Annotated in this window: 49 protein-coding genes, 6 tRNA genes and 1 pseudogene (2 of these 56 only partly in view); 37 read left to right on the top strand and 19 right to left on the bottom strand. The window is 44.7% G+C overall.

Translation table 11 applies throughout. The annotated features are described in order from the left end of the window. Both radA and LRM44_RS03020 read left to right on the top strand, forming a co-directional pair. Positions 1-581, top strand: partial view of a DNA repair protein RadA gene (gene radA / locus LRM44_RS03025; RefSeq protein ID WP_243803696.1) — the 3' portion only. The gene continues 769 nt to the left of window position 1, outside the view; the window shows 581 of its 1,350 coding nt (coding positions 770-1,350); its start codon lies beyond the left edge, outside the window; it ends in the stop codon at positions 579-581. A gap of 11 nt (positions 582-592) precedes the next feature. Next, positions 593-1,399 (top strand): PIN/TRAM domain-containing protein, encoded by an 807-nt coding sequence (locus tag LRM44_RS03020; protein WP_243803695.1) that lies wholly within the window; start codon positions 593-595, stop codon positions 1,397-1,399. Positions 1,400-1,404: 5 nt separating this feature from the next. Here LRM44_RS03020 and LRM44_RS03015 read toward each other — a convergent pair whose 3' ends face one another. Continuing rightward, positions 1,405-4,065 carry a transglycosylase domain-containing protein gene (locus tag LRM44_RS03015; RefSeq protein ID WP_243803694.1) on the bottom strand — a complete coding sequence of 887 codons (2,661 nt, stop codon included), beginning with the start codon at positions 4,063-4,065 and terminating at the stop codon, positions 1,405-1,407. A 73-nt stretch (positions 4,066-4,138) separates the two neighbouring features. Between LRM44_RS03015 and tyrS the strand changes: the two genes are divergently transcribed. The 6 genes from tyrS to LRM44_RS02985 all read left to right on the top strand — a co-directional run bounded on the left by tyrS (position 4,139) and on the right by LRM44_RS02985 (position 10,323). Beyond that, positions 4,139-5,359 (top strand): tyrosine--tRNA ligase, encoded by a 1,221-nt coding sequence (gene tyrS, locus LRM44_RS03010; protein ID WP_243803693.1) that lies wholly within the window; start codon positions 4,139-4,141, stop codon positions 5,357-5,359. Then, positions 5,359-6,114 carry an HAD-IIB family hydrolase gene (locus LRM44_RS03005; protein WP_178142960.1) on the top strand — a complete coding sequence of 252 codons (756 nt, stop codon included), beginning with the start codon at positions 5,359-5,361 and terminating at the stop codon, positions 6,112-6,114. The genes tyrS and LRM44_RS03005 overlap by 1 nt, the downstream gene beginning before the upstream one ends. Then, positions 6,115-8,157, top strand: a complete 2,043-nt coding sequence (gene recG / locus LRM44_RS03000) for an ATP-dependent DNA helicase RecG (RefSeq protein WP_243803692.1) — start codon at positions 6,115-6,117, stop codon at positions 8,155-8,157. It abuts the gene before it with no gap. A gap of 1 nt (position 8,158) precedes the next feature. Beyond that, positions 8,159-8,983, top strand: coding sequence for a phospholipase C/P1 nuclease family protein (locus LRM44_RS02995; protein WP_243803691.1), 825 nt, complete (start codon positions 8,159-8,161; stop codon positions 8,981-8,983). Next, positions 8,973-9,521 carry a 16S rRNA (guanine(966)-N(2))-methyltransferase RsmD gene (rsmD, locus tag LRM44_RS02990; protein WP_243803690.1) on the top strand — a complete coding sequence of 183 codons (549 nt, stop codon included), beginning with the start codon at positions 8,973-8,975 and terminating at the stop codon, positions 9,519-9,521. The genes LRM44_RS02995 and rsmD overlap by 11 nt, the downstream gene beginning before the upstream one ends. Positions 9,522-10,008: 487 nt before the next feature. Further along, on the top strand, positions 10,009-10,323 hold the full coding sequence (locus tag LRM44_RS02985) for a hypothetical protein (protein WP_243803689.1): 315 nt from the start codon (positions 10,009-10,011) through the stop codon (positions 10,321-10,323). On the opposite strand, the gene LRM44_RS02980 is transcribed toward LRM44_RS02985, so the two are convergent. Genes LRM44_RS02980 through LRM44_RS02970 form a run of 3 tightly spaced genes read right to left on the bottom strand, consistent with a single transcriptional unit; the run spans position 10,320 to position 12,721 of the window. Then, positions 10,320-11,912 carry an alpha-amylase family glycosyl hydrolase gene (locus LRM44_RS02980; RefSeq protein WP_243803688.1) on the bottom strand — a complete coding sequence of 531 codons (1,593 nt, stop codon included), beginning with the start codon at positions 11,910-11,912 and terminating at the stop codon, positions 10,320-10,322. The genes LRM44_RS02985 and LRM44_RS02980 overlap by 4 nt on opposite strands. Positions 11,913-11,957: 45 nt before the next feature. Then, a complete protein-coding gene (locus tag LRM44_RS02975) occupies positions 11,958-12,434 on the bottom strand; it encodes a DUF4396 domain-containing protein (RefSeq protein ID WP_243803687.1) in 477 nt (158 codons plus the stop codon). Then, positions 12,434-12,721 (bottom strand): metal-sensitive transcriptional regulator, encoded by a 288-nt coding sequence (locus tag LRM44_RS02970; RefSeq protein ID WP_243803686.1) that lies wholly within the window; start codon positions 12,719-12,721, stop codon positions 12,434-12,436. The genes LRM44_RS02975 and LRM44_RS02970 overlap by 1 nt, the downstream gene beginning before the upstream one ends. Positions 12,722-13,796: 1,075 nt before the next feature. Here LRM44_RS02970 and LRM44_RS04205 point away from each other — a divergent pair. Next, positions 13,797-14,924 (top strand): annotated as a pseudogene (locus LRM44_RS04205) (recombinase family protein); the annotation flags it as partial. Between the two features lie 524 nt (positions 14,925-15,448). Here the strand turns inward: LRM44_RS04205 and LRM44_RS02965 are convergent. Beyond that, positions 15,449-15,524 (bottom strand) — tRNA-Gly (locus LRM44_RS02965). 49 nt (positions 15,525-15,573) lie between these two features. Beyond that, a tRNA-Phe gene (locus tag LRM44_RS02960) sits at positions 15,574-15,649 on the bottom strand. A gap of 67 nt (positions 15,650-15,716) precedes the next feature. On the opposite strand from LRM44_RS02960, the gene LRM44_RS02955 reads away from it, so the two are divergent. Next, a tRNA-Gly gene (locus tag LRM44_RS02955) sits at positions 15,717-15,791 on the top strand. 55 nt (positions 15,792-15,846) lie between these two features. Here LRM44_RS02955 and LRM44_RS02950 read toward each other — a convergent pair. Next, positions 15,847-16,593, bottom strand: coding sequence for a slipin family protein (locus LRM44_RS02950; protein WP_243803685.1), 747 nt, complete (start codon positions 16,591-16,593; stop codon positions 15,847-15,849). Positions 16,594-16,684: 91 nt separating this feature from the next. Between LRM44_RS02950 and LRM44_RS02945 the strand changes: the two genes are divergently transcribed. The 3 genes from LRM44_RS02945 to LRM44_RS02935 all read left to right on the top strand — a co-directional run bounded on the left by LRM44_RS02945 (position 16,685) and on the right by LRM44_RS02935 (position 19,095). Next, complete coding sequence (locus LRM44_RS02945) at positions 16,685-17,857, top strand: replication-associated recombination protein A (protein ID WP_243803684.1); 1,173 nt, start codon at positions 16,685-16,687, stop codon at positions 17,855-17,857. 35 nt (positions 17,858-17,892) lie between these two features. Further along, positions 17,893-18,462: a hypothetical protein gene (locus LRM44_RS02940; protein WP_243803683.1), complete on the top strand. Its 570-nt coding sequence runs from the start codon at positions 17,893-17,895 to the stop codon at positions 18,460-18,462. A gap of 144 nt (positions 18,463-18,606) precedes the next feature. Next, positions 18,607-19,095 carry a hypothetical protein gene (locus tag LRM44_RS02935; protein ID WP_243803682.1) on the top strand — a complete coding sequence of 163 codons (489 nt, stop codon included), beginning with the start codon at positions 18,607-18,609 and terminating at the stop codon, positions 19,093-19,095. A gap of 61 nt (positions 19,096-19,156) precedes the next feature. Here LRM44_RS02935 and typA read toward each other — a convergent pair whose 3' ends face one another. From typA to LRM44_RS02920, 3 genes are all read right to left on the bottom strand, one after another. Further along, complete coding sequence (gene typA / locus LRM44_RS02930; protein ID WP_445083033.1) at positions 19,157-20,980, bottom strand: translational GTPase TypA; 1,824 nt, start codon at positions 20,978-20,980, stop codon at positions 19,157-19,159. A 97-nt stretch (positions 20,981-21,077) separates the two neighbouring features. Next, positions 21,078-21,599: a hypothetical protein gene (locus LRM44_RS02925; protein ID WP_243803680.1), complete on the bottom strand. Its 522-nt coding sequence runs from the start codon at positions 21,597-21,599 to the stop codon at positions 21,078-21,080. Positions 21,600-21,618: 19 nt separating this feature from the next. After that, positions 21,619-21,695: transfer RNA gene (locus LRM44_RS02920), tRNA-Val, on the bottom strand. A 362-nt stretch (positions 21,696-22,057) separates the two neighbouring features. On the opposite strand from LRM44_RS02920, the gene LRM44_RS02915 reads away from it, so the two are divergent. Both LRM44_RS02915 and LRM44_RS02910 read left to right on the top strand, forming a co-directional pair. Then, entirely contained in the window at positions 22,058-22,606 is a 549-nt protein-coding gene (locus LRM44_RS02915) for a non-canonical purine NTP pyrophosphatase (protein ID WP_243803679.1), read from the top strand. Between the two features lie 618 nt (positions 22,607-23,224). Further along, positions 23,225-23,650 carry a hypothetical protein gene (locus tag LRM44_RS02910; RefSeq protein ID WP_243803678.1) on the top strand — a complete coding sequence of 142 codons (426 nt, stop codon included), beginning with the start codon at positions 23,225-23,227 and terminating at the stop codon, positions 23,648-23,650. A gap of 120 nt (positions 23,651-23,770) precedes the next feature. On the opposite strand, the gene LRM44_RS02905 is transcribed toward LRM44_RS02910, so the two are convergent. After that, positions 23,771-23,855 (bottom strand) — tRNA-Leu (locus LRM44_RS02905). An 84-nt stretch (positions 23,856-23,939) separates the two neighbouring features. Between LRM44_RS02905 and LRM44_RS02900 the strand changes: the two genes are divergently transcribed. Beyond that, positions 23,940-25,550 (top strand): FAD-binding oxidoreductase, encoded by a 1,611-nt coding sequence (locus LRM44_RS02900; protein ID WP_243803677.1) that lies wholly within the window; start codon positions 23,940-23,942, stop codon positions 25,548-25,550. A gap of 40 nt (positions 25,551-25,590) precedes the next feature. Continuing rightward, positions 25,591-25,677: transfer RNA gene (locus LRM44_RS02895), tRNA-Leu, on the top strand. Positions 25,678-25,815: 138 nt separating this feature from the next. Here LRM44_RS02895 and LRM44_RS02890 read toward each other — a convergent pair. Further along, a complete protein-coding gene (locus tag LRM44_RS02890) occupies positions 25,816-26,022 on the bottom strand; it encodes a hypothetical protein (RefSeq protein WP_243803676.1) in 207 nt (68 codons plus the stop codon). Positions 26,023-26,302: 280 nt separating this feature from the next. Between LRM44_RS02890 and LRM44_RS02885 the strand changes: the two genes are divergently transcribed. After that, complete coding sequence (locus LRM44_RS02885; RefSeq protein WP_243803675.1) at positions 26,303-26,839, top strand: TrmH family RNA methyltransferase; 537 nt, start codon at positions 26,303-26,305, stop codon at positions 26,837-26,839. Here LRM44_RS02885 and LRM44_RS02880 read toward each other — a convergent pair. Beyond that, positions 26,836-27,267: a hypothetical protein gene (locus LRM44_RS02880; RefSeq protein WP_243803674.1), complete on the bottom strand. Its 432-nt coding sequence runs from the start codon at positions 27,265-27,267 to the stop codon at positions 26,836-26,838. The genes LRM44_RS02885 and LRM44_RS02880 overlap by 4 nt on opposite strands. A gap of 216 nt (positions 27,268-27,483) precedes the next feature. Here LRM44_RS02880 and hisS point away from each other — a divergent pair, with 216 nt between their 5' ends. From hisS to LRM44_RS02860, 4 genes are all read left to right on the top strand, one after another. Beyond that, positions 27,484-28,818, top strand: a complete 1,335-nt coding sequence (gene hisS, locus LRM44_RS02875) for a histidine--tRNA ligase (protein ID WP_243803673.1) — start codon at positions 27,484-27,486, stop codon at positions 28,816-28,818. A gap of 26 nt (positions 28,819-28,844) precedes the next feature. Continuing rightward, positions 28,845-30,134 (top strand): trigger factor, encoded by a 1,290-nt coding sequence (gene tig / locus LRM44_RS02870; protein WP_243803672.1) that lies wholly within the window; start codon positions 28,845-28,847, stop codon positions 30,132-30,134. 7 nt (positions 30,135-30,141) lie between these two features. After that, a complete protein-coding gene (locus LRM44_RS02865) occupies positions 30,142-30,735 on the top strand; it encodes an ATP-dependent Clp protease proteolytic subunit (RefSeq protein WP_129631050.1) in 594 nt (197 codons plus the stop codon). A 91-nt stretch (positions 30,736-30,826) separates the two neighbouring features. Then, positions 30,827-31,765, top strand: coding sequence for a thymidylate synthase (locus LRM44_RS02860; RefSeq protein WP_243803671.1), 939 nt, complete (start codon positions 30,827-30,829; stop codon positions 31,763-31,765). A gap of 51 nt (positions 31,766-31,816) precedes the next feature. On the opposite strand, the gene LRM44_RS02855 is transcribed toward LRM44_RS02860, so the two are convergent. Both LRM44_RS02855 and LRM44_RS02850 read right to left on the bottom strand, forming a co-directional pair. Continuing rightward, on the bottom strand, positions 31,817-32,149 hold the full coding sequence (locus LRM44_RS02855; protein WP_232273253.1) for a hypothetical protein: 333 nt from the start codon (positions 32,147-32,149) through the stop codon (positions 31,817-31,819). 46 nt (positions 32,150-32,195) lie between these two features. Beyond that, a complete protein-coding gene (locus LRM44_RS02850; RefSeq protein ID WP_232273252.1) occupies positions 32,196-32,690 on the bottom strand; it encodes a dihydrofolate reductase in 495 nt (164 codons plus the stop codon). Positions 32,691-32,794: 104 nt separating this feature from the next. Here LRM44_RS02850 and LRM44_RS02845 point away from each other — a divergent pair, with 104 nt between their 5' ends. The 12 genes from LRM44_RS02845 (at position 32,795) to fusA (ending at position 49,858) form a co-directional block, all read left to right on the top strand. Next, the gene (locus LRM44_RS02845; protein ID WP_129635261.1) at positions 32,795-33,514 is read left to right on the top strand and encodes a dCTP deaminase; all 720 of its coding nucleotides are present in this window, start codon (positions 32,795-32,797) and stop codon (positions 33,512-33,514) included. Further along, complete coding sequence (locus LRM44_RS02840) at positions 33,514-33,957, top strand: HIT family protein (protein ID WP_129635263.1); 444 nt, start codon at positions 33,514-33,516, stop codon at positions 33,955-33,957. The genes LRM44_RS02845 and LRM44_RS02840 overlap by 1 nt, the downstream gene beginning before the upstream one ends. Positions 33,958-33,959: 2 nt before the next feature. Then, a complete protein-coding gene (tmk, locus tag LRM44_RS02835) occupies positions 33,960-34,649 on the top strand; it encodes a dTMP kinase (protein ID WP_243803670.1) in 690 nt (229 codons plus the stop codon). A gap of 125 nt (positions 34,650-34,774) precedes the next feature. Further along, positions 34,775-38,116 carry a DNA-directed RNA polymerase subunit beta gene (gene rpoB, locus LRM44_RS02830; protein ID WP_243803669.1) on the top strand — a complete coding sequence of 1,114 codons (3,342 nt, stop codon included), beginning with the start codon at positions 34,775-34,777 and terminating at the stop codon, positions 38,114-38,116. A gap of 1 nt (position 38,117) precedes the next feature. After that, positions 38,118-41,951, top strand: a complete 3,834-nt coding sequence (gene rpoC / locus LRM44_RS02825) for a DNA-directed RNA polymerase subunit beta' (RefSeq protein WP_243803668.1) — start codon at positions 38,118-38,120, stop codon at positions 41,949-41,951. A 223-nt stretch (positions 41,952-42,174) separates the two neighbouring features. After that, positions 42,175-42,948 (top strand): hypothetical protein, encoded by a 774-nt coding sequence (locus tag LRM44_RS02820; protein WP_243803667.1) that lies wholly within the window; start codon positions 42,175-42,177, stop codon positions 42,946-42,948. 151 nt (positions 42,949-43,099) lie between these two features. Further along, positions 43,100-43,411, top strand: a complete 312-nt coding sequence (locus tag LRM44_RS02815) for a nucleoside triphosphate pyrophosphohydrolase (protein WP_243803666.1) — start codon at positions 43,100-43,102, stop codon at positions 43,409-43,411. Between the two features lie 291 nt (positions 43,412-43,702). Continuing rightward, positions 43,703-44,116, top strand: coding sequence for a 30S ribosomal protein S12 (gene rpsL / locus LRM44_RS02810; protein WP_129631024.1), 414 nt, complete (start codon positions 43,703-43,705; stop codon positions 44,114-44,116). 2 nt (positions 44,117-44,118) lie between these two features. Then, positions 44,119-44,598: a 30S ribosomal protein S7 gene (gene rpsG / locus LRM44_RS02805; protein ID WP_129631022.1), complete on the top strand. Its 480-nt coding sequence runs from the start codon at positions 44,119-44,121 to the stop codon at positions 44,596-44,598. An 80-nt stretch (positions 44,599-44,678) separates the two neighbouring features. Continuing rightward, a complete protein-coding gene (locus LRM44_RS02800; RefSeq protein WP_243803665.1) occupies positions 44,679-45,173 on the top strand; it encodes a YajQ family cyclic di-GMP-binding protein in 495 nt (164 codons plus the stop codon). 12 nt (positions 45,174-45,185) lie between these two features. Beyond that, a complete protein-coding gene (locus LRM44_RS02795) occupies positions 45,186-47,663 on the top strand; it encodes a S1 family peptidase (protein WP_243803664.1) in 2,478 nt (825 codons plus the stop codon). Positions 47,664-47,767: 104 nt separating this feature from the next. Then, positions 47,768-49,858, top strand: a complete 2,091-nt coding sequence (gene fusA / locus LRM44_RS02790; protein WP_129635160.1) for an elongation factor G — start codon at positions 47,768-47,770, stop codon at positions 49,856-49,858. A gap of 63 nt (positions 49,859-49,921) precedes the next feature. On the opposite strand, the gene LRM44_RS02785 is transcribed toward fusA, so the two are convergent. From LRM44_RS02785 to LRM44_RS02770, 4 genes are all read right to left on the bottom strand, one after another. Next, positions 49,922-50,398 carry a hypothetical protein gene (locus tag LRM44_RS02785; RefSeq protein ID WP_243803663.1) on the bottom strand — a complete coding sequence of 159 codons (477 nt, stop codon included), beginning with the start codon at positions 50,396-50,398 and terminating at the stop codon, positions 49,922-49,924. Further along, positions 50,395-51,786, bottom strand: coding sequence for a threonine/serine exporter family protein (locus LRM44_RS02780; protein ID WP_243803662.1), 1,392 nt, complete (start codon positions 51,784-51,786; stop codon positions 50,395-50,397). Before LRM44_RS02780 ends, LRM44_RS02785 begins: the two co-directional genes overlap by 4 nt. Positions 51,787-51,899: 113 nt before the next feature. Continuing rightward, the gene (locus LRM44_RS02775) at positions 51,900-52,316 is read right to left on the bottom strand and encodes a hypothetical protein (RefSeq protein WP_243803661.1); all 417 of its coding nucleotides are present in this window, start codon (positions 52,314-52,316) and stop codon (positions 51,900-51,902) included. A gap of 107 nt (positions 52,317-52,423) precedes the next feature. Beyond that, on the bottom strand, positions 52,424-54,391 hold the full coding sequence (locus LRM44_RS02770) for an alpha-amylase family glycosyl hydrolase (RefSeq protein WP_243803660.1): 1,968 nt from the start codon (positions 54,389-54,391) through the stop codon (positions 52,424-52,426). Between the two features lie 72 nt (positions 54,392-54,463). On the opposite strand from LRM44_RS02770, the gene LRM44_RS02765 reads away from it, so the two are divergent. From LRM44_RS02765 to tuf, 3 genes are all read left to right on the top strand, one after another. After that, on the top strand, positions 54,464-56,161 hold the full coding sequence (locus LRM44_RS02765; protein WP_243803659.1) for a hypothetical protein: 1,698 nt from the start codon (positions 54,464-54,466) through the stop codon (positions 56,159-56,161). Between the two features lie 16 nt (positions 56,162-56,177). Next, complete coding sequence (tgt, locus tag LRM44_RS02760) at positions 56,178-57,389, top strand: tRNA guanosine(34) transglycosylase Tgt (RefSeq protein WP_243803658.1); 1,212 nt, start codon at positions 56,178-56,180, stop codon at positions 57,387-57,389. Between the two features lie 114 nt (positions 57,390-57,503). After that, a protein-coding gene (gene tuf / locus LRM44_RS02755; RefSeq protein ID WP_129630995.1) for an elongation factor Tu crosses the window boundary here: on the top strand, positions 57,504-57,671 show its 5' end (the start). Its footprint extends 1,017 nt past the window's final position; 168 of the gene's 1,185 nt are visible here — the first part of the coding sequence; it begins with the start codon at positions 57,504-57,506; its stop codon lies off the right edge, out of view.

The following is a 57,671-nucleotide window of genomic DNA, read 5'->3' as shown; positions in this document are numbered from 1 at the left end:
GATACGGATCGACTAATGAAGCGGCGATTTTTGAGATGGACGAGCAGGGGTTAAGAATCGTGAAGAATCCGTCGGCGGAACTTCTGGCGGAGCGTCAGAATCTGGATGGGTCAATTGTGCTGGCAACCATGGAAGGTGCACGTCCGCTTTTGGTGGAAATTCAGGCGCTAGTTAATTCGACGAATTTTGGCTATCCTAAGCGCACGGCGAGTGGTTTTGATCTGAATCGATTGAATCTGTTGGTGGCGGTTTTGGAGAAGCGAACGAAGTTAAAATTGGCGGACAAAGATATTTATGTCAATGTGGTCGGCGGGCTGAAATTAAATGATCCAGCGGCCGATTTGGCTGTGGCGATGGCGATTGCTAGCGCTAGCGCTGGACGAAGTCTGGATGAAGGTGCTGTGGTGTTTGGCGAGATTGGTTTGGGCGGTGAGGTTCGCTCGGCGACGAATTGGCAAGCTCGAATTAAAGAGGCGAAGAAGCTGGGCTTCACTTATGCGATTGCGCCAAAAGTTCATAAAGATAAATTTATAAAAGGCGTCAGTGATATGCGACAGGCGCTAATTGACTATTTACAATAGAAAGGGAAAAAATGAAAGATTTTTACGGATTGATAATAATTACGATGTTGCTTGGCTTGGCGGCTGAGGTTTATCTCTTGGCGAAACCGCGACGAAATTCGTCAGTGGGCGCGGCACCGATTTTGGTCGACACATCAGTACTCATGGACGGGCGAGTGACTGAGCTAGCGAAGACTGGATTTTTGCTAGGTAAAATTATTGTGCCAAGGAGCGTATTGACAGAATTGCAATTATTAGCCGACGGCGCAGACCATGACAAGCGGGAAAGGGCGCGATTCGGCATGGATGTCGTGAAGGAACTTAAGGATATTTTGAAGTCTTCATTCGAGCTTTACGATGACAATATTCGTGTGCCGGAGGGCGTGGATTCTCGATTGCTAAAATTGGCGAAGGAGATGGACGCGGCAGTGTTGACGCTTGATTACAACTTGAATAAGGTGGCGCAAGTTGACGGCGTTAAGGTTTTGAATATCAATGAGCTGGCGAAAAGTTTGAGGATGAGTTATTTGCCTGGTGACGAGCTGGATTTGGAACTGTCGCAGAAGGGGCAAGATTCTCATCAGGCAGTTGGCTATTTGAAAGATGGAACGATGGTGGTTGTCGAGAATGCCAAGCGCTACATTGGGCAAACGAAGAAAATTGAGATTATCCGAAGTTTGCAGACCGACGCTGGAAAAATGATGTTTGCGAAGCTTGTGGTTGAACAGAAAAAACCTGTAAAGCAGAAGACCAGCGTTCCTAAAAAGCGCACAAATGGTCGCTCAAAAACATCAGCTCAACACGAGGCTGAGCTGATTAATTTGGTGAATAAACAATAGTTTATTTAGTGAACTTGAATGCTGCCAGTTGAAGTGGCGGTGTAATATGCAGAGTCTCTTACGGTTACAGAAACCGTGTGCGCTCCTGTCGTATCAAGCTCTACTGTGGCGGTCTGCTTGCCGCTTGAAGTAATTTCTGAACTCTTAATACTCTTTCCATCCACGGTAATTTCGATTGCCGATAAGCCCCAAGTTCCTGCTGTAACATCAACGCTTATCGTATATTTCTTACCGCTATTGGTATATGATATTGCTCCAATTTGCGGTTTAGTGTCGTCGCACTTGTGAACGTCATCTTCTGCGTTTGCGTCGTAGCCTGAAGGAACGGTAATTGATTCTTTCTTAGTCAAAGGATCGATAATCTTTGTCACTTCAATTTCTTCCTTTGCGCCGTCTGGAGTACAATTCGTGGCCTTTTTCTTAGAAACTTTATCGAAGGTGATTTTCTCTGTAGATTGACTTTGTCTCTTATTCCACCATGACGGGTAGAGTTCACCGTTGACAGTCTGAATTCCGCTTGGTCGCTCATACCATTGACCTGACTTCCATTTGCCTTCCTTGGCGTAAACTTGGGTGTGGGCAAATTCCATAACGCTTCTAATTACTGGCATGCCGTAGTTGGAAGCTGATGTACCAATCACGCTGGTGTCGGAGTTTCCGAGCCACATTCCCATAACTAGAGCTGGGCTGTAATTAACAATCCAAAGGTCTTTTGGCTGTGAACCCTTGTCGGATGTACCAGTCTTTGCAGAGGTTCGAACGCCATTGACACCCATCCAGCCGTGAAGTCCAGGGGTTCGGTCGGACAAGATGTCGTTCACAATGTATGCTGATTGCGAGTCGATAACTTGCTTGCCTTCATCTTTCCATTTTTTCAGAGTTTCACCTTGGCTGTTCTTTACCTCGATAACACTTGAAATATCTTTTTGGACTCCCATTCGCGCCAATGTTGAGTAAGCGTTCACCAATTCTGTTTGTTTGGTTCCACATGCACCAATTGCTGCACCGAGTCCGTAACCACCGGCATTTTCTTCCTGACGGCAATAGTTAGGATCGCCCATCCTGCGGATTCCCTCGACGACAGGCTTAGCGGATCCGTCGCCAACGATGTAAGCGGCTTTAATGGCTGGGACGTTTCGGGATAGAGCTAGCGCTCTTCGGATATTGATAGCGCCCATAAACTTATTGTCCCAGTTTCTTAGAGTTGCGCCGTACAGTTTATCAATGTTCTCATCAGCTAAGACGGTGCCGCTACCGTATGCTTGCTTACTGTCGTGTTTGTCGAACAATTGGGCAAAGACAAGCGACTTAATCGTGGAGCCTGGCTGGATATAGGAAACTGCGGCGTTGTCCTGACCGAAGCCAGTGTAATTAAAGTCGCGACTACCAACAAGTGCTACGATTTGTCCAGTCTGAACGTCTTCGACCGTTGCGGCGCCGTTACTAATTCGCACAGAATCTGGTCGACCTGTTGCAAAGAACGATTTCATTTCATTTTCAAGTTTCTCCTGAATTCGCCAGTCGAGGGTGGTTTTAATCGTCAATCCACCGCGTCCAACGACTGATTCGCCAAGCTCTTTACTCAACTGATTGCGAACCATCAACAGGAAGTGAGGAGCCTTAATATTCTCCAAGTGTTCAGTCTGCGGCTTAAGTGTGCTTAAAATGTCAATCTTTTTAGCTTTTTCAGCCTCATCCTTGGTAATAACGCCTTGCTCGGCCATGTAATCCAGAACTGTATGTTGTCGGGCAATTAAAGCCTTATTTCCAGCGGTGTTATATGGATTGTAGTAAGTCGGATTCTGTGGAATACCAGCAATTAGCGCCGCTTCTGCCAGTGTCAGATCCTTGGCGTGCTTGCCAAAGTATGTTTGAGCGGCAGACTCTGCACCGTTACGACGACCGCCGTACGGAGATTCATTCAGGTATAACGACAGGATTTGATCCTTGCTATACATGCGCTCGACTTCAATTGCGAGGATGATTTCCTTGATCTTTCGAGGAATACCGCTAATTGATCGGTCGCCAGCCTCATCTGCGAAGAAAACTTGCTTGACTAGCTGCTGCGTCAGAGTCGATCCGCCCTGAACTTGGCGTCGTGAAGCAGTCGAGAGCATTGCGCGCAACATACCGCTAATACTGATGCCGTGGTGATTATAGAAGTTTCGGTCCTCAATTGCGACAGTGGCTTTTTTCAAATAGTCGCTAATCTGGTCAGACTCGACAACCAATTGATAATTGCCTGTACCTTTATCCTCCCAAAGCAAATTGTCATTGCGATCGTAATATTTAGTGACAGTCGTTTGAACGCGCTTAGCAAGCTCGCCAGGGCGAATTTTATCTAGGTCTTTACGGAAATAGGCGAACATTCCGCCGATAAGTAGCAACATCAACAAAATACTGACGCCAAGAATTTTCAGCGCCATCAGTCCGCCGCGCTTGGAGAACCAATATTTCGCTAGTCGCTTCGGATGTAACCGATAAAAGAATCGCTTTACGGGATGTTTCGGCAAAGTCGCCAAATATTCCGCTCGTTCACGCGCGTCTTTATCTTTTTTAGTCTTATGTTTCTGCGCCAAATTGGCATATAAGTTCATCCGTTTCGACGGAGATTTCTTATCGCTTGAGCCGTGTCCGGCGGTGCTTATCGTAGTCTTTTTCTTCACAATTCTATTATATCACGCATATGTTTCGCTTCAATTGTAAAATTGCTATACTAATATATAGAAAAGGAGTGATATGAAATTATCAGAAGAATTACAATGGCGTGGATTCTGGAATCAGACCACATTTACTGACGACAAACTTATCGATTCGGAGAATTTCACGCTCTATTTGGGGACGGATCCTTCGGCGGACAGCTTGCATGTTGGGCATTTGGCGGTTTATATGATGGTTCGGCATTTTTTGGAGCGCGGACATAAAGTGTTTTTGCTCGTTGGCGGCGGCACGGGAATGATTGGCGATATGCGCGACACGGAAGAGCGAAACTTGCTTTCGTACGAGGAAATTGAGCATAACAAGCAAGCCTTAAAATCCCAAGTTTCGCGAATTTTTGCTGGACGAGATTTTACTTTGGTTGACAATGCTGATTGGCTGGCTGATCTGGAATTACTGCCGTTTCTTCGCGATATCGGTAAAAATTTCAATATGGCGGATTTGGTGAGCCGCGAATTTTTCAAGGCGCGCATTAACAACGGCAAAGGTTTGAGTTTTGCGGAGTTCACTTACACTTTACTTCAGGGCTATGATTTTTGGCATCTATTTAATCAATATGGCGTGAATATGCAAATTGGTGGATCGGATCAATGGGGCAATTTATTATCTGGCGTGGATTTGATTCGTAAAAAAGAAAACACCGAAGTCTACGCAATGACTGCACCTTTGCTTATCAATAAGTCGACTGGTCGTAAATTCGGTAAATCTGAAGGTGGCGCGGTTTGGCTTGATGAAAATAAAACCAGCGTCTATAAATTCTATCAATTCTGGCTGAATGTCGATGATGAGAGCGCGATTGAATATATGAAGATATTTACGATGTTGGACCGCGATACCATTGAAGCTATTGCTGAAAATCACGCTGTTAATCCAGGTGCGCGTTCGGCTCAGAAGATTTTGGCTCGTGAAATTACTGACATTGTTCACGGTAGCGCGCGTCGTGAATCTGTTGAGCGTGTGAACGAAGTTTTGTTTGGTGGCGGCGATTTTAAGAAATTGTCGGATGATGATTTGAGCGCTCTAGCTGAAGAGATTCCTTGCGTTGATGCTGGAGTTGATATAATTGAAGCGCTAGTAAAATCTGGGGCGGTTGGCTCTAACGGCGAAGCAAAGCGATTGTTAAAATCTGGAGCTATTAGTCTAAACGGAGAAAAACTTGCCGAAAACAAAGTCGTCAATGACACGTCGCTGCTGAAGAAGGGCAAAAACACGTTCGTATTAATTATGGAAGGGGATGAATAATGAAAAAAATTATCGGTTTTGATTTGGATGACACATTGGCAATTACAAAGTCGCCAATTAGCGACCGTATGGCTGGAATTCTTAGTCGATTACTTGAGAATTATGACGTTTGCGTGATTACTGGCGGCACGTTTCAGCAGATAAAGAAGCAGGTGATTGATAGGTTGAACGTTACTCCGGAGTTGCTTCAGAAGTTCCACGCGATGCCGACTTGTGGTACTCGATATTATCGATTTGACGCCGCCGATGATGAATGGAAAATTCAGTATGCGAACGATTTGTCCGACGAGCAAAAAACTCAGATAACTGCGGCGTTGGAAGAAGTTGCGAAGGAAATGGGCATTTGGTGCGAAAATCCTGCGGGTGAAATAATTGAAGATCGACATAGCCAGATTACTATGTCGGCTTTGGGTCAACAGGCTACACCTGAAGATAAATATGCGTGGGCTGAAAAATATAAGGATGTCCGTCCGATATATCGCGACAAGGTGGCGGAGAAGCTGCCTGGGCTTGAGGTGCGAATTGGTGGTACAACCAGCACTGACATTACACTTCCAGGAATTGATAAGGCTTATGGAATTGGCAGGTTGCTTGAACTGAATGGCTGGTCGAAAGAAGAAACGCTGTTCTTTGGTGACAAAATTGAAGAAGGCGGTAATGATTTTCCAGTGAAGCAAATGGGTGTAGATTCAATCGGCGTGAGAGGCTGGGAAGATACGGCTTACGCTCTGGAGGGCATCAACGCCGTTTCGTAGATGAAATTAACAACTCCTCTCGAGCAAATTAAAGGCGTCGGACCGAAAACTGCTCAGGCTCTAGCGGCGGCTGGCCTTAAAACGATTTCTGACGCTTTGGATTTTTTGCCACGAGCGTATGACGACTATTCAACCGCGGTTAATATCGCAGATCTTCAGCCGGGAAAAGTTACGGTTAAGGCGCGCTGCGAGTCGGTTTCGACGCGTATTGTTCGGCGCGGACTTAGAATCACGACCGCGGTTTTGGCGGATAAATCAGGCAAAGTTAAGGCGGTTTGGTTCAATCAGCCGTACCGCGAAACGCAATTAAAATCTGATGCAGAATTTATTTTTTCTGGTCAATTTGGTATGCAATATAATCGCTATCAAATCAACAATCCGTCCGTCGAGTTAGCAAAAGAAGTTGCCAAAGCATCGATAGAAAACGCATCTGGAATTCAGCCGGTTTATAAATCGATAAAAAATATACGCCCAAAAACCGTGCAAGATTTGATGAAAAATATTCGTCCAATTATGGATTTTTTGCCCGAGACTTTGCCGGAAAACATTATTCAGCGCCAAAAATTAGTCAGTCGATCTGAGGCGGTTAAATTTCTTCACGCGCCAAAAACTCACGAGGAAATTTCCCGCGGTCGTGAGCGTCTGGCGTTTGAGGAGTTGTTTGAGATGATATTGGCGGCACAATTTAATAAGCAAGAACAAACCAGATTAACAGGTTGGAAAATTCCGTTCAATAAGTCGGTCGTGAAGAATTTCGTCGACCAATTGCCGTTTTCTTTGACGAACGCTCAGCGCCGAGCTGCGTGGCAAATTCTGCAAGATCTGGAGTCTGACCATCCGATGAATCGGTTATTGCAAGGAGATGTTGGCTCGGGAAAAACTGTCGTTGCGGGATTGGTGGCTGTGGAAGCGGCGAAGGCTGGTTTTCAGACGGCAATTATGGCGCCGACGGAGATTTTAGCGCAGCAACACGCGAAAACACTTGACGAGTTATTGTCACCATTTGGCGTGTCGGTTGCGCTTCTGACGGGCCACGTGAAAGGTGTGGCGCGCAGTCAATTGTTGGACAATTTGGCTAGCGGTAATATTGATGTTGTGGTCGGCACACATGCGCTAATTCAGGAAAAGGTTGCGTATCATAAATTGGGATTTGCGGTGATCGACGAACAGCACCGATTTGGTGTGAAGCAGCGGCAAGCTTTGTTAGAAAAGTCTGATTTTATGCCACATCTTTTAAGTATGACCGCCACGCCGATTCCGCGCAGTCTGGCGCTGACATTGTACGGAGAATTGGATATTTCTATTCTGGACGAGTTGCCCTCTGGTCGTCAGCCGATTCAGACTAAGATTTGGTCGCCAGCATCAGCTCCGAAGCTTTACGAATCGATTGAAAATGAGCTAGCCAAAGGTCGCCAAGCTTACGTTATTTGTCCGTTGATTGACGATAATCCAGATAATGATAAAAAATCGGTGGAGGCGGAATATAATAAATTGTCCAAGACTGTTTTCAGCCATCGTCGAGTCGGGTTGTTGCACGGAAAACTTCCTGCCGAAGAAAAAGCTGAAGTGATGCAGAAATTTGCGGACGGCGAGCTGGATATGCTAGTCAGTACGACTGTGGTTGAAGTTGGTGTGAATGTGCCGAATGCGACAGTGATGTTGATTGAGAATGCGGACAATTTTGGATTGAGTCAATTGCATCAATTGCGCGGGCGAGTTGGGCGCGGGAAACATCAGGGTTTTTGTCATTTGATGATGAGCGGCCACGATAAGCCGAGCCAACGACTTCGGGAGATTGAGAGATCTCAGGATGGATTTTATCTGGCGGAGGTTGATTTGAAATTGCGTGGACCTGGTGAGATTTACGGTAGAATGCAACACGGGGATTTGAACTTGAAAATTGCCTCGCTGGCGGATATGGCACTAATTGCTCGCGCTCAAGTCGAAGCTGAACGCTTTGTCAAAGAGGGGCAAGATTTGCTACAATATAATCATCTGGCGCATGCCGTCAGTCGCTATCAGCGATTAACTGTTTTAAATTAATATGTACGCAGGAACAACAATTAGGGATGGCTCTGGTCGATTTATTGGCGTCCACCAAAAAATAGATCGAGTCGCAAGGAGAAATATAAAACCAATTCTTCCGGATTGGTGTGATTTTCCTGACATTAAAAACATTCTTCATTTTGAGGGCAAGAATGGTCCTGATGGCGTCAAGCGAAAAAGCCCGGCTGTGGACGAACCGTGGCATTTTATAAATCCGGACGATCCAAATGACACTGCACTTTTGGAGATGATTGACGGACATATTGGCAATTTAGCCCGAGCACTGCGGACAAATAATTCCGAGCGAGCAGCGTTTGAGGCGGCTTGGATGGCGCACGCAATTACCGACGGTTTGACTCCGGCTCATCATTTTCCTCTGGAACAAGCTATGGCGGAACTTCGCGGCGGCGAAGGATTGGAAACGCGAACCTCAATTTTGAAGAAAAATTTTATGAAGGGTGAAAATGGAATTGAGTTGATTAAGAACAACTGGAAATTCTGGGGCGCTAAAGGTATGATGACAACTCACGTGGCGTTTGAGGCTGGCGTGGCTAGCGTGGTGGCATATCCGCGTTTTAAGGACGCAATTCCAAGTGACGATGAGATATTGCAAGTGAAAAATCACGGCTATCGTGAGTATTATTTGGACCAAGTTCACGCCGTAGCATCGATGAAAATGTATGACAATTTTATCAAGAGCGGCTGGACGACGGATCTTGCTTGGCAGACAAATCACGAGCTAATGCCGATTATTATAAAGTCGGTGATGTTGGGCTGGCTGGCGTCTATTTGGAAACTTGAGGCAGAAAAAAGTGAGAGTTAGGATTATCTCTGGCGAATTTGGCGGACGATTTATAAAAACTCCGCCCGGCTCAACGACGCATCCTATGGGTGAACGAGTGCGCTCGGCTATGTTCAATTCTTTGGGTGAATCAATACGCGGCGCGCGAGTTTTGGATGCTTTTGCGGGATCTGGTGCTGTTGGGCTAGAGGCGTTAAGTCGCGGCGCAGAGTCGGCGGTTTTCGTGGAGCGAGATCGAGTCGCTCAGCGAGTAATTGCTGAAAACATAAGCATTTTGGGCGTCGAAGAAAAATCTATTGTAATAAAAACAACGATAGTAAATTGGTTGGAAAGTGCGAGTTCAACAGGGGAGTTCGATATTATTTTTGCCGATCCGCCGTACCACAATCCACAGTTTTCCACAGTTTCCAAGTTAATGAGGCTACTCAAACCGGGTGGATTTATGATATTATCACATCCAGGAATAGGTGAGGTGCCGGTTCAAGACAAAACTGTTGTGGTGGACAGTCGTAGTTATGGGGAGGCGCACCTCACCAAGTTCCTACGATTGGAAAATTAAATTCTTATAAGTCGTTCTGATGTTTGTCAGGACGATTTTTGTTGTATAGCAAAACCCGCTGGAAGTAGAGAGCCAGCGGGTTTTTCCGTTTGAAGAGGTTGGCAATCTGAAATTGATGACCTCTTGTAGACAGAACAACTACACTGACTGCATTGAAAGATATAGCTCAATCCGACTCAATAGCGAGAATTATAGGAGTGACGGAGATTAGCTAAAACAATCAAAGCAAATATGTCAGAAAGTGATCTTTAACAATTAGGACATCAATAAACTATTAGCGGCTGTGTCGGTGGGTGCGTCTCGTGAGTATCTATAAATTTAAGAAAAGCCGCCACCCACTAACTCAGTCGCTAAGCGAACAATAGTTTAATTGAGTAGAGCGAAGGGTTCTGTTGTTTGATAGTGTTGTGAAGTTAACTCTACCGCTACATCTAGTGGTGTCGTATAATAGTCTATAGACAAAGTAAAAAGAGGAGGAATGTAGAAAATGCTGTACGATGGTCATGTTAATTGTGGGGCAGATATTCTGAGTGAAGATACTTCTGACGAATCGGATAAATATAAATATTACGAGGAAATTGCAAATAATGAAGATTTGCAAAGAAGTGCCGGCAGCGAAGAGCTAGGGGGTGATACGATAGAATCTAGCCAAAACAGTGATGATTGCTATCTAGACTTAGAAGCTCTCACCGAGGCTGCTAATGACAAGGAAATTAAAGAGAATATGGCTAGGTTGGCGACTGAATGCGCGGGTCTCTATCCCATAGAGGAGTGCGATACTGAAGATGGAACGTTGTTCTAGTTGAGTGTGGCAATAAGTAAAACTCCGCAATATCCTGGAATTGCCATTTGGAGATTTTCTACGGTAATTAAATTGACAGAGTGAGTCGAGGTGATAATATTGGCGTTTTCTGGAATGGAAAAGCTTTGTTCTGCGTCCGCGAAATTGATGAAAATATAAGCACGTTGACCGGATAACTCTCTTTTTAACCCGAGAATAAATCCGTTGCCAGTATTTTGCACGATGCTCAGATTGCCATTCTTAAGAATTAGGAAGGTTTGGCGTAATTTTAGTAGCTTTCGGTGTATATTAAGCAGGGAATCGTTTGCGATTTTTTCGCTATCAACGTTAATCTTCGTGTGATTTTCATTAACAGGAAGCCAAGGTTTTGCACTTGAAAAGCCTGCAAATTGCGAATCATTCCATTGCATTGGCGTGCGCTCCAAATCTCGACTATCAACAACAGAATTGGCGGGACTAAAATTATCTTGAATGTCATCAGCGGTCAATTCTCCGTTTGTCATGCCAATTTCGTCGCCGTAATACACTACGCTAATTCCTGGAGTTAGGAGATTTAAGAAGCTGATGGCGCGGGCGCGTTCTTCGCCCAATCTGGAGGCGACTCGCGGCTGGTCATGATTTCCGATGCAAAAAAATGGCGTGGTTGAGCTTGCTGATTGCAAATAATTTTCGATTTTTTTCTCAATATTTTTAGCGTGCCATTCGTTATCGCGATATTCCATGAAAAACGCCGAGGCTTTCGGGTGAACTGTCAGTATTTGGCCGTATTGATGATAAATATCGCCCAGCTTATCATCAGGGTAGAATTCAAACACCATTTGCTTGTCGTCATATTCATCGCAGACTGACGCTAATTCTTGCAAATATTCCTGAAAATGCGGTCCCATTTTACAGTGGTCGTGAATAAACGCTCCGTAATCGTTTGGATTGCCATAAAAATCAGGATTTGGAGAATCGTCTTTAAAGTCAGGGTCTTTGGAAATTCCCCAAATTGCATCGACGCGCATTCCGTCGATGCCCATATCAAACCAAAATCGCACTATGTTTTTCATTTCAGCACGCACTTCAGGATTGTCCCAATTCAGATCTGGCTGTGTTTTCAAGAACGAATGCAGGTAAAATTGTCCAGTGTGCTCGTCAAATTCCCACGAACTGCCGCCAGATAGACTTCGCCAATTGTTAGTCTCGCTATTATTTTTTCCATCACGCCAAACATAGTAATCACGCTTGGGGTTATCACGCGAAGATCTGGATTCTTGAAACCACGGATGTTGGTCTGAAGTGTGGCAGGGAACGAGGTCGATCATAACTTTAATGTCGAGATCGTGAGCTTTTTTAAGTAGCGCTTGGAAGTCTTCCATTTGACCAAAAGTAGGATCAATTGCTCGATAATTTGCGATATCATAGCCAAAGTCGGTCAGCGGCGATACAAAGAACGGGGAAATCCAAATCGAATCGACGCCCAGCCATGATAAATAATCCAGCTTCTCGGTAATGCCATTCAAATCGCCAATTCCATCGCCATTCGTATCTAGAAAACTGCGCGGATAAATTTGATAAAGAGAGGCGACATCTTGCCAAGTTTTCATGATTTAAGTATAAGCGAGATAACAGGGAAAATCAAAACAAATAAATTACATGTGATGATAATGATGAGTCAATGCGTGACCTTTGCCTCGGCGTAACAAATATAGATTGACGGGATATGATACGGCAAACGCGGCGAACATACAAATTAGCCGGCTAACCCAATAAATCGGATGAGTTAAGTTCTTATCCATGGCGCCCGGAATAATCAGCATGATTATGTTGTCTACGATAGTCATTGACAGTATGGATAGTGTATCAGCGGCGAAAACTAACTTTAAGGATTTTATGAGCGATAATTTGGCGCGTACTAACGGTATGATTGATGCGGTGTAGCCGGAGATGAAAGCTAAGACTGACGCTAAAATAACCGTGGTATGTGGTGCAAATCCAGCGTGTGTGCCGATGGTAACGCCAACCATCTCACCAATCATACACCCCGCCAGACAGTGTAAACTTGCCGCTAGCGCCATACGTTTGATTGAATTTTTTGTATTGCAATGATTAGGAGATTCGTGATTCATTATTTTGTCCTTATATTATTTAATTCATATAGATTGAGTAATTCTTCTATCGCTTTACTTTGTTGAGCTTTGTCACCGGACGCCATCTTATCGGCAATGTGTGTGCGGAGATGTCGCTCCAGAATAAGTTTATTAAGCGACGCTAATGACTTTTGTATTGCTAGACTTTGGGTCAAAACGTCCATACAATAAGCGTCGTCGGTGATTTGTTTCTCGAGTCCGCGCATTTGTCCTAATATAATCTTTGTGCGATGCAGGGCTCGCAGTTTGATGTCTGCTGTATTCATAAAATAATCATATACCCCCTGGGGGTATTATGTCAAATGTAATTAGCTATCTAAGGATTAACATACGAAAAAACCACCCGTTTGGATGGCTAAATATCTAATTGGTGCGGAATTACAGAACCTACTCAAACTTTTTGAATACATTATGGATTACCCTGGTCCAGCTCCAGCAATAAAAAGACGTACAGCGCAGCATAAACAAACGCTATCGATTATTTATTAGTAGCAATCTGTTGTGATATTAGAAAATAATTTACAGGGGGCTGTCGCTCTTTAATACGTAGAATTGTCATTCCGCTATGTAAATGGTAAATTTTTGGGTGCAAAGTTGCCAATACTTTTTTTAAGCGTGCCAATAATGATTAGGGCTAATTGAGTAGTATGGAATTGTAAAGAAACCAACGCCAACCAGGCATAGTAAGATGTGTTTTATAATACTATGTCCCTTTTGCTCTCGTACATAGTTAAAATTTTCTTGTTTTGTGTTTCCTGATGATTGTTGATGGTTGTTCATAATACCTCCATTATTTAATTATTAAAAAAGGACAGCCACTGCTGGCTGTCTAGACCCACAACGAGAAGTTTTATCCCTATTGCTTTTAGCAAATGGCTGCCCATTTTCGGGATAAAATGAGCCCTGTTGTGAATCTAGACATTATCTATTATAGCATTTTGATGTAAAATTTGAATTTCTGATATAATAGGTAATGTAATTAATAAAATAACCGCATTCTAGTGTGGCTACATAGCGGAGACGGACCGCGTAAAAAACGGGTAGCACATTTACACATTAGAATAAGCATACGAGAACAGCTCGGTAAAAATGGGGCTTTTAGCGGACTAACTGAAGTAACTGCTTCAAGGAGTCTCGTATGTCCCCTTCATCTAACCGAAAAGTTTTCATCGATGACAGTATATTAAAGTTGCTTAATGTATTGTTTAAATATAGCGACAAGCACAATGAAAAAATAAACACCACATCAAATAGACAACGCTACATAATCAATAGAGGAGTAAAAATCCTTTTATAGTTCCCTATAGCCTAAATTAGCTCTAACTATAGGTAGGGGCTATAATGGGAATTATGCAGAATAATAACGATTCTATAAGTGTAAAGTTACTATTAGATAAACTTACGGGCGGTGGTCCTGAAAGCAGTGAGGATTCGCTTAAGCCCGTACGCTATGGGCTGTACGCCCGTAAGTCTACTACAAGCGAAGATAGACAGGCTTCATCAATAGAAGACCAGATAAAGGAGTGTGTAGATAAGGTTATTACACCAAACGGCTTAAATGTCAAAAAGATATACAAGGAAAGCTTTTCTGCTAAAATTGCAGATATACGTGATGAATTTAATAAACTTATAGATGATATTGAAAACGGAAGGGTAGACGGCTTGATAGCTTGGCATCCTGACCGCCTATCACGAAATATGAAAGAGGCGGGTGTTATTATTGACCTGGTGGATAGGGGCTTAATTAAGGACCTAAGATTTGCAACATTTACATTTGAAAATAATCCAGCGGGTAAAATGCTGCTCGGCATTACATTTGTGATGGCTAAACAATATTCTGAACATCTCTCCGAATCGGTGGACCGTGGCAATAAAAGAGCTATAGAAGACGCTGAGTTTATCGGTAAGTTCAAGCACGGTTACATATTAGATTCAAATCGCTTTTTCCAACCTGACCCGAAGAATTTTACAAAGGTTAAACATATATTTGAATTAGCTCTAGACGGTAAATCCCAGAAAGACATTAGAGAATGGATTAATAGACAAAATTATACTGTTCAAAAGCGTGCAGGAGGTCCTTACCAAAATCATAATTGGTCCAAAGATGATATTTCAAAGACTCTTAAAGACCCCTTTTATGCTGGTATTTTAAAATGGGGCAAGCATTACAAAAATTTATTAGAAGAGTATGATTTTCAGAGTACGATTACTGTTAATGAATATCTAAAAATAAATAAGATTGATAGCTTAGATTCCTCTAAAGTTTATGCTATCAACAAGCCAAAAGGTGGTGAAATATTTGCGAATTTATTTCGGGGTGGAGTCGTTTGTGGGGCTTGCAATGAGCCCATGACTTCAATGGTTACAAATAAGCGGAATAAGGTAACGGGCGAAAAATACGATTATAGATATTACTATAAGTGTGAAAACGGACACTGTAATTTCAACGGAAAATCGATTCGCGCAAAAAGTATTATTGATACGGCTGAGGCATTTTTTAATAGTTATTTATTCATTAATAAAAGTAATTATTTGGTAATAAAAGAAAGTGCTGAAAAATCTATAAGATGCAAAGGGGCTAATCTTGCTAGCGAGATAGCTAGCTTAAAACGAAAAATAGCACTTAAAAAGCAACATTATGAACAGACAAAGGCTCTCATACTAGAGAATCCAGAGCTAAAGGGCTATTACAATCTTGGCGAACTTCTTGATGAACAAAAGGAATTAGAACGACGTTATGAGATGGTGGTTAATCAAAAACGCTTACTAAAGGATTCGCTGATTACATTTGATGAATATCTCAAACTTTTTGAATCCCTCCCTGTTATTTTTGAAAAACTTGATGATATGAATGAGTTGAACCAACTACTAAAAATATTCTTCTCTAACTTCATAATTGAACCCATTAAAAAAGACACTTTTAAGGGGTCAAAAGTATCCTATAAACTAAATGAACCCTGGAAAGGGTTCATTGAATCAAATGATTTCGTTTGTGGTGCGGGTAAGGAGACTCTAACTCCTGGCCTCTTCCATGGCAAGGAAGCGCTCTAACAACTGAGCTATACCCGCATATTGTTCACGATTTATTGTAGCAAAGTCGTGAATGAAATGCAATATTTGGTGGCTCCTCCCAGACTTGAACTGGGGACACAAGGCTCTTCAGGCCTCTGCTCTACCAACTGAGCTAAAGAGCCACAAACTTGCTATTTAATTGTACTAAAGTTGTCGCTATCTGGCAAGGGTGTTATAATTTTATCGAGCGCGGGTGTCGTATAGCGGCTATTATGTGACCTTCCCAAGGTTGAGATGGGAGTTCGACTCTCCCCATCCGCACCAGGAATTATAAAAGCACTCTGTAAAATTGCAGAGTGCTTATTTATTGATAAATGTTCTATTTTTTGCCACCACGAATTGCGTCGATGAGTTCGATAGGGAATAGCATCATCGTCTTTTGGCTTGGCTCCGTGGAGATTCGCTCTAAGGTATTCAATGTTCGCAGATTGATAGCTCCTTGAGTCTTTGCTAGGATTTCTGCGGCTTGAGCTAATGTCTCGGCTGCGGCTTTTTCACCGTCAGCGTTGATGATATTGGCGCGGCGCTCGCGCTCTGCTTCGGCTTGTTTGGCCATGGCGCGCTTCATATCGCCAGGAAGTTCGATATTCTGAATCTTAACGTTCTCGACATCGATACCCCACTTGTCAGTTTCGGCATCAACGATTTCCTTGATTTGCTGGGAAATCTCTTCGCGCTTGGCAAGCAAATCGTCCATATCAACGTTACCGGTGACGTCACGCAGTGCCGCTTGGGCAAATTGACTAGTCGCGTAAATATAGTTCGTGGTTTCCAGTACGGCTTTTGGCGCATTGATAACTCGGAAATAAACCACCGCATCAACGCCGACCGTGACGTTATCCTTGGTGATAACTTCTTGTTTTGGAACGTCAATTGGAGTTGAGCGAATATCGACCAACATCATCGTCTGCAATCCTGGAATGACGACTCTTAATCCTGGTTCGCGAACGCCAGTAAATTTACCGAGCGTTAAAACCACGCCGCGCTGATATTGATTGACGATTTTAATGCCGCTTAGTACATAAAGACCGATAAACGACAAGATTATTACTACAAATGCTTCCATTTTTCCTCCTATTTATATAGAATTTTGTGCGAGGAAAGTGTAAACGGCGTACGGCTTTTTGGCTTTATGGATTTCGCGATATAATGGGAGTATGAGTGATAGTAGGCAGCCGCTGGCTGAACAGATGAGACCGCAGACGCTGGATGAGGTAATAGGGCAGAGTCATTTGCTTGGCGAGGGCGAGTTATTGAGGCGAATCGTTAAGAATGGCGAGCCGGTCAGTTTGATATTGTGGGGTCCGCCGGGAACTGGAAAAACGACGTTGGCGCGGATTATTGCGCGCGAGGTGAAGGCGGAGTTCATTGAATTATCGGCAGTTACAAGCGGAAAAAAGGACGTTGAACAGGTAATTGAACACGCTCGTCAAAATTGGAATTTAGGACTTAGAACAATTCTATTCGTTGACGAAATTCATCGCTTCAATAAGGCACAACAAGACGCGTTTTTGCCGCACGTTGAGAGTGGACTAATTACTTTGATTGGTGCGACGACCGAGAATCCGAGCTTTGAAGTCATCACGCCGCTACTGTCGCGTTCACGAGTTTTAGTTCTTCAGCGATTGACAAAAGACGAAATTATATTGGTATTAAAAAGAGCGCTGAAAGTTCTGAAAAATTCCAAGCAAGTTTCATCCAAAGCCCTGGACTATTTGGCGGAATTATCGGACGGCGACGCAAGAGTGGCGCTGGGCAATTTGGAATTGGCGCTGAGTTTTAATGAAAAAGTAACGCCGGAAGTGGTTAAGGCGGCAGCTCAGAAGCGGCTTCCGGGCTATGATAAAAAAGGCGATTCGCATTACGACGTAATTTCCGCTTTTATCAAGTCGCTAAGAGGCAGTGACGCGACGGCTGCGACGTATTATTTGGCGCGGATGATTGACGCGGGCGAGGATCCGAAGTTTATTGCTCGGCGAATGGTGATTTTTGCATCGGAAGATATTGGGCTGGCGGGCAATGGTGCGCTGAGCTTGGCAATTGCAACATTTGAGGCTGTCGAGCGCGTCGGTCTTCCGGAGGTCAAGTATAATTTGTTCCATTGCGCTATTGCGTTGGCTCGCAGTCAGAAGTCGCGTGAAATTACTGATTTAATGCACGGCGCTTTTGAATTGGCACGTAAATATCCGAATTCTCCCGTGCCGTTACATCTCAGGAATGCTTCGACAAAATTGATGAAAGATTTGGGCTATAACAAGGGTTATAAGTGGCAAGCTGGTTTTAAGCACGACAAAGGATTTTTACCAGAGGAAATTAAGGATGTGGTATAATTAGCATATCAATATTCTTAAAAGGAGAAGTTAATATGTCAAAACAAGAACCTCAGCAGCCGCAATATGCGCCACAGCCTGATCCAAACGCGCAATACGGTCCTGCACCACAACCGCAGAACACGCCGTATGAGCAGCAACCAGTCAGTCAGCAATATTTTGCACAACCTCAAGCAGCGCCAGTGCAATATGTCGTGATGGCGGAATCCTTGAAGGGCGTTAAGGGCTGGTTAATGTTCTTTGTGGTTTGTTTCGTTATCGGCAGCCTTGTCAATACAGCAGTGTTTTTCCAGGCAATAATGAATCTTAGCCAGCCAGAGAACGTCATTTCTTTGATATTTTCACCTGTACTAGTAGTCTTGGCTATTTGTGCAGTTGTGTTTATAGTAATGCAGAAGCGTCTTGGCAAGTGGTTAGCCGTTGCTACGATCGCCACGGCTGGATTGGGTAATGTTGCGAATGCGGTAGTTATATATGCATCCGGAAGGTCGGAAGTAGACGCCCCAGCATTTATTACTGCAATCGTTACAATGCTAATAGTGGAAGGATTGGTAATCTTGTACTTCTTTGCTTCTCGCCGAGTCAAAGAAACTCTTGTCAATTAATCGATTCTTACATTAAAAATAGCCGCTCCATTACGGGGCGGTTATTTTTTACGACTGACGCGACGGCCGCTTTGTAGCGTATTAAAGTGGCTTTTGTGATAGGATAGAATTATCTGTTTAGATTTATATAAAAGGAGAGATAATATGCAAAATCAAGACCAGCAGCAGCCATCATATTCGCAACAGTCGGCTGATCGGCAATTTAAGCCATCGGGAGAGTCTTATGTTGGAATTAAGGATTGGCTGAGGACGTTTGTTGTCTTATTTGCCCTGCAGGCGGCATCTGATATATATTCATTATTTTCGTTATTTGCCAATTCAATTGGGGTACGGGAAGTTATTGGCATTATTTTGTATATTATTTCGGGTGCAATGGCGGCATCTGCCGCAGTTCTAATTTTAATGCGTAAAAAGATTGGTAAACAGGTGGCTATCGCTAATATTGTGGTTGGAACGGTTGCGTATGTGGTATATATGATTGTTGTTGGTATTGCTACCAACGCAGAGGTTAAGGACGCGGGATTTGTTGTTACGTGGTTTGGGGGAATTACCTTATTGGCAGTCTTGGTGGACATAGCATGTATATTGTATTTCTTGAAGTCTCGCCGAGTCAAAGAAACTCTTGTCAATTAGCTGATTCTCACATGAAAAATAGCCGCCTCATTACGGGGCGGTTATTTTGTGGTTTACACGACTATTGTTTCGCGGCGCGTTTTCGTTCGTTTGCGTCCAGATATCGCTTGCGAAGTCGTAACGACTTTGGTGTAACCTCCAAAAGTTCATCGTCTTCGATAAAGTCGATACATTGCTCCAAACTAAATTGCGTAAATGGCGTTAATTGCACAGTTCCGTCCGACGATTTGGAACGCATGTTGGTCAAATGCTTGGCTTTACATACGTTGATTTCGATGTCTTCTTGGCGATTGTAGATTCCGACAATCATTCCAGCATAAACTTCCGTACCCGGTCCGACCAATAATTCACCGCGCGCCTCCGCCGCTTGCAAAGCGTAAGGTGTTGTCGTGCCAGCCTCAAACGCGATCAAAACTCCATTGCGGGTTTTTGGCAATTTTCCGCCAAGCGGTTGATATCCGTGAGGCAGGGAATTCATAATAATCGTACCTCTGGTGGCGGTCAATAAAATGTTGCGCAGACCAATCAGCGCCCTCGTCGGCAAAATGTAAGTCAAACGAGCAGCACCAGCGGTGGTCGTTTCTTGAGATTTCATTTCGGCATGTCGCGCACCAAGCTCTTGACTAATCGCACCGATAAATTCGCTTCCGACCTCAATTTGCAACTCTTCAATCGGTTCTTTTTCAACGCCGTCCTCGGTAATTGTAACAACTTGCGGTCGTCCAACTTCAAACTCAAAGCCTTCACGTCGCATGGTTTCAATCAAAACACTTAAGTGCAATTCGCCACGTCCAGAAATCGTAAAGCCAATTCCGTTTTCCTCGACTCGTAACGCGACATTGGTCTCAAGTTCTCGCTTCAATCGGTCGCCAATTTGCCTGGATGTCGTGAACTCGCTCTCGCGACCTTTCATTGGGCTGGTGTTCGGTCCGAGGTACATACTCAGAGTTGGAGCTTCGATGTCAATTGTCGGCAGCGCTTCAGGCTGTTCTTTGTCGGCAATCGTATCGCCAATATGCGCGTCAGCCACGCCAACCAGCGCCACAATGTCGCCAGCAAAAGCTTCGTCAAGTTCTTCGCGATTCAAGCCGCGATAGCCAAAAACTTTCTCAATTCGTGCTGAGCCCGCGACTTCGCCATTTTTCATCAAACTGACTTGCAAGCCACGCTTAACAGATCCGCGAGCAATTCGCCCAATCGCGTATTTTCCTTGGAACGTGTCATATTGTAAGCTGGTAACAAGCAATTGAAACGCGCCATCTTCCGTCACGTCTGGCGCTGGAATATCGTTGATAATCGCGTCAAAAATTGGCGTCAAATCCGCGTCTTCGTCGGTGTTTGCAGGAATTTCTTTCCATGATTTTCCGTCGCGTCCGATTGCGTAATAAATTGGATATTGCAATTGAGAATCGTCGGTCGCTAGCTCCAAAAACAGATCGCTCAACTCGTCTTCAACTTCGGCAATTCGCCTGGCTGGCTTGTCAATCTTATTGATAATCACAACAGGTTTCAGTCCCAGTTCAAGCGCCTTCGCTAATACGAATTTAGTCTGAGGCATCGGACCTTCCTGCGCGTCCACGATCAGCAGAACGCCGTCCGCCATGTTCAGTGTTCGCTCAACTTCGCCAGAGAAATCGGCGTGTCCTGGCGTGTCGATAATGTTTATCTTATAATCGCCGTAAAAAATTGACGTTTGTTTGGCGGTGATGGTGATGCCGCGCTCGTGTTCTTGATCGCCGGAATCCATAATCAATTCCTGGCTCATCTCGGCTTGGTTGTCGCGGAATGTTCGCGACTGCTTTAATAGCCCGTCGACCATGGTCGTTTTGCCGTGGTCGACGTGGGCAATAATGGCAATGTTTCGAATCTTGCTAGCGTCCTTCATAAAAATATGGTCTGATATTAGCACAGACCTTCCTCTTAATATGAAATTTTACCACGATAAGGGGAAAATAAAAAGAGTAAAAGTTGTGTTTAATGCTTTAGCATACTGTAATTTGCTGTTCGTCAAGCTGATCCTTGGAAAAATGCATTAATCTGGTTTTGCCGTCAGCACTATGTAAAATATCCAGATCAGCCATTACTATACCGAGAGCTTGCGTTGCCAATTTAACTTGCGTCGAGTCTACTCTTAATTCTTGATGGGCTAATCTCTTCGCTTTTTTATTCTTCGTACAGGCTATCAGTAGTTCGGGATAGTCCGGCATATCGTCTAGCTGAGGTATGTATATTCCGTAAGCAGGTTCTGTTCGGACGAAGTAATTTACAATCTTGCCTTGTCGATTTTTTATTCCCCAACGTTCACGTTCTGCTACTAAAGCTTTATTTCTTTCAAGGTGATCACAATATATATCTGTATGATGGTTCTCGGGAGATATTATTATATGCCCAGTCGGCTCCCCGTTTGTAGATAATTCTCGCGAGAATATAACTAGCCCAGACGGATGAGGTTCAGTCGCCATAGCTATGTCAAGATGAGTTGACGTAACGTAAAAAGATTCCATATTTATACCTAACGTGAAATGGTGGGAAATACAGGGCTCGAACCTGTGACCTCACGAATGTGAATCGTGCGCTCTAGCCAACTGAGCTAATTTCCCGTAATTACATCTGTCGTTTTATTTAACGAACTCGTGATGTGAGCTAATTATAGTTCAGGTTTCAAGTCCTGACAAGTTACGTCGAGTATATCCTATTTACTTTTTATACAAGTGTGATATAAGTGAAAGTAGCTTTTGTTGATGAGTTGAGCAAACAAGGAGACTATACGAACGGTGATAATAGGCGCAGAAAAGGTGCTTCCTGAGGGGCCAGAATATCCAGATATGAGTCTATTGTCCCTCGTTGCTGATACGATCATGGTCTGTTCCAATACTTACTCCTGTACTAGTGGTAATGAAGAATGTTTTTATGCAAGAGCTGCATGGCAAAGAAAAGAATAATTCAATAAAGGAGGGGCTTTATGAATATAACCTACGCCACAACCAATAAATATAAATTAGCTGGAGCAAACCAGGCATTATTGGGGGCGGGTCTAACACTCACAGCTCCCGACAGGGAGCTACCTGATGTACCGGAAATTCAATCAGATAGCCAAGAAGAAGTATCCATTGATAAAGCTCAAAAATACTACGAACTATTAAAGAGCCCACTGGTTGTTATGGACTCTGGGCTGTTTATCAAAAGCCTCAAAGGTTTTCCAGGGGTTTATACGAAGTACGCACTTGATACTATCGGCATAGAAAACATAGTAAAATTGCTTAAAGATGACAGAGGGGCATACACTCAGCGTACGGTTACGTATATAGATGGACTAGAAATCAAGACGTTTACGTACAAAGTGTATGGTGAATTACTCAGCGAACCACGCGGCGAGAATGGTCGTGACTACGATAAATATTTCAAAGTTGATGGCGCAAACAAGACGATAGCTGAGATGAGTGACGATGAAAAGACCGACATGATAGCTGTAGTATGGAAGGAATTAGCGCAGTGGTTGCAGCAAAAATAAGTTCAGCAGAGGCGAAACTGATCGACGCCATAAAAGATTATTTATCAGAGAAGGGTGAAGGCATATTGAATTAATAGCGTCTCGTATTGGCGCGGTTGCTATAAGGCGCAATCAAATATTTTGGTTTGGAGACAGACGCAGAACTTGAAATTATTAACAAGACTACAAGTGCAAGCTCAAAAGCCGCTTTTCGAAAGGGGGCGGAAAGTGGTTTTTGTCTGTGGCAGGAATTAAAAAAATGTGAACCAAAAAATTGCCCAAGAAGGCGAGGATTTGGATTTTTACTCTGAAATGGTGAGAAATACAGGGCTCGAACCTGTGACCTCACGAATGTGAATCGTGCGCTCTAGCCAACTGAGCTAATTATAGTTCAGGTTTTAAGTTCTGACAAGCTACGCTGAGCATATTCTATTGACTTTTTTACACAAGTATGGTATAAATGAAAGTAGCTTTTGTTGACAGATTGAGTAAATCCTTGTCCGAAAGTGAACTTTGACAGGCAATCGAACACAAGATGAGTTTTTATTTCTTTTTAACCCGCCATAAGAGAACTAAGATCTCATCTTGTGTTGTTAAGAGAACAACACTTCGCTGCAACCCTGCAGTACGAGAACGTAGATGAGAGACAGAGAAAGGGTACAGAAAATGCAACCTCAGGAGTATACAGAGACCTTGTCTACTATGGTAGGAATTGTCAAGGACGCCTGGAAAGAGCTGAGTGATCTTGCAATGAAGCCCTGTCGTTGGACGGGCGATCATGAGGTTACACGTATAAAAGTCATATTTCTTGCCGCATCGATTGACACCCTACTGTACGACTTCACGAATTTCATAGCAGATTGTGAGAAGGTTTTGCCTCAAGGCTATCCTTTCTCAAGAGCAAAAGAAGTCGTCTTCGACGGTACTGTTACCATCGGTCTCACACTTAAGGAGCTGAAAGGTTACCTTATTATGTCTGATAAAGAGACCAAGCTCATGGAGAAGATCAACGACGCACTGTTCAACACAATCCTTGCTGGCCAAGAGCTCCCCACGGAGGTATGATTAGCTGCATGGCAGGTGATTGTTCTTTTACGATTGCCTGTCATGTAGACTCTGAATTTATGATATTAAAAATCACCCAACTCCAGGGTGATTTTCTTTATAGTGAAAAATTTCAGTTCTTGGTGCGGATGAAAGGACTTGAACCTTCACGCCGTGAGGCACATGCTCCTAAGGCATGCGTGTCTACCAATTCCACCACATCCGCATAACCTGATTATATCAAAACAAATTCTACTTATCAACTGTCCGCGCTTATGCTAAAATTGAAGTAACATACTAAGGAGGATTGATGAATAAAGTTGCGAAATATTTGAATGAACATCTTAGTGGCGAAGTCGCGTCGCAGGATTTTGCATTGAGTCAAGTTGAAGTTGATAACGGACTTTTGGCGCGCCGACCAGAAATGATTGTTCGTGCGGCTAATATGAACGACATCAGGAAAGTGATGCGATTTTGTTCTCAATTGGCAGAGAAAGGTCATGTTTTGCCTGTGTTTGTTCGTGGTTGTGGCAATGATGAAACTGGCGCGGCGACGAATAAAGGCATTGCAATTGACGAAAAAACGTATATGAATCGTGTGGTTGGTATTGATCCTCGCCAGCAACTGATTCATGCTCAAGCGGGAATTTCTCTTTCGGCAATCAACGCAACTTTGTCTACACATAAAGGTTTGGGCTTGCCGCGAACTTCATACGTGGCGGAAGAAGGCACAATTGGTGGCGCAATTAACACAGCTCCGTCTGGAATATTATCTGGCGCGCATGGCCGTTTTGCTGATGCGATTCAGCAGCTTGAGATTGTCCTAAGTAACGGCGACGTGATTCAGACTGGTCGCATATCTCGACGCGAATTGAGTAAGAAAAAAGGTTTATCGACGTTTGAGGGCGAGATTTATCGAGAGATTGACAATTTAATCTCAGATAACGCCGAGCTAATTTCGCAAATGGATCCAGCTTTGCCGGATACGGTTGGTTATAGCGGGATTTCTCGAGTGAAGCAAAAAGACGGGTCGTTCGATTTGACGCCGTTGTTCATTGGCAGTCAGGGAAGTCTGGGTGTGATTTGCGAAGTTATTATGAAGGCGCAATTTATTCATCCGGAATATTCAGTTGTTGCCGCATCATATAAAAAATTGTCAGACGCGCAATCAGCCGTGGAATTGGCGATGAAAAATAAGGCGTCGGCAGTGGAAATAATCGATGGGCGATTCTTCCGTCAGGCGGCGGTCGTCGGTAAAGTGGTTGAGTGGGCGCCGAAAGAGTGCTTTAAGGGCGCGGTGGTCTTGGCTATCTTTGACGACTTTTCTGACAGAGCGCGCAATAAAGCTGCGAAGAAATTGACTAGAAAATTGGAATCATCAGAAGCGATTGACGTAAAAACTCTACATTTGGAAGAGCAGGATTTGTTTAGTTTGCACTCTGTTTTGGCTTTGGCGGAAACTCCGAGCGAGCCGCATATAATTACGCCGCGTGTTTTCTCTGGGATTTTAATGGCGCCAGAAAAGATTGACAGTTTCCTTAGTGAGTTGAAGTCGCTGGAATCTAAGTACGGCGTGGATTTGCCAGTTTTCGTTGATTTTTCAAGCGATTATATTTCTCTACATCCGACGTTTGATAGTAAAAAGGTGAGTGAACGCCAGAAGATTCTTCAGTTGTTGGCGGAAATTTCTCAGATTGTTAATAAGTACGAAGGTTCATTTGCAGGATTTGGTGGCGATGGAAGGTTGAAGGCTAACTTTATCTATAAAAATCTGCCAGATGATGAAAAACAATTATACGCGAAGGTGAAAAAAATCTTTGATCCAGCTGGAATTTTTAATCCAGGAATTAAAGCGGAGGCCCAGCCGAAGGAGTTGGCGGCGGAATTAAACGCGTGGTGTAAACTTCGTAATCAAGCTTGATACTGGGTGAGAATTGGGCTATAATTGACGCGTAGACCATGCGGATGTGGCGGAATTGGTAGACGCGCTAGCTTCAGGTGCTAGTGTACGTAAGTACGTGAAGGTTCAAGTCCTTTCATCCGCACCAAGAACTGAGATTTTTCACCATAAGAAAATCACCCGTAGTTAGGGTGATTTTTAATGTCATAAATTCAGAGTCTACATGACAGGCAATCGTAAAAGAACAATCACCTGCCATGTAGCTAGGGTTCCTAGGTGTCAAACTCTAGGACTCCTCGGATGCGTCTTCGACAAGCATTTGGAAATCCTGGCGGATGTCATCCATGGCGCCGTCCAGACGCTCCACCTGCCTGTTCCACCGGCGCGCCCCTTTCAGGGTCATTCGTGCCTCCTCTCCCGCAATGCGGTAGAGAGACCTGAGCTCGATCTCGAGGTCATCCAAATGTTCTTCGAGATCCTTCAAATCCTTCACGATATTTCACCTTTCTTCTGGTGTTCTCATCTCTGCGGGTGTGCAGCGAAGTGTTGTTCTCTTAACAACACAAGATGAGATCTTAGTTCTCTTATGGCGGGTTAAAAAGAAATAAAAACTCATCTTGTGTTCGATTGCCTGTCAAAGTTCACTTTTGGACAAGGATTTGCTCAAATTGTCAACAAAAGCTACTTTCACTTATACCACACTTGTGTAAAAAAGTCAATAGAAGACTATCAACTTTTGTTATTTACTTAAGAACTTTGATAAAATAACAGAGATGGAAGATAAAAGAAACGTCATTGCTAAGTTTAAGGGTCGGAGCGAATCGGAGATTATAAGTGAGCTAGATTCTAAAGACCACGGTCTGGTGATTGCGCTGGAAAATACCGAGCGAGATTTTAATATGGGGACAATTGTCAGGAGTGCTAATGCGTTTGGTGTGCGGCAGATTTATGTAATTGGGCGCAGGCAGTGGAACAAGCGTGGCGCCATGATGACAGATAAGTATCTTCACATTACGTATTTGGCGACGACGGAAGAGTTTGTTGAAAAAATGCGGACTGAAGGCAGGGAAATTATTGCTATTGATAATATTCCAGGAAGTGTTAATGTGTCGCAAACGAGTTTACCGAAGTGTGCGGTTTTGGTGTTTGGGCAAGAAGGGCCGGGGATTTCTGCAGAGCTGGCTGGCGCTGCAGATCAGATTGTGGCGATTGAGCAGTTTGGCTCGACTCGCTCCATAAACGTTGGCGCGGCAGCGACTGTGGCGATGTATTGTTGGTTGCAGCAGAATGTGCTGGCGGGAAACAATTAGTTGATTTCTGCGCCTTGTTGGCTCAAAAAATCACGAGTCTTATTATCTAATTTGCAATTTATGAAACGCGATCGTGCCGCCAATTTCCCGCTGCCATAGACAAATTGCGTTTCCTCGTCATATTTCATACCACGGAAGTCGCAATCCTCCGCCTCAATAATAGCTTTTGCGCCACGAAAATCCACATTCCGAACCGACGAATTAGTAAAATAAATTGGTTGCCCGTAAATGTGCTTTGCATTGTCCAGGCTACAATTTTCAAACTCGAAAAATCCCATGGCAAACTGGTCGAAATCAACGCCAGAAAAATCCTCGTCTGTAAAGCGAACAAGTTCGCCTTCTTGAATGGCGGGATAGCGCTCGCGTTGGTAAGCTGGCAAATCGTTAGCGCGAATGGATTCGGCAATGCGATGCGTGATGCTGTCCATAAATTAATGATACACCATTATTTCTCGCAATAACTCCGTCAGTTCCTACTTTACAAAAAGCATGAAATTTACTATAATAGACGTATGATTTTACCTAAATTCCATCATTCACACGTGTTGCCGAGGTAGGACTCTGATTTTTGATTGTACGCGCCGAGTTCTGCCTCGGCGTTTTTGATTGCTATAAATAAGAAATAATGACATAATGGAGCTAACATGAGCAGTTTATCTACACAAAGTTACAAAGGTTCGCGAGACTATTTTCCAGAGGAAAAGCGTCTGCAGAATTACATTTTTAATGTTTGGCACAAGACGGTTGAGAGTTTTGGCTATGAAGAATATGGCGCGCCGCTACTGGAGCCGCTAGATATTTATCTGGCGAAGTCGGGTCAAGAATTGGCGGGCGAGCAAACATACGCCTTTGAAGATCGTGGCGGTCGAATGGTGGCAATTCGTCCTGAGATGACGCCGTCGATTTCTCGAATGGTGGCGGCTAAGCGTCAGGAATTGGCGATGCCTGCGCGACTATATTCTATTGCTAATTTTATGCGCTATGAACGACCACAGCGCGGACGCGAGCGTGAGTTTTGGCAATTGAATGCGGATTTGTTTGGCGTGGATGGCGCGGCGGCGGACGCGGAGATTATTGAGCTGAGCCACGCTAGCGTGATGAATTTTGGCGCCAAGCAAGAAATGTTTACGGTCAGGGTTAATAATCGCCAATTGATAAATCGTCTGATGAGCCAATTTTTGAAGCTCGATATTGTTGGTTCGACGATGATGATGAAATTGCTTGATAGGAAAAATAAGATTCCTGCCGAAGAATTTAAGCGTCAGGCGATTGAGATTTTTGGTAGTCAAGCGTCAGAGGGTTTGCCGAAGCTAGCAAAAATGATCAGTATGAAATCTGTTGATGATTTACCGAGCGAATTGATGGAAGATGAAAGCGTCAAGCAGCTTCGCGAAGTGATGAAATTGCTTAGCCAAAAAGGCATTACGAATGCGGTGTTTGATGTCACTCTGATGCGCGGTCTGGACTATTACACGGGCATGGTTTTTGAGCTCTTTGATAATTCACCAGAGAATAATCGAGCGCTGTTTGGTGGCGGACGATATGACGGATTGGTCGGTCTATTTGGTGTTGAACCGATTGCTACGGTCGGTGTTGGCATGGGCGCGACGACGATGGAGCAATTTTTGGAAGTGCACAATTTGTTGCCTAAATTGGCGTCCAAAACAGATGTATATATAATTCCGGTGTCAAAAGAATCTATGGCCGGCGCGGACGATTTGGCGCGAAAATTGCGTAGCGAAGGCGTGCGAGCGGAGTTGGATATCACTGGTAGAAAGATTGACAAGCAGATAAAAGCGGCGTTGAAAAAGCAAATTCCGTTTGCTGTGTTTGTGGGTGAGGATGAGATTGCTAGTGGTGCATACACGGTTCGAAACTTGGTGGAGTCTGATGAACAAAAGGTTAGCGCTGAACGAATCGTGACAATTGTCAAAGATCGTCGATACGATGGCGATGAAGACGCTCTGTTTGAGATATAGTCTGATATCTGTTATAATTAGTCTTTATGAAGACTACTGTAAAAAAACTATCAGATACTAAAGTTCAATTGACGATTTCTTTGGGTGCTAGTGAATTAGCTGACGCAGAGCAGGTTTCCTTGGCAAAGCTGGCGCGTGACATTAAAGTTCCAGGTTTCCGCAAAGGAAAAGTTCCCGCAAGCATAGCCGCTAAGCACGTTGATCCGAATGCGCTTCAGGAGCAGGTTTTGGAGAATGCTTTGTCGAAGGCAGTAGCCGAGGCGTTTTTGCAGGAAAAATTGCAAGCTTTGGATCGACCTAGCGTTGAAGTTAAGAAGTTTGTTCCTGGTTCTGAGTTGGAATTTACGGCTGAAGTTGAGATCATTCCACCGGTAAAATTGGGTGATTACAAAAAATTGACAGCGAAAAAAGAAGTAGCCAAAGTCGAGGATAAAGATGTTGACGAGGTTATTGAGCGAATCCGTAAAAACTATTCTGAAAAATCAGAGGTCAAGCGTGCCGCTAAATCTGGTGACGAAGCTGTGATCGACTTTACGGGAAAGAAAGACGGCGTGGCATTTGAGGGAGGTTCGGCTAAGGAATATGGCTTGAAGCTTGGCGAAGGTCAATTCATTCCTGGATTTGAGGAAGGTGTGATTGGTCATAAGGCTGGTGAAGAGTTCGATTTGAAACTGAAATTTCCAGAGGATTATCACGCTGAGAATCTGGCAGGTCAAGACGTTGTGTTTACCGTGAAACTTCACAAGGTTAATGAATTGAAATTGCCAGAACTAAACGATGAATTTGCTGCAAAATGCGGTCCATTTACAGAGATGAAAGAAGTAAAAGCAGATATCAAGCGTGAACTCACCACACAAAAAGAGCGTGAAGCTGATGAGAAATTTAAGGACGCGCTGGTTGGTGAGTTGACGGAAAAGAGTAAGGCGGCGCTGCCAGAACTTTTGGTTGAGGATCAATTGCGATCAATCGAGCGTGACTTGACTCAGAATTTGATGTACAGCGGGCTAAGTTTGGATAGTTATTTGAAGACTCAGGGCTTCAAAGATAAAGAGGAGTGGGTAAAGAAAGAGGCTCGTCCAGCGGCTGAAAAGCGCGTTAAGGCTGGCTTGGTATTGGCGGAATTGTCAAAAGAATTGAAGATTGACGCTTCTCGCGATGAAATCCAGAAACAAATTGACTTCTTTAAGCAACAATACGGCAAAGATAAGAAAATGCTGGAACAATTTGATAACCCAAATGTTCACCGCGATATTGCCAACCGAATGATTACAGATAAGACCGTTGCTAAATTGGTTGAATTAAACACGAAGAAATAGGGTAAATATGCCAAAATCATATCTCATTCCAACTGTCGTTGAAAAGTCGGCCGACGGCGAGCGTGCTTTTGATATCTATTCGAGATTGTTGAATGAGAGAATTATTTTCCTTGGCGAAGACGTTAACGAACATACCGCGAACAGTGTAGTGGCGCAATTACTGCATTTGGCGTATGTTGACCCGCAAGCTGATATATCACTATATATCAATAGTCCAGGCGGCAGCGTTTATGATGGCATGGCGATATATGATACCATGAATTTTATTAAGCCTGATGTGGCGACGTATGGAATTGGTTTGCAGGCAAGCATGGGGGCGTTTTTGCTCAGCTCTGGCGCTAAGGGCAAGAGGTTTTGTTTGCCGCATGCCAAGGTGATGATTCATCAGCCATCTTCTGGAACGCACGGAAAAGTGACCGACATGGAAATTGACATGAAGGAGACTTTGGAAGTTAAGGAGATGCTGGCGAAGATTATGGCGAAAAACACCGGTCAGAAGTTGACTAAGGTTAAGTCTGATATGGAGCGTGACTACTGGATGACTCCGGATGAGGCCGTAAAATACGGACTGATTGATAAAGTCTTGACTAAATTGTCGTAAAAATTTGCGTGTTTGTTGTTAAAACTACTAGTGATTCTGCTTGTGGTTTTTGGAGGATATTGTCATAATTTGAGGTAGGTAAGGAGGGCTTATGAGGCAATATTTAGACGCATTAAAATACGTTCGTGATAACGGTGTGCAAAAGGGCGATCGTACAGGAACGGGGACGACGGAAATTTTTGGTATTCAGACGCGATATAATTTGGCGGACGGATTTCCGGCGATGACTACCAAGAAGTTGTATTTCAAAAGCGTCGCTCATGAGCTTTTATGGTTTCTTAGGGGTACGGGCAATATTGAATATTTGGCGCAAAACGGCGTTCATATTTGGGATGAGTGGCCATATAAAAATTACCTAGAAAAAACTGGTCAGAAAATACCGGAAATTAACGGTGATGAGTGGCGCGCTGGAATGAAGGAATTTATTGATAAGATTGCGAACGATCACGCGTTTGCTGAAGAATGGGGAAATTTGGGTCCTGTTTATGGTGTTCAATGGCGAAAATGGCCGGACGGGAAGGGCGGAACTATTGACCAGATTCAGAACGCTATTGACATGATAAAGACAAATCCAGAGTCGCGTCGGAATATCGTGAGCGCGTGGAATGTGGCGGAAATTAATGATATCGTCCAAGCTGGCGGGCTGCCTCCGTGTCATACGATGTTTCAATTTAACGTAAGACCTGGTAAAGACTGCGAGAAAGATAGGCTGGATCTAGCTCTGACGCAGCGTTCGGCGGACATGTTCCTGGGCGTGCCGTTTAATATTGCCAGCTATGCGCTGCTTCTGTCGATTGTCGCTCAAGTTACCGACAAGCAACCCGGCGAGCTTATCCATACCTTAAATAGTGCGCATATTTACAATAATCATCGCACGCAAGTTGACGAGCAATTATCGAGGAACCCACTAACGCCGCCTAAGTTGTGGCTCAATCCAGACATCAAGAATATTGACGATTTCACGATTGATGATATTCGCCTGGAGAATTATGAGTGCCATCCAGCAATAAAAGCGCCGATCGCTGTGTAGTGTGATTCTCGCGGTCGGTGATTTACATTCGTCTGTTGAGGTGATTGATGTCTATTCTTCGTCAGATTCTTTAGCTGTAAGAATCATATAATTGTCGTTTTCAATACCAGACGGTTGTAGACCAGTAATCTCTTGATCGGGTAGAATAACGCTAAACTCTCGAGTAGCAGTATCATATAGTATAGTCGCACACTTTCCTATTGCTCTAGCTTTTCCGTTTTCGTCTGTCCATTTTTCCATAACAGGGGCTTTATCTTTGAATATCGCGCCTTCTTCAGTAGGTTTGCCATATAGTATTATTGTTTTACCCTCTGGTAGGTCCGCAACCGTAGTGCCTTTTATACGTTCAAGGGTTGTAGCTCGTATCATAGATCGCTCGTCCATAGTCTCTACTATACCACAAATACCAAATACTGTCAATTTAAGAAGGCTATTTTCTTTTATACGTCACAAAATCAAAATCGTAATTATTTTCGTTATCTGCCGAATGATGTACGCGACCTACTTCTTCCCATGCGTCCATATCTATTTCTGGGAAAAAAGTGTCAGCATCGGGGAATTCGGCGTCAATTTCCGTGGCGTAAATAGTGTCAATTTCTGGAATATCTAGCGCGTCTTTATAAACTTGCGAGCCGCCAATAATAAAAGTCGGATATCGGGATAGAGCCAGGGCGCTTCGTAAATTCATAGCCGTAAGAACTTTTTTAACACCTGTCGGTTTTGATGAGATGACAATATTTTCTCTGTCTGGAAGCGGTCGCGAGCCAATTGACTCAAACGTTTTTCTACCCATAATGACATTACTGTTTCTCGTCAAACGCTTAAAATTCACCAAGTCGGCCGGCAAACTTCGCCCCCACGGCATATCGCCATTTTGTCCGATGGCGCGGTTTTTATCGTAAGCTACAATAATGGCTTTTTCCATAATTTCAGTTTAACATGCTGTAAAATTTACCGAAAGCTTGATAGAAATGCATAAACTTGTCATAATAAGATTTGGTAGAAAAATCGCGCAATGGGAGGTGTTTAGTGAGCGTGTACTCAAATAAAGATATATTAGCGGCGATTGAAGATGGGACGATTGTCTGTACGCCGTTCAACCCAAAAAACGTATCGGAAGCCAGCTTAGATTTTACGCTAGGCTTTAATTTTTATAAGCAGGAATATGACGATATTTCGCGAGTTTATAATCCGTTTGACGAGTCTGACGTCAATCGATACTTCAAGGGTCCGCTTAAGGCGATTCCGCACGCTGAATGGTGTGAGCGGCACGGTTTTCGGGAATTTAAGAATATTCCGCCAGATCATCCGATAATCGTTTTGAAGCCTGGTGAGAGAATTTTGGCGCATACGCATGAATTTGTTGGAATTCGGACGCATGGCGGCGCTGCTGAGGTGAAAAGTCGTAGCTCTTGGGGGCGAAACGGCGTGGCGGTGTGTTTTGATGCTGGCTGGGTTGATCCGGGATATATCAATCGGATTACGCTTGAGATTTACAATTTGAATAAGCATGAAAGTGTGGTTTTGCCTGTCGGTGAGAGAATTGGGCAATTGATTTTTCATCACACCGGTCAGGTTGACGGCGGATATGCTAGTGGACGCGGCGGAATGAGCGGCAAATATCAGCACACTGACGATTTGGATGAATTGATAAAAACTTGGCGTCCAGAAATGATGTTGCCGCGGGCGTTTAAGGATCGTCGGCATAAACCGATGGAAATTGCGGGACTTGGCGAGGGGATTTTGTAATGATGGCAGGTTCAATGTTTCGCTCGCGGACGAAAGAAAAAGAATATATCGATCACAGGAAAAAGCATAAATCTGACGGCTGCGATTTTTGTCAATTGGTAAAGCATCATACAGATCAGGTCGTTGGTGAAACTGCGCATTGCCTGATTATTAAGAATAGGTTTGGCTATAATTTTTGGGATGGCTGCGGCGTGGATGATCATTTGATGGTGATACCGAAACGGCACGTGGATTCGCTGGCGAATTTGAGCGATGAGGAAAAAATTGACTATATGAATCAGATTGCGAAATTTGAAAGTGACGGCTATTCGATTTACGCTCGAGCGCAAGGAAGTAAAACCAGGTCAATGGCGCACCAGCACACGCATTTTATAAAAGTTGACGGCAGGGCGAAAAGGATGATGATTTATCTGAATAGGCCACACACTGTGATTATGAGGTAGTGATGGGCGACGCGGGAAAATATATAGTTATCGAAGGAAATGACGGGACGGGCAAGTCGACGCAGGTCGCGAAATTGGCGGAATATTTTCGGTCAATCGGGCGAACGGTTTGCGTGATTGAAGAGCCGGGAAGTGATGATCCGGAAAAATCAACTCCGATAGCAAATGAACTTCGAAAAGTGATTAAAAATGGTGATCTGGCGCGTTCTGCGGCGGTGAATGTGGCGCTATTTTCTGCAGCTCGGCGTGAATTGTGGCGAGAAAAAATTCAGCCTGCGTTGGAACGTGGGGAAATTGTTTTGAGCGCAAGGAATTATATTTCAACGCTGGTTTATCAGGGGCGAGGCGAAGGTTATGACGAGTTGGAGATTTTGCGATTGACAGAATTATTCACCGATGAAAAATACTTGAAGCCAGACGTTATGGTTATTTTGAGCTTGAGTCGTGAAAAGCGGGAAGAGCGAATTTCTATGCGTGGCGAGCTAAAAAATCCCGACACTTTTGAGTCGCGCGGGCAAGATTTTCAGAAAAAAGTCGACGATGGATATTTGGAGATTGCCGAGGCATACGGAATTCCGGTAATTTCTGCTGACGGGACAATTGACGAAGTTCACGATATGTTGATTGATAATATTGAAAAAACACTAGTAAAACCCCTTGATTTTATTGACACTTTTCGTCATAATGAGTAGTTATAGAAGTAGTGTATTCATGGCGGGTGAAAATTGCGAGTGGCAAATCGTGATTTTGGGCTATGAATTAGAGATCTTCACGGCCGTCTATTAACCACTAATTAAAGCGAGGAGTGTTTACGCCTGTGGCAAAAAAACCAACCACAAGTAGCGAGCGCGTCTATTTCACCTCTGGTGATAATGCCCTGCCGCTACCAAACTTAATCGCTCACCAAAAAGATTCTTGGCGCTGGTTCGTCGAAGAGGGTTTGAGTGAGATATTTTCAGAAATTAATCCAATTGACGACTATACTGGTCAGAAGTTGTCATTAAAGTTCGGCAAATATTATTTTGGCGAGCCAAAAAACACTGACCAATTTGCCAAAGAGAACAACTTGACATTTGAAGCTCCATTGCACGCAACAGTTGAATTGACAAATAAAACAACTGGCGTGGTCGAAGAGCAGGAAATTTACCTCGGTGAATATCCATGGATGACTGAGCGCGGTACGTTTATTATCAACGGTACGGAGCGCGTGGTTGTTAGCCAGTTGATTCGCTCTGCTGGTGTTTTCTTCACTGCTGAAACAATAGCGGGACGTAATTACTATGGTGCGAAAATCATTCCAGGACGTGGAGCTTGGATGGAATTTGAGACGGCTTCTAATGGCGCAATTTACGTAAAAATTGACCGCCGTCGCAAGATGCCAGCAACGACTTTGTTGCGTGCTTTGGGTTATCCAAAGACTAGCGAAATTAAGGAATTGTTCGCTGATATTGATACTGGCGACGTAAAATACATTGACGAAACTTTGGATAAGGATACTTCTCGTGGTGCAAACGAGGCGTTGATTGAGGTTTATCGTCGATTGCGTCCAGGTGATTTGGCGACAGTTGATAATGCTCGTCAGATGATTGAGCGAATGTTCTTTGACTTCAAGCGGTTCGATTATTCGCGGGTTGGTCGTTATAAGTTGAATCAACGCTTGGGCCTGGATGTTGCAAATACGGCTGAAAATCGTACGTTGCAGATGAGCGATTTGGTGGCGATTTTGCGTGAAGTTATTCGCTTGAACAATACACAAGAGCCAGCTGACGACATTGACGCATTGAGCAACCGCCGAGTTCGCTTGGTTGGTGAATTGATTGCCCGACAATTCCGCGTTGGTATGCTTCGAATGCAGCGTAATGCAATGGACCGCATGAGCGTGGCTGATTTGGAAAGTGTTAGCCCAAGTCAATTGATCAATGCTCGTCCAATTGTTGCGGCTGTTCGTGAATTCTTTACTTCAAGCCAGCTGTCGCAGCTGCTTGACGAAGTTAACCCATTGTCAGAATTGAGCCACAAGCGACGCTTGAGCTCGACTGGTCCTGGCGGTTTGACTCGTGAGCGCGCTGGATTTGAGGTTCGCGACGCCCACCCAACTCACTACGGTCGTATCTGTTCAGTGGAAACGCCAGAAGGTGCGAACATCGGTTTGGTGCTGAACTTGGCAGCTTACGCACGTGTTAATGAATATGGATTTATTGAGACTCCATATCTTCGCGTGAAAGACGGTAAGGTTACAGATGAACTTGTTTACTTGGATGCTTCACAGGAAATTGGCGAGGTTATCGCTGACGCTGGTGAGGCTCTTAATGAAGATGGAACTTTCCGCGACGAGCGCGTTAACGCCCGTAGCAATATGCAGCCATCGCAAGTTGATGCCAACCAAGTTACATTCATGGATGCAGCTCACCGTCAGATTCTAGGTTCGACCGCGGCGTTGGTTCCGTTTATTGAAAAGACTCGCGTTGACCGTGCTTTGACTGGTTCAAACATGCAACGCCAGGCGGTTCCTCTATTGTGTCCAGAATCCGCAACTGTTGGTACTGGAATTGAAAAGGCTGTGGCTGAGAATAGTGGTCACTTGATTCAGGCTAGTGGCGACGGCGAAGTTGTTCGTGCTGATGCCGACGAAGTTCACGTTAAATATGCTGACGGCGTAAAAATTTATACGTTGAAGCATTTCGTAAAGAATAATGACGATCGTTGTTACAACCAAAAAGTCCGCGTTGAGCGTGGCGACAAGGTGAAGAAGGGTGATATTCTGATTGAAGGCGCCTCAATTGCTGGCGGTGAAATTGCCCTAGGTAAAAACCTTCTGGTTGCCTTCATGCCATGGGGTGGCTACAACATGGAAGACGCGATTATTATGAGCCGTCGTTTGGTTGAAGATGATCGATTGACAAGCATTAACATTAAAGATTACACCGTTGAAGTTCGTGAGACGAAGCTTGGTCCAGAGATTGTGACGCGCGATATTCCAAACGTTTCCGAGGAAAGTTTGCGTCACTTGGATGAGAACGGAATTGTTCAAATTGGTTCCGAGGTTAAGGCTGGCGATGTTTTGGTTGGTAAGATTACACCAAAGGGCGAGCAGGAATTGAGCTCTGAGGAGCGTTTGCTTCGTGCCATCTTCGGTGAAAAAGCTAAGGACGTTCGCGATACATCACAGCGAATGAACAACGCGGGCGGCGGTAAAGTCGTTGGTGTTAAGATCTTTAGCAGGGAAAATGGTCACGAGTTGAAGGCTGGCGTTTTGATGCAAATTCAGATCTTTGTTGCGCAATTGCGAAAGATTGGCGTTGGTGATAAGATGGCTGGACGCTTCGGTAACAAGGGTGTTGTAGCGAAAGTTCTTCCTGTTGAAGATATGCCATTCCTGGAGGACGGTACGCCGGTTGACGTAGTTTTGAACCCACTTGGTGTGCCGAGCCGCATGAACCTTGGTCAGATTTTTGAAACTCACCTTGGTATGGCGGCGCGAGCATTAGGTTACCGCGTAGCAACTCCGTCATTTAACGGTGTTCCGAGTGAGAAGATTTCCGATGAGCTAGAAAAAGCTGGTTTGGCGCGTGACGGTAAGAGTCAATTGTTTGACGGCCGCACCGGTGAACCATTTGAGGAGCGAACAACAGTTGGTGTGATGCACATGATTAAGTTGCACCACATGGTTTCTGACAAGATTCACGCCCGCTCAACTGGTCCATACACGATGGTTACTCAGCAGCCGCTTGGTGGTAAAGCACAAAACGGTGGTCAGCGCTTCGGTGAAATGGAGGTTTGGGCGCTGGAAGCTTATGGCGCCGCCGCAACCTTGCAGGAAATGTTGACAATTAAGTCCGACGACGTTTACGGTCGTGCAAAGGCTTACGAGTCAATCATCAAGGATGAGCCGATTGTTGGTCCAAAACTTCCAGAATCCTTCAATGTGTTGGTTAAGGAGCTTCAAGGTTTGGGTCTTCGAGTTGACTTGGTTGATGACGAGGCAACAGTTGATGCTGAACACGTTATTGCTTCGAGCGGTCCGGAAGACAAAACTGTCGCCGCTGACAATGAGGAAGAAGAAACATACTTGGACGAATCAGATGACATCGGTGAAATTGACGATGGCATGAGCGTGCAAGATATTGATGAAGTAGAAGAAATAAAGGAGGACGCGTAAGATGGCAAATTCTGCATTTAGCGCAACGGGCATCAGCGATTTTGACGCGGTTCGTTTGGCGGTAGCTAGCCCAGAAGATATTCTGAAATGGAGCTACGGCGAAGTTTTGAAGCCAGAGACAATTAACTATCGCACACAAAAGCCAGAGCGCGACGGATTGTTCTGTGAGCGAATCTTTGGTCCAGTTAAGGATATTAATCCACACGACTCAAAGCTTAAGGGTGTTCGATCACGCGAAGCTGCTGTCGATAAGAATGGCGAATTGGTCACTAAGTCAATCGTTCGTCGTGAGCGAATGGGCCACATTCAATTGGCAGTGCCTGTAGCGCACATTTGGTTTATGCGCGGCACTCCAAGCGCAATGAGCCAGCTGCTTGGTATGACGGTTCGCAATATTGAGAAAATCGTTTACTTTGCGACTTACGTTATCTTAAGTGTTGACGAAGCAACTCGTGATCAATATTTGGCAGATTTGGAAGCGGAAACTGATTTGGCTCGTAAGGCTATCAAAATCCGCTACGAAAAAATGGCTGAAGAAGATGGCGCTGACGTTAAGCAATTGGCGAAAGAGCAGAGTCGTGAAGTCGAGGAATTGGAAGAATCTTACGTTGGTAAGAAATCTCAATTGGAGAGCTTAAACAGGGGTGCTTTGATCTCAGAGAGCGAATATCGCAACTTGCCAGAAGAATACGACGAATTGATTGAAGTTGGCATGGGTGCCAGCGCAGTCAAGGAACTATTGGATAAGATTGAGTTGCCAAAGCTTATTGCCGAATTGACTGAAGAAGCTGAAACTGCGAAAGGTCAGCGACAGAAGAAATTGTTGAAGCGCTTGAAGATGCTTGAAAGTATGGAATCTGCTGGCATTAAGCCATCAAGCCTATGTATGACTGTTCTGCCAGTTATTCCTCCGGATCTTCGTCCAATGGTGGCGTTGTCTGGTGGCCGATTTGCGACATCTGACTTGAACGATTTGTATCGCCGAATTATCAACCGAAACAACCGCTTGAAGAAGTTGATTGAGCTTAACGCGCCAGAAGTTATTCAGCGCAATGAAAAGCGCATGCTTCAGGAAGCTGTTGACGCTTTGATTGACAATTCAGCATCACGTGGTCGCGCAGTTAGCTCGACTGGTGGTCGTCGCAGCTTGAAGAGCTTGAGTGATATGCTAAAGGGTAAGCAAGGTCGCTTCCGTCAGAACCTTCTTGGTAAGCGTGTTGACTATTCTGGTCGCTCGGTTATCGTGGTTGGTCCAAAATTGAAGATTAACCAATGTGGTTTGCCAAAGCAAATGGCGCTGGAATTGTTCAAACCGTTCGTGATTAGCTGGTTGATTAAGAATGAATTTGCGCACAATATTCGCTCGGCTTCACGTCTAATCGAAGCTGGTGAAGCGGTAGTTTGGGACGCACTTGATTCAGCAATTGAAGGAAAGTATGTGCTGCTTAACCGTGCACCAAGTTTGCACCGTTTGTCAATTCAAGCCTTCCAGCCAGTTTTGGTTGAAGGAAAAGCTATTCAGTTGCACCCGTTAGTTTGTGCCGGATTTAACGCCGACTTCGACGGTGACCAGATGGCTGTTCACTTGCCACTATCAAAAGAGGCTCAGGCTGAAGCTCGCGAATTGATGAGTGCAACTGCCAACTTGTTGAAGCCTGCCGATGGTGCGCCAGTGCTGCACATTTCGCAGGACATCGTGCTTGGTAACTATTACTTGACTTACGACAAGCCACAAGCTCAGACTGATAAGATTAAGACTTACAGTTCTGTTTACGAAGCAGAAATGGCTTACGACAATGGCGTAATTCACTTGCAAACCCCAATTCGTATCTTTGCGAAAGGTAAAATGCGTGAAACAACTTTGGGCCGCGTCTTCTTCAATGAGATTCTGCCTGAAGATTTCCCATACGACAATAACGTTCAGACTAAGAAGCAGCTTAAGAAGGTGTTGGCGCAAATCTTTAACAAGTACGGCGCCGAAGAAACCGCTAAGATTGCAGACCGCATGAAGGGTCAAGCTTTCCGCTTTGCTACGGTTGCGGCTGTATCGACTGGTATGACCGACTACGTCCACTTCGAGGAAATCCCTCAGTTTGTGGCTGAAGGTGACGCTAAGGCGGCTTTGATTTCTGAGCAATTCGACCAAGGTTTGATTACTGAGGAAGAACGATATAACTTAACTGTTAGCGCATGGCGAAACGTTGACAATAAGATTACGGCATTCCTGAAAGACCAATTGGCACACATGGACACCAGTATTTCTATGATGGTCAACTCTGGTGCTCGTGGTGATATTTCCAACGTGAAGTTGGCGAGCGCGATGATTGGTGTTCAGATGGACGCAACCAACCATGAGATTGAGCTTCCAATCCGCAGCTCTTACACCGGCGGTTTGTCTAGCCTTGAAGCCTTTATCGCAACTCGTGGTGCACGTAAGGGTCTTATTGACACGGCGCTTAAGACTGCCGACTCGGGTTACTTGACTCGTCGTTTGGTAGACGTTGCACAAGACGTATTTACCGTTGAAGATACTGATGGCGACGATGAAGGTTACGCAATTTACCGATCAGAAACTGAAGAGACGATGATCGACTTCTCAAACCGTTTGGCTGGTCGTTATGCTGCTGAAACAATTCCAGGTCACGTCAATAAGAACGAATTGATCACGCGTGAAATCGCAGATTCAATTGATGATGACGAAAGCATTGAAAGTGTTAAGATTCAGTCTGTATTGTCAACGAACAACCTTAACGGTATTCCGCAGCGAAGTTACGGTATTGATATGTCGACTGGTAAATTGGTTGGCAATCATCAGCCAGTTGGTGTTATCGCTGCTCAGTCAGTTGGTGAGCCAGGTACTCAGTTGACGCTTCGTACCTTCCACAACTCTGGTGTTGCTGGTGGTGACATTACCCAAGGTTTGCCTCGCGTTGAAGAATTGTTTGAAGCGCGCACGCCAAAGGGTCAAGCATTCATTACAGAAGTTGCTGGTTTGGTTGACGTTTGGGAAGATGGCAAGAAGTATATCGTTCAAATTACGCCAGAATCTGGCAAGGTTGAGCGATTGCTATTGGAGGGACGAACTGTTGTGGTTAAGGCTGGCTCGAGTGTTAAGGCTGGCGATGTCTTGGCAACTGGCGAGAGCGACACTCGACCTCTGATCGCGCCATTTGACGGTGTGATTGAGTCGGCTGAGGATACTTTGGTGATCGCGGCAGAGGCTGCTTCGCCAACTCGCTACGAAATTCCAGGCAATATGCAGTTGGTTGTTAAGGCAAACGATGTTGTTGAAGCTGGCGATCGATTGACAGCTGGATCATTGAACTTACACGATTTGATGCGACTTAAGGGTGTTGAGGCAACTCAGCGCTACATCATCAACGAAGTTCTGCGAATTTACGCCGCTCAGGGTCAGGACGTGGCTGACAAGCACTTGGAGATTATTGTTCGCCAAATGTTTAGTCGCGTGCAAATCGAAGATGCTGGTGATAGCGAATTCGTGACTGGCGACATCGTTTCTAAGGCCGCTGTGGTCAATGCAAATAAGCAATTGGCTGCTGAAGGTAAGAACTTGATTAGCTACACACAATTGCTACTCGGTATCACAAAGGTGTCAATCTGGAGCGACTCATGGCTATCAGCTGCATCCTTCCAGGATACTACTCGCGTCTTGATCAATGCTGCTGTATCTGGTCGAGCCGACCACTTGCACGGTTTGAAGGAAAACGTCATCATCGGCCGCAAGATTCCAGTAGGAACTGGCGCTGTCGAAGAAGATGAAGAATTCGAAACACCGAGCGAAGACGAGTTCGTCGAAGAGGAAGTTGCTGCTTAGTAGGTAGATCTGACCGCAATAATCCGCAACACCCGCACCTTGACTATAAGGGCGGGTGTTTTGCGTATGATGATTATTTTATTTGGTAGCTCATAAAGCACTGTATGTAGATTTTAAGTCTTTGTTTTGGATGATATGTATTGACTTTTTAACTCAGGTATGATATAAGTTATATTAGCTTTCACACAACCGTGTGAAAGAGCACTTCACAGCAAGGGAGAATATGATGTGTCTTGTCTGGGCAATTCTCACGACCCTGGCCGGTCTGGTGATTTCTATCTCTGTCGTCTATCTGATGACATCCCAACAAGCAGAAAAGATCGAAAACATGGACGATGAGAAGGAGAAGCGCTCAGCTAATCTCCAGCTCAAGGTCGTGAGGGTGTTTTATACCCTTCTGTTCATGTTTATCATGTGGGCAGTAGCCAACATGCTGTCATATGCGGATCAGACTAGTCACTACAAAGAGGAAAGGGTAGGAGCGACGCTGTCCGATCTTGTCTCTAGCTTTGGACTAGAGTCCGGCAGAGAGTATCCGATCATCATAGGGGATAAGACCACTGTCAGCAGTGGTCAGGTCTCCTACGACGGGGGTGCTTTCTATGTCAAAGGAGAAGGAGAGTGGGCGTCAAGCGCGTCCATTCTCGTTAGTTTCGAGGGCAACAATGGGTCGTACGTCCTAGAGATCCCGGTCTCTAGGGTCACCTTCGATGTTCGCCAGAACATCGAAGAGGCGTCTATGTCCGTATATGTGCCAGGAACTGAGCAGCCTAAGGAGGTAGCCTATTGGCTGCACTCCTACGCTTGTAGCAAAGATACTTGGGTCTATGGATGGGTGCAGAAAAACTGCACCCCGAATCCTCCTCAGCTTGTCGTCTCAGAGAACACGTCAAGGCAAGGACTTTCTCCTGTAATAGCTGACGCCTTTAAGGAGTCAGCTGGGGCGAAAATCACCCTTTCACCGAGTATGTACAACGACATTCTTGGTTCCAGGTAAGGCTGAGTAGTCCTGAGCAGTTCTGTGGAGTAACACTCCACTCTTGTCACGGTGTCGAGTAAAAACTCCACGGACGGGGGTGGAGTTTTTACTTTAAATTGATTTTTTATAGGAAAAAAATTATATAATATAAACAATTAAAGGAGGTTTTATGCCAGTATACAACAAACTTGTCCGCGATAAAATTTTGGAAATCATTAAGACCAACGGGCAAAAGCCAACTCACAAAATACTTACAGCAGACGAATATGCCGTGGAGCTTACAAAAAAGCTAGTCGAAGAAGTTGAGGAATATAAAAAAGATAAAAATACCGATGAGCTTGCCGATATCATGGAAGTAGTCTATGCTCTTGCAAGCCTACATAGTTGTACCGCGGAAGAATTAGAAAAAATTCGCGCAGAAAAAGCAGAAAAACGCGGCGGCTTTGAGAAGAAAATATTCCTAGTGGAAGTTATGGATTAGGGTGAGTACGTGCGACAATCTATATCTATTCTGCGTAAGGAATTCATCTCTGACAATGATTGCCCTGTTCTTAAGTCTGGTCCTTTAGACTCTGAGTCTGGAACAGCGATTTTACTTTTACGAAATCTGTGCTAGAATAGATGTAGAGTTTCCTCTTTTCGGAGTGCGCGGTGTTTTGAATGTGTACAGATCGCAATCTCGGCGGAAAAGGTATAGACACGGAGAGGAGTTGCTGAATCCAAACCGTAAGGCAAATTGCCATAATTAGTAAATCAACCAAGGAGAAATTGGATGCCAACAATCAACCAATTGGTGCGCAAACCGCGCCAAACGGCTAAGAAAAAGTCCAAGTCGCCAGCACTAGGTCGTATTCATAACGCCCTAAAAACACGTTATTACGACCAGAATGCACCGCTTAAGCGTGGTGTTTGTGTGCGTGTGACGACTAAGACGCCAAAGAAACCAAACTCAGCTTTGCGTAAAGTTGCTCGTGTTAAATTGAACAACGGCTATGAAGTTTGGGCGTACATCGGTGGTGAAGGTCACAACTTGCAGGAGCACGCCGTGGTCTTGATCCGCGGTGGTCGTGTGCCTGACCTTCCTGGTGTGCGTTATCACATCGTACGTGGTGCGCTTGACCTTCAAGGCGTCAACAACCGTAAGAAGGGCCGCTCTAAGTACGGTACAAAGAAAGGGGATAAATAATCATGCCTCGTAAAGTTACCAAGAAGTTGCAGCGTGAACTTAAACCTGATCGCCGATACCAAAGCGTGCTGGTTCAGCGTTTGATCAACAAGTCAATGCTAGACGGTAAGAAATTGGCGGCTGAGCGCGCTGTTTACACAGCCCTAGAAACTGCCGCTAAGAAATTGGATTCTGAAGATCCATTGGCAGTGTTTGAAAAAGCATTGAAGAACGTTAGCCCAAGCTTCGAGGTTAAATCTCGCCGCGTTGGTGGTGCTAACTACCAGATTCCATTCCCAGTCCAGGGACATCGACAATTGCACTATGCGTTTAGCTGGCTAGTCCAAGCAGCCCGCGCTCGTAGTGGAATGCCATATTCACAGCGTTTGGCATTGGAAATCGTTGACGCTTACAATGAAGCTGGTGCTGCCTTTAAGAAGAAGGAAGACACCCACAAGATGGCTGAAGCTAACCGCGCCTTTGCGCACTTTGCTCGCGGCTAATTATTGCTTGAAAGCAAAATCAGGAAATCGCTCTAAACGGGGCGATTTTTTGATATAATAGAAAAAATTAGGAGGGAGAAATGGCGAGTTTTTCGTTTGATATTGTGTCAGAAATTGACAAGGCTGAGATGAATAATGTTTTCATGCAGTCTGAAAAAGAAATCCAAGGGCGTTATGATTTTAAGGGGACGAGCGCGGCAATTGATTGGCTGGATGATAAAAAGGGTCTGAAAATTACCGGCGACAATGATTGGCAAGTTGATGCTGTTCTGGATATCGTGCGTAAGAAGTTGGTAGGGCGCGGTCAATCAAGCAAAGTTTTGGATTTATCAAAAGAGAAAGTTGTTTCGAACCTGAAGACGACTTGGGAGATTCCGTTCAAGCAAGGTCTTGATCAGCCGACGGCGAAGCAAATTACCGCTAATATTCGCGCTAATGCGCCGAAAGCTAAGCCGCAAATTCAGGGCGACCTCGTTCGTGTTACTTCTGCATCGAAGGATGAGCTGCAAAAAGTTATTAGTTTATTGCGGGAAAGTGATTATGACACACCTTTGCAATTTGTAAATTATCGTTAGGATTGGAGCAATATGAATCAGAAGTCAATGAAGAAATTAAAAATTGTAGCCATCGTTCTGGGTGTAGTTTTCTTGATCTCCGTTATAGTTGGGCTGATTGTTGTTAATAATAACCGCTCTTCTGGGGTCAGTAAAACCGCAAAGAAGAAGATTCAGAAGATTTTTACCGAAGAAGATGCCAGGAATTCACAGAAGGTCGTTTCCAAATATGGCTATTCGATTCGGTACGACAAGAGTATTTTTACTGGCGAAGGTCACGTCTTAAATAAAGACTCTAATGAAAAGCAGTATAGCGCCACTACGTATGCCGACGATGAGCTGAAAGAAAGCCGCGCTTATGCGATTTTGCGATTGAATTTCCGAAAAGGCTCAGAAAAGCCGAAGGAGGAAGAAGAGAAGTTCTCGTTTAGGAAGATTATGCCAGACTTCTCAATCGTAACTTCGCGCAAAAAAGCTTATTTTGATCGCTCAACGATGCCCGAGGAATACAAGGACACGAAGAAATATTCAGATTTGGATTTAATGCTTCAGGGCGATATCAACAAGCAGAAAAAGGATAATCCGAACTTAAAATATCACACCAGCGACGCGACGATTTCTGGACGGAAGTTTAAGAAGATGGTCGTCGATTACGGAAGCACTATTGACGGCAAGTGGCAGAAAACTGGTGAAAAAATAACTTACTTGACAATTCAGAACGGCAGGCCGTATTGGATGACGATTTTTGCATTGAGTAAAAATTCGTACACACAGCCATACATTGACCAGCTGGAGGCGCTGGTTGCTAAGGTAACTTTCCAGAATCCAGACAGTAGCTACTTGGTTAGGGTTGATGGCAATAATGAGGCGCAAGTGGCTTCAGCTACGATAGCTAAGACCGAAACTAAGGCGGAAAATTTCTCAGAAGATAAAGACACTACAAATACTTTGGATGAACTAGACGAAGATTCCGTCATCAAAGTGGTGGCAAGGAATCAAATTGCTACTGTCCGCGTGGGAACATATCGTTGTGCTGATATGATTTACACGGCGCAAAACGGCGCGAGCATGCAGCTGAATGGTTTGTGTACGGGTGGAATTGGTAGCGGGTCGATTGTTTCTGACGACGGCTACATCGCTACAAATGGACATGTGACTGAGGTTTCGAACCAAAGCATGATCATGGGCCTCAACACGGATGATCATTGGAATAGATATTTGCGATTTGTAATGGACGCGGGCTATGTGACTCGAGATACGCTTCGTGATTTGGTGAATAAGGCACGAAATGGCGATCAGAGCGCACAGGCGGCGATTATAGGATTTATCAACCAAGTTCCCGCTGATAATATACGCTCGCAAAACGATCGATATGATTATGTCATTCAGACATCAAGCGAACCTATTGCGCGCGAAGATGACGGTTCGGGTAAGCTTAAGTGGAAAAAGACGAAGACTAATATTCCAGCTAAGAAAATTGACGCGGAAGTTGATTTGAAGGGTCATGGCATGGATCTGAATAGCGACAAAAGTGATGTGGCGATTCTGAAGGTTGAAGGGCGATTTCCAGCGGTAGAGCTAGGTGATAGCTCTAAGATTTCTAGAGGAGATCGTGTGACGGCGATTGGTTATCCAGCGATTGTCGACGACGGTGTGAATACGAAGAAGAGTAAGACTGTGCCAACCGTTACTCAGGGAGATGTTTCTGGTTCGGGCAGTGACGCGGGTGGTCATAAGCTGTTTTCAATGAGTGCGCAAATTGCGGCAGGTAACAGTGGCGGTCCAGCGTTCGATAATGATGGCAAGCAAATTGGATTGAACACTTACGGCGGCTCATCTTGTGCGGACAGGAGCGAGCGCAACAATTCTTGTTTTGGAGAGGGGATATTTCGTGATATCGCTGATCTAAAAACTATGGCGAAGAAAAATAATGTTGCGTTATCGGCGAACGGCGAATTGACTAAGCTCTGGAAAGACGGCTTGGAGAGTTTTTCTCAAGGTAAATATTCTCAGGCAAAGGCTAAGTTTGAACAATTGGATAAAAAATACCCCGACAATTATTTAGTAGCAAAGATGATCGAAGTTTCATCCAATACTCCAGATGATTCTACGGAAAGCGAGACATCTAGCGCAGAAGCTGGAACGAGCGAATCAGAAAATAACACTACAGTTATAATCGTGGTTGTGGTGATTCTTTCAACGGGAGCATTATTCTTAACAGTGTCAATTATCGCAATTGCCGTTTCTGTCAGTAATCGCCGTAAGATGAATGCCTATCCATATCCTGTCGCTGGACAATTCCCGCAGCAGCCTCAGTATCCGCAGCAGCCGTATCAGCAGCCAATTCCGCCGCAACAACAATATCCGCAACAAAATTACTATCCGCAGCAACCCGGTCAATACCCACCAACGTACGCGCAGCCGCCTATGCAACAGCATCCATCTAACTATCCACCCGCGGCGTCAGCTCAGAACGACAACGAGTCTAAAAATCCTCCAGCTCAGAGCTAGTCAAAAACATAGATAACTGATATAATAAAACACAAGAGTAGTTTTTTGGTGCCAAAAAATTGACCAAAAATCTCGGCAAATTAACGTAATATAAAGGAAAATTTATGGCAGAGACGCATGTTCCGCTAAAGAATTTTAGAAATATTGGTATTATTGCCCATATTGACGCCGGTAAAACGACGACAACTGAGGGTATTTTGTATCGCACTGGCTTGACGCATAAGATCGGTGTGGTTCGTGGTGAAGGTGACGGTGCTACCACCGATTGGATGGCGCAGGAGAAAGAACGTGGTATTACTATTACGTCAGCTGCTGTGACTTGTTTCTGGAAAGACCACAAGATTAACATCATCGACACTCCAGGGCACATTGACTTTACTGCTGAGGTTGAGCGTAGTTTGCGCGTGCTTGACGGTGCAGTTACAGTCTTTGACGGTAAGATGGGCGTTGAGGCTCAGTCTGAAACTGTTTGGCGCCAGGCTAATAAGTACGGCGTGCCACGTATTTGTTTCGTTAACAAGATCAACCAGACTGGTGGTGACTTCTATAAATCTCTGGAGTCAATTCACAACCGTTTGAGTAAACAGGCTTTCCCAGTTCACTTGCCAATTGGTTTTGAAAAAACCATCCACGGTGTTGTCGACTTGATTGACATGAAGGCTTACACCTACGACGACTACACAGACCACGAACTTAAGGTTGGCGAAATTCCAGCTGATATGCTTGAAAAAGCTAAGAACGCACGTTCTCTGTTGGTTGAAAACGCTGTTGAAGCTGACGACGAACTTACTATGAAGTTCTTGGAGCAGGGCGAAGAAGCTATTACTGTTGACGAACTAAAGATGGCTCTACGTAAGCGCGTTTTGGCCGGTGACTTCTACCTAGTCACTGGTGGTGACGGTCGCGGCGTGATCGTTGAGAAGTTGCTTGACTTGATGGTTGACTTCTTGCCAAGCCCTCTAGACGTTGATGAAATTTGGGGAAAGAATCCAAAGACTGGCGACGAAGTTAGCCGCAAGCCATCAGACAAGGAGCCTTTGTCCGCTTTGGCGTTTAAGATTGCTGCCGACCCATTTGTTGGTAAATTGATCTTCGTTCGCGTCTATTCTGGTGTTCTGAACTCAGGAAGCTACGTACTTAACACGACAACTGGCGAGAAAGAGCGAATTGGACGAATTGTTCGTATGTTTGCTGACAAGCGTGAAGAAATTAGCAAGGTTGAAGCCGGTGACATCGCCGCTGTGGTTGGTTTGAAATCTACCGCAACTGGTAACACGTTAGCAGACGTAGCTCATCCGATTGCTCTTGAATCAATTGAATTCCCAGAGCCACCAGTATCGATTGCTGTTGAGCCAAAATCAAAGGCTGACCAAGAAAAGATGGCGTTGGCATTGCAGCGCTTGGCTGAAGAAGACCCAACTTTCCGAATTCACACTGACGAAGAAACAGGTCAGACAATTATGTCAGGAATGGGTGAGTTACACCTAGACATTCTTATTGACCGTATGAAGCGCGAATTTAAGGTTGAAGCCAACATTGGTGAACCTCAGGTTGCCTTCCGCGAAAGTATCAAGGGTCGTTCTGAAGTTCAAGGTAAGCACGCTAAGCAGTCTGGTGGTCGCGGTCAATATGGTGACGTTTGGGTTCGCTTTGAGCCAAATGAGACTGGTAAAGGCTTTGAATTCGTTGATGAAATTAAGGGTGGTGTGGTTCCTCAGGAATATCGCCCAGCTGTAATGAAGGGTATTCGCGAAACATTGGAAGGCGGTGTTATTGCTGGCTATCCAGTTGTTGATGTTAAGGCTACACTTTACGATGGTTCATACCACGATGTCGACTCTTCAGAATTGGCGTTCTCATTGGCAGGTTCGATAGCTGCTCGTGAAGGTATTAAACAGGCTAACCCAATCTTGCTTGAGCCAGTCATGAAGGTTGAAGTTACTACACCAGAAGATTTCATGGGTGACATCATCGGCGACCTTAACTCACGTCGCGGACGTATCGACGCCATGGAAGACTTGATGGGTGGCGCTAAGTTGATTAAGGCGTTTGTGCCACTAGCAAATATGTTCGGCTACACATCAGACATTCGCTCGATGTCTCAAGGTCGCGCCGCTTCAACGATGGAATTGGCTCAATATGAGGAAGTTCCACCAAACGTTGCGCAAGAGATTATCGAAAAGCGAAATAAATAATCTCTATCTCATAAAAAATCCTCGGAGTGAATCCGAGGATTTTTGTTTGGCTAAATTTCAGGTTTATAAGTTTGGGATTGTTAGATTTCGTTTGGTGAGTTCTTCTTTGATTCGTTTGGTCAATTTGCGCGCTTTTGTCGTCTGAATGCTATTTGTGCCATATCTGTTTTCAATATCTTCCAGTCGTTGACCTATGGTTATCGGCTTGCCGTCTGGGCTAGTTGTCATGTCCGCCAAGTTTAATATCAGCAATTCGTCCGTCCAATTGTCCACGTTAGGATCTCCGTGATTAAATACAGAATCAGACCAATTGAAGCCAGATAGTTCTAATATCCTGCCGCCTTCATGCTCGTGATCCGTCTGATTTTCAACAAAAGCGTAGGCAAAGTCGTGTGTCAGTCCCATTAAAAATAAGCTGCGCGCCACATCTTCTTTCATATTGAACACTTCGCGAGCCAGATTGTAAGATTTGTACGCCACTCCGCGCATATGAAATAGTCGCGAGTCTGATAATCCAATGAATTTTATGCTATTTCTCATGACGCTTGCGTGTTTCGACGGAATAAATTGATGAATTGTCGGCGAATTGGGCGGCCGACGATGTTGCCGAATGACGCACCAATTGGTACTGCTACGCCGATGAGAATTGCTCGCGCTAAGATAGCCAAGGCTGGCAAGAAGTTAACGCTGTTCGGTGGATATAAGACGACGCCCATTAATCCATTGTAAAGCGACAATCCTGGGACTAGCGGCACAATTCCCGCCGCGATGATCGCCAGGGAGGGGAATTTCCATAATCTGGAAGTCAGGACTGCGACCAGCCCAATTACCGCCGCCGCGATGCCGCTTGCTGTTACGATATCAAAGCCAAAACTCATGGCTAATCTTGAAATCCACCAGCCGAAAATTGCGATCAATCCAGAAATGATCATCCCCAAAAATCGAGAATGATTTCTCAGAACGAACGCCGCCGCGATAATTCCAGCGCCCAAATATTGAGTGTGCTTGTCGGCTAATGTTAATCGATCTGGTGTTGCAGGGAATGTTATGCCAAATTTTGTCGCAATGTATAATCCGACCATCACGCCGGCAATTACACCGCCCGTCGCCATTACGACTTTTAACAATCTGGCGTTGGCAGTCATGTAGTATTCGTCAATTGCGTCCTGGAACGCGCCGACAAACATTAGTCCCGCGACTAATAAAACGATGCCGCTGATAACCAACAATGTTGCATTGACGCTTAGCCCCATATAATTGCTACACCAAGCTGCGCCCGCCGCCACCAATGTTACGAAAATCGCCACGAGGGCTTGCGAATAAAACAACGGCGCGCCAATACGCCCCAGCCACCTCAGTAATCCAGTTGCCAGGAATCCGAGCAGAAACGCGATTGATGCCATGAGTAAACTGCCGCCGTATAGAATGACGGAACCCGCGCTCACTAATCCGCCCGCCGCGTAAACGACTAGTCGGGAATGTTCGGTGGGTTTTTTGAGTATTTGTTGCAATCGTTCTTCGGCTTCTTCCAGAGAAAGTTGCTTGCGACGAATGTCGAGGGCTAATAATTGCAATGCTTGAATCAATTGATAATTAGGGTCGTCAGGAACGATAACTCGCGCCATCGTCAAAGGCTCATGGCTAACTCCGCGGTCTTGAGAAATTGTCACCAAAGTGTAGCTCACGTCCACGTGAACGGGTCTGCGGCAATATGTCCGCGTGATTCCTTGCGCCATACGAACCACATCGCGCGCCACCACGCCCATGCTCAGAAGTTGCTCGGCGATCGTCATAGCCAGGCGCAAAGCTCGCATATTCGGCGTCAAACTTTCGTCAATTTTCTCCAGATGATGCTCTGGCTCAAAGCTGTAAAGATTAGCGACTCGGGCTAATGATTGCTCAATGAATTTTGGTACTTTTTTCTTCACAATATCTAGTGTAACAAATTTTATGCCAATAGAAATAGCCCGCCAAGAGAGCTCAAGCCGAGGCTTAAGCCTCAGCGAACTATTTCTCTTGGGCGGGCATCAGCCCAGCCTTGTCACCAAGGAAGGAGGTAGTCAACCTTCCGAAGAATGCTCTTTCGGGGTTTGGGCTCTTCGCCCAAAGGCCTAAAGTAGTCGTCAAAATTGGGCGTATTGTCCAATTTGATCTCCTTCTTCAGTGCGCGCCTGAAGACATAATCTGTCTTTAGGTCTCTGAATTCGGTGAAAAACGACCAAGTCACCTTGGCCGCATACACGCAAAACGCGGCGGAGAATACCGACAGAATCCAGAAGGGGATTCGAACTTCGCTCTGACTCATCGCAATAAAGCGATGGTCAAATTGCTTCATCGCGATCGCGATGAAGCTCACGGCTACCGCAAGGTATCCGACGGGGACGAAGAGCAGCACGTAAGCAATAATACGTGCCCTGACGCTGTAGGACTCTACCTTGAACAGTCCGTTGGTTTCCATTTCGGTGACCAACCTTTCGTTGTTGCTGGTACTGGTACTACTTCTGCTAAAATGGAGTTTAACAGAAGCTTACATCATTTATACCACACTTGCGTAAAAAGTCAACACTAGTCAACTTTATCTAAAATAATGCCCGTTCTGGCTGGCAAGTAAACTTTAAGATTGTGATTATTGTGAGCTGGGGAAGTAAAAAATCGGGAATTATGGTCTATTCGCTCCTGTCCGCCGAAGTTCTTGTCGTCGCTACTTAATGCCAACTTATAAGAGCCAGCTTCTGCGGGTACTGCGTAATCTGAGTGAGATTTGTCGGGTGAAAAATTGACAACAAATAAAAAGTCTCCGTGCATAAAACTTACCGTGTGATCGGATTGGCGAACCATCAAATGGCGAACATTAGGATTATCAATTTGCCTAATAATTTTCATCAGCGCCGTGTCAAAATCGCCCAACCATTGATATTTTAAGAAGCCGTTATCGCGTAAATTCCATTGCCGACAAGCGTGCTTAAACGACCAATTATTACCCTCGCGCGGAAAATCAATCCATTCCGGATGCCCGAATTCGTTGCCCATAAAATTCAAATAACCGCCACCATGCAGCCCAGCTGTCATCAGACGAATCAGTTTATGCAGCGCCATGCCACGCTCAACTGTTAAGTCTGGATCAATTTTATCCATGTGCCAATACATATTTTTATCAATCAATCGGAAAATCAGCGTTTTATCACCGACGAGCGCTTGATCGTGACTTTCGGCGTAATTGATGACTTTTTCCTCTGGTCTATGCGAACTCAAAGTGTAAGCCAATTGCCCCAAATCCCAATCTTCATCATTTTTCTCTTTCAGAGTTTTTATCCATAAATCTGGCGCACCCATTTGCAGGCGATAATCAAAGCCCAGCCCGCCGTCCTTTGTCGATGCGCCAAGTCCAGGAAAACCGCTCATTTCCTCTGCAATTGTTGTGGCGTCGGGGCGAATGGCGTGAATGGTTTCATTTGCCAGCCGTAAATAAGCGAGCGCGTCTTTGTCGACGTCGTCGCGGAAATAATCATCATAACTAGTGAAACTTTTTCCGAGTCCGTGGTCGTGGTAAATCATACTAGTTACGCCATCAAACCTAAATCCGTCAATGTGATATTCGTCCAACCACCAACGGCAATTGCTTGCCAAAAAATGCAAAACTTCTGGCTTGTCGTAATCGAATAATCGCGAATCCCATTCTGGATGATTTGTTGGCTTGAAATATTGTGTCGGATCACCAGCGAAATTGCTCAGACCTTCGACTTCGTTTTTGGCGGCGTGAGCGTGGACGAGGTCAATGATGACGCGCAGTCCCATTCCGTGCGCCGTGTCAGCCAATTTTTTAAAATCGTCGGGCGTGCCAAATTTTGACGAAACCGCGAAAAAATTGCTGACGTGATAACCGAAACTGCCGTAATATGGATGCTCGGCGATTGCCATAAGTTGAATGGTGTTATAACCAGATTCTTTAATTCGCGGCAAAACCTCCGTGGTAAATTCGCTGAAGCTGGCTACTTTTTCTTCCTGACTGCTCATGCCAACGTGCGCTTCGTAAATTAAAGGAACTTTTGGCTTGGGCGGGGTTTTGTATTGCCAATCATAGGGAGTTTTTGGCGACCACACGACCGCGGAAAAATCGACAGAATTTTCATCTTGGATGACGTAATTTGCGTATGAAGGCAGTCGCCAGCCGTCGCCGTCAGACCAATGGACGCGCAATTTGTATTTTTGTCCGTGGCGGAGTGAATCTTCAGGAAGATTTATGCTCCATTCGCCGTTTTCATCACGACTTAAGGCGAATTCCTCACGCTCTTTCCAATCTGAAAAATCGCCAACCAAAAATATCTGAGTCGCATTCGGCGCCCATTCTCTAAACGCCCAGCCCACATCTGTTTTATGGAGTCCGAAATGTAAAAAACCCATCGCGAATTCGGCTGGCGTCTTGCCGCTTAAAACTGTTTTCAGCTTCGAAGAAATATACTTCTCGCGCGCCTGAATTGTGAATTTGTGCGGGGCTAGCCACTGGTCCAAATCAACAAGAGTTTTCTTGCTCATGTTTCTAGTATACAGCATACAGAAGGAGCTATGCTTGTAAATATCGATTAAAGTTGTATAATATATAGCAATATGGAACGCTCAAAGCCTGATATGGAGTCTAATTCTCCTAAGCTATTCTCTGACGAAGACTGGAGGCGAATTGCTGGTGCAAATTTATTGCTTGGTGAAGAAAACGACGAGATTGCAATTGCTGAGATAGAACAAGCTGCGCACGCTGGCGATATTGAGGGCGAGAAGGTTAGAGTTGTTGGGTATAGTCAATCCGAAGAGGACGGTTCGTATCGTCTGCAGTCAGTTGAGGGCGTGGCGGATTTGATATCTCCCATGGAAATTGATCCTGAGATTCCAGCGCCGTTTGCGATTTACACCAAAGAGATGGCTGCTTTGTGTGTGCGCACTTCGCAGAAGGACTATTATTTTCCGCTTGACAAGCAGGCGATTGTATCAATAGAGTTATTGCCGGATGATAGCGGCGTTCCTCGATGTGTGCGTAAATTGTGCCACTATGCTGACAAAATTGAAGAAGTTGCTGGCGTCGGCGACATTCAAGATGCGGAGTCGAGGCAGTTTTTGATAGATGAGATAAATGACGTTTTGAATGAGATTCCGTATGATGGCGGAATTCAAGTGAAATGTCAGTCGTATAAGGTTAAAATTGACGGCAGGGAAAATAATATAGAAGACGCTAATTCTACGGTTCTATCTGGATGGCTACCGAGTTTTACGTGGCGTGATGATCGTCCTGTGCTGGAAATGTTTGATATTAAAAATCGATTTGCGACTTTTTGTGTAGATATGAAAGACGTGCTTGATATGGTGCCAATTGATAAAGAGGAGATTGGAGCCCCTATTGATTTATTTGAAACGGTTTTTAATGACGATTTTCAGGAGACCGCTTGGCAACTAGCGACGGATCTTTCTTATGTTGACGAGTCGGAATTTGACGAAGTGTCAAGAGAATATACCCAAACATTAAATGACCAGTTGTCTGAGTTTTCTGCGACAAGACTTTATGGCATTAGCACTGTTGATTTTACCGGTTTTGTGTTGGTTCCTGACGCTACGAAAAATAATGAATTACAGTATGAATTTATGGATATTTCTGGGGCGTGTATTGATGGGATGTGTTTTATTAGCTATCATGATAAATTTTACGCGGCGATTGAAGTGACGATAGATGGTGAGCTTGAAGACTTTTCGAAGAAGGTTTATGTGATACCCGACAGAGATAAGATTATTCGCTTGGAAGGATTTGATGGCGAAGTTGAAGAGCTTAAAATGGCGGTAAATGAACTTCATAAAATTGCAAATTTTGCAAGTGAAGTAGTTAATGATGAGTGTTTCTATAAACTACCTCTTGATGAGCAGCTTGATGTATTGAGTCAGTATGAATGCGCCGCTCGTAATGTAATCCAGGATATTAGCAGAGCGCGGGAGTTTAAGGGCGAATGTATAGTTTCGGCATACCGGTGTTTACCTGGCGATTTGCTGAATGCGGTTTCGTGGAATGATGTTCCGTTAGAAGAAGTGAATAGTCATGAATATGTTGAAAAATTTGCGCTATGTGCGGATAATTTGGCGATCTGGAATCCAGAAATTAACGATAGGCCGGATATTGACGGTCGAATATTAAGCGTGTCGGAATTGCCGCTTAGTCGTGGTGAGCCTGTGCTAATAGTTAATAACACGGAAGAGAATAAATATTACTTGGTGCGATGTAGCGATGTGATTAGCTTGTCGCGAAACGATCCGTCGACCATTTCGTGATATAATCAAACAGATTATGCAGGAAAAACCTTTTTCTTTTGAAATAACTTCACGATTTAACGACACGTTGGCGCGAACGGGAATTATTCATACGCCACATGGTGATATTAAAACGCCGGCGTTTATTGTTGTTGGAACTAAGGCTAATGTTAAGGCGATGATTCCTGAGATGGTGAAGGATGTTGGTGCACAGGCAGTGCTGGCGAACGCTTATCATTTGTATCTGCAGCCAGGACATGAGTTGATTGAAAAGGCAGGATATCTTGGTAAATTTATGCACTGGGACGGGCCGACTTTCACAGATAGCGGTGGGTTTCAGGTTTTAAGTTTGGGCTCTGGCTTTAAGAAGGTTTTGGCTATGAGCACTGATGTTGATGAAGAAATTGCGATTGCTAAAAAATCGTCGCGTCATGCTTGGGTGGACGAAAACGGCGTGATGTTTAAGTCGCATCTGGACGGCTCTTATCATAAATTTACGCCAGAATTGTCCATGCAAATTCAGGCTGGAATTGGCGCTGATATTACTTTTGCGTTTGACGAATTGACCTCTTTGATTGATCCGTATGAATATCAAGTTGAGGCGCTGGCCAGGACGCATGCTTGGGCGGAGCGAAGTTTGGCGGAAGTCAAGCGTTTGCGGGCGGCTCGTCCAGATAAGCCGTACCAAGCTTTATTTGGCGTTTTGCAAGGCGCGAATTACGAGGATTTGCGGAAACAAACTGCCGAGTTTTTGGGCGCGATGGATTTTGATGGCTATGGAATCGGTGGCGCGCTGGAAAAGGAAACTATGGCGCAAACTATTCAGTGGGTTAATCAAATTCTGCCTGAAAATAGGCCGCGTCATTTACTAGGAATTTCCGAGCCTGATGATATTTTTGCGGCAATTGAGCAGGGAATTGACACTTTTGACTGTGTGAGTCCGACGCGAGTGGCTAGGAATGGCGCCGCTTATACGCCGTTTGGTCGAGTCAATGTGCGCGGTCAAAAATACCGCGAGATGTTTGCGCCGATTATGGATAATTGCGATTGCTATACTTGCAAGAATTACACGGCGGCTTATCTCTGTCATCTTTTGCACGCTCGTGAGTCGTTGGCTGGAACGTTGTTGTCAATTCATAACGAGCGATTTATCGTTAAGTTGGTTGACGATATTCGTGTCAGCTTGGAGAATGGAACTTTTTACGAGTTTCGCGATTCGTTCTTGGCGAAGTATTATAGTAAGAAATAGACTATTTACAACTGATTGGAAAATCGTTATAATTAAACTCATACGCCGTGAGGTCTTTTTTATGGACTGTACCCGCGTGAAAAATAATAATTAAATTAAGGAGAACTTCTACAAATGGCAGATGCATTTGACCGAAGCAAACCGCACGTTAACGTTGGTACAATGGGCCACGTTGACCACGGTAAGACTACGCTGACTGCTGCGATTACTGCAGTGTTGGCAAAGCGCCTACCAAGCGCAGTTAACAAACCTGTTGCGTACGACCAGATCGACAACGCACCA

Origin of the sequence: Candidatus Nanosynbacter sp. HMT-352 (assembly GCF_022819385.1) — a bacterium.
GTDB lineage: Bacteria > Patescibacteriota > Saccharimonadia > Saccharimonadales > Saccharimonadaceae > Nanosynbacter.
The sequence above is the reverse complement of the archived record's forward strand: the minus strand, read 5'-3'. Positions and strand labels throughout refer to the sequence as shown.

Excerpts from the sequence above, each read along its gene's own strand:
- LRM44_RS02900 (WP_243803677.1), top strand. The coding sequence starts at position 23,940 with ATGAATAAAGTTGCGAAATATTTGAATGAACATCTTAGTGGCGAAGTC.
- LRM44_RS02935 (WP_243803682.1), top strand. The coding sequence starts at position 18,607 with ATGCAAAATCAAGACCAGCAGCAGCCATCATATTCGCAACAGTCGGCT.
- LRM44_RS03020 (WP_243803695.1), top strand. The coding sequence starts at position 593 with ATGAAAGATTTTTACGGATTGATAATAATTACGATGTTGCTTGGCTTG.
- tgt (WP_243803658.1), top strand. The coding sequence starts at position 56,178 with ATGCAGGAAAAACCTTTTTCTTTTGAAATAACTTCACGATTTAACGAC.
- LRM44_RS02925 (WP_243803680.1), bottom strand. The coding sequence starts at position 21,599 with ATGGAATCTTTTTACGTTACGTCAACTCATCTTGACATAGCTATGGCG.
- LRM44_RS02995 (WP_243803691.1), top strand. The coding sequence starts at position 8,159 with ATGTACGCAGGAACAACAATTAGGGATGGCTCTGGTCGATTTATTGGC.
- tig (WP_243803672.1), top strand. The coding sequence starts at position 28,845 with ATGAAGACTACTGTAAAAAAACTATCAGATACTAAAGTTCAATTGACG.
- LRM44_RS02950 (WP_243803685.1), bottom strand. The coding sequence starts at position 16,593 with ATGGAAGCATTTGTAGTAATAATCTTGTCGTTTATCGGTCTTTATGTA.
- LRM44_RS02910 (WP_243803678.1), top strand. The coding sequence starts at position 23,225 with ATGAGAGACAGAGAAAGGGTACAGAAAATGCAACCTCAGGAGTATACA.
- LRM44_RS02975 (WP_243803687.1), bottom strand. The coding sequence starts at position 12,434 with ATGAATCACGAATCTCCTAATCATTGCAATACAAAAAATTCAATCAAA.
- fusA (WP_129635160.1), top strand. The coding sequence starts at position 47,768 with ATGGCAGAGACGCATGTTCCGCTAAAGAATTTTAGAAATATTGGTATT.
- typA (WP_445083033.1), bottom strand. The coding sequence starts at position 20,980 with ATGAAGGACGCTAGCAAGATTCGAAACATTGCCATTATTGCCCACGTC.
- rpoC (WP_243803668.1), top strand. The coding sequence starts at position 38,118 with ATGGCAAATTCTGCATTTAGCGCAACGGGCATCAGCGATTTTGACGCG.
- rpsG (WP_129631022.1), top strand. The coding sequence starts at position 44,119 with ATGCCTCGTAAAGTTACCAAGAAGTTGCAGCGTGAACTTAAACCTGAT.
- LRM44_RS02770 (WP_243803660.1), bottom strand. The coding sequence starts at position 54,391 with ATGAGCAAGAAAACTCTTGTTGATTTGGACCAGTGGCTAGCCCCGCAC.
- LRM44_RS02940 (WP_243803683.1), top strand. The coding sequence starts at position 17,893 with ATGTCAAAACAAGAACCTCAGCAGCCGCAATATGCGCCACAGCCTGAT.
- recG (WP_243803692.1), top strand. The coding sequence starts at position 6,115 with ATGAAATTAACAACTCCTCTCGAGCAAATTAAAGGCGTCGGACCGAAA.
- LRM44_RS02980 (WP_243803688.1), bottom strand. The coding sequence starts at position 11,912 with ATGAAAACTTGGCAAGATGTCGCCTCTCTTTATCAAATTTATCCGCGC.
- LRM44_RS02970 (WP_243803686.1), bottom strand. The coding sequence starts at position 12,721 with ATGAATACAGCAGACATCAAACTGCGAGCCCTGCATCGCACAAAGATT.
- LRM44_RS02765 (WP_243803659.1), top strand. The coding sequence starts at position 54,464 with ATGGAACGCTCAAAGCCTGATATGGAGTCTAATTCTCCTAAGCTATTC.
- tyrS (WP_243803693.1), top strand. The coding sequence starts at position 4,139 with ATGAAATTATCAGAAGAATTACAATGGCGTGGATTCTGGAATCAGACC.
- LRM44_RS02775 (WP_243803661.1), bottom strand. The coding sequence starts at position 52,316 with ATGGAAACCAACGGACTGTTCAAGGTAGAGTCCTACAGCGTCAGGGCA.
- LRM44_RS02985 (WP_243803689.1), top strand. The coding sequence starts at position 10,009 with ATGCTGTACGATGGTCATGTTAATTGTGGGGCAGATATTCTGAGTGAA.
- rpsL (WP_129631024.1), top strand. The coding sequence starts at position 43,703 with ATGCCAACAATCAACCAATTGGTGCGCAAACCGCGCCAAACGGCTAAG.
- LRM44_RS02840 (WP_129635263.1), top strand. The coding sequence starts at position 33,514 with ATGATGGCAGGTTCAATGTTTCGCTCGCGGACGAAAGAAAAAGAATAT.
- LRM44_RS02880 (WP_243803674.1), bottom strand. The coding sequence starts at position 27,267 with ATGGACAGCATCACGCATCGCATTGCCGAATCCATTCGCGCTAACGAT.
- LRM44_RS03005 (WP_178142960.1), top strand. The coding sequence starts at position 5,359 with ATGAAAAAAATTATCGGTTTTGATTTGGATGACACATTGGCAATTACA.
- LRM44_RS02865 (WP_129631050.1), top strand. The coding sequence starts at position 30,142 with ATGCCAAAATCATATCTCATTCCAACTGTCGTTGAAAAGTCGGCCGAC.
- LRM44_RS02860 (WP_243803671.1), top strand. The coding sequence starts at position 30,827 with ATGAGGCAATATTTAGACGCATTAAAATACGTTCGTGATAACGGTGTG.
- LRM44_RS02945 (WP_243803684.1), top strand. The coding sequence starts at position 16,685 with ATGAGTGATAGTAGGCAGCCGCTGGCTGAACAGATGAGACCGCAGACG.
- LRM44_RS02785 (WP_243803663.1), bottom strand. The coding sequence starts at position 50,398 with ATGAGAAATAGCATAAAATTCATTGGATTATCAGACTCGCGACTATTT.
- LRM44_RS02795 (WP_243803664.1), top strand. The coding sequence starts at position 45,186 with ATGAATCAGAAGTCAATGAAGAAATTAAAAATTGTAGCCATCGTTCTG.
- LRM44_RS02850 (WP_232273252.1), bottom strand. The coding sequence starts at position 32,690 with ATGGAAAAAGCCATTATTGTAGCTTACGATAAAAACCGCGCCATCGGA.
- tmk (WP_243803670.1), top strand. The coding sequence starts at position 33,960 with ATGGGCGACGCGGGAAAATATATAGTTATCGAAGGAAATGACGGGACG.
- hisS (WP_243803673.1), top strand. The coding sequence starts at position 27,484 with ATGAGCAGTTTATCTACACAAAGTTACAAAGGTTCGCGAGACTATTTT.
- LRM44_RS02885 (WP_243803675.1), top strand. The coding sequence starts at position 26,303 with ATGGAAGATAAAAGAAACGTCATTGCTAAGTTTAAGGGTCGGAGCGAA.
- LRM44_RS02800 (WP_243803665.1), top strand. The coding sequence starts at position 44,679 with ATGGCGAGTTTTTCGTTTGATATTGTGTCAGAAATTGACAAGGCTGAG.
- LRM44_RS02915 (WP_243803679.1), top strand. The coding sequence starts at position 22,058 with ATGAATATAACCTACGCCACAACCAATAAATATAAATTAGCTGGAGCA.
- LRM44_RS02815 (WP_243803666.1), top strand. The coding sequence starts at position 43,100 with ATGCCAGTATACAACAAACTTGTCCGCGATAAAATTTTGGAAATCATT.
- LRM44_RS02855 (WP_232273253.1), bottom strand. The coding sequence starts at position 32,149 with ATGGACGAGCGATCTATGATACGAGCTACAACCCTTGAACGTATAAAA.
- LRM44_RS02820 (WP_243803667.1), top strand. The coding sequence starts at position 42,175 with ATGATGTGTCTTGTCTGGGCAATTCTCACGACCCTGGCCGGTCTGGTG.